The organism is Massilia sp. Root133, assembly GCF_001426525.1.
In the GTDB taxonomy this organism is placed as follows: domain Bacteria; phylum Pseudomonadota; class Gammaproteobacteria; order Burkholderiales; family Burkholderiaceae_D; genus Telluria; species Telluria orientalis.
Map to the genome: position 1 here is coordinate 1 of NZ_LMEW01000014.1, position 57,671 is coordinate 57,671.

Sequence of the window (57,671 nt, forward strand, 5' to 3'; positions counted from 1 at the left end):
GCCGCCTCGCGCGCGGCCTGCGTGGCCATGCCGTCGGTGACGCGGGCGTTCTCCGTGTTCTGCGAGATCGATGCCGTCATCTGTTCCAGCGAGGCGCTCGTCTCCTCGACGCCGGCCGCCTGCTCGGACGCCGACTGCGACAGCGCCTGCGCCGTCGCGCTGACTTCTTCCGACGCGGACGCCAGCGACTGGGCGCTGCCGTTGACGTCGCCGACGACCTGCGCCAGCCGGTCCATGGTGCCGTTCGAGTAATCCTTCAGCTTCGCGAACGCGCCCTGGTAATCCTTGTCGATGCGCTTCGTCAGGTCGCCTTCGGCCAGCGCGGACATGACGCGCACGACGTCGTCGATGCTGGCGCCGGTCGTCGTCACGAGCTGGTTCAGGCCATCGCCCATCTCCTTCTGGAAGCCCTGCATTCCGGCCGTGTCGACGCGTACGCCGAACTCGCCGCGGTTGGCCGCTTCCACGACGGCGCGCTGGCCCGCGATCACCTGGCGCAGCTTCGCCACCATCTGGCCGACGGCATGCAGCATGCTGTCGTTGTCGCCGCGGCGCAGCGTCACATCGCCGGACAGGTCGCCGTTCGCGATGCGCTTGAGCAGGTCGGCCGCGTAGGCCGGCTCGCCGCCCAGCGTACGGGTGAGGCTCAGCGTGATCCAGAAGGCCATGCCGATGCCCATCAGGACCGCGGCGGCGCCCAGCAGCGTGAGCCGGTTGCGGGTCTCGAGGTATTCGGCCGACGCGTCCTTGGCCGATTGCTCCATCGCCGCATTCTGGTGTTCGATCAGCTTTTCGATCGCCTTGATGTACGCATCCTGCAGCGGCTGGATCTGCGTCGCCAGCAGCGCTCCAGCCTCGGCGCGCTTGCCTTCGTGTACGAGGCGGACGAACTGGTCCTGCACCACCAGGTTCTTCTGGCGCTGCTGGTTCATGCCGTCCATGATCTGGCGTCCTGAGGCCGACTTGATGAGGTTCTGCAGCTTCTCGATATCCGCGCGCTGGTCGTTGCGCGACTCGTCGATCTGCGCCAGTTCGCGCCGGGTCGCTTCCGGGTCCTCCGTCAGCACGATGTTGCGCATCGCGGTGGCGATCTCGTGGATGTTGCCGATCGCGTCGTAGCTGAGCACGACCTTCGGATACTTGTCGTTGGCCATCTCGCCAACGTTGTCGCTGACGCTGGCGACGCTGTGGATGCCCATCGCGACGACGGCGGCCAGCAACACGCTGACGGTGCCGAAGCCCAATGCCAGGCGGGCGCTGACTTTCAGATTACGGAACATGGCAGTTCTCCTCGGGGCGGCTGCGCGCTATCAGAAACGGGTGAAGCTGGCTTCGTCCAGGTCCGCCTCGGCGGCGTACGCGGGGTTGTGCAGGGCGATGCCCTGGCGCTTCGGCGTCGCGCCCGGATGCGCGGGCGCGCGGCGTGCCGGCTTGCGCGCCGGCGGCGCGTCGCCGCCCGCCAGGCGGAAGAACGCCATCGCCTGCTGCAGCTGCTCGGCCTGGGAACTCATTTCCTCCGCCGTCGCGGCCAGCTCCTCGGAACTGGAGGCGTTCTGCTGCGTCGTCTGGCTCATCTGGCCGACCGCCGCGTTGATCTGGCCGACGCCGGCCGATTGCTCTTCCGATGCGGCCGTGATTTCCTGCACGAGGTCCGAGGTCTTGCGGATGTTCGGCACCATCTGGTCGAGCAGGCCGCCGGCGCGCTCGGCCAGCTCCACGCTGCTCGTCGCCACTTCGCCGATTTCCTGCGCGGCGACCTGGCTGCGTTCGGCCAGCTTGCGCACCTCGGCGGCGACGACGGCGAAGCCCTTGCCGTGTTCGCCGGCGCGGGCCGCCTCGATGGCGGCGTTCAGCGCCAGGAGGTTGGTCTGGTAGGCGATGTCGTCGATGATGCCGATCTGCTTCGCGATCCGCTTCATGGCGGCGACGGTCGCCTTCACGGCTTCGCCGCCTTCCGCCGCCTCGCGCGCGGCCTGCGTGGCCATGCCGTCGGTGACGCGGGCGTTCTCSGTGTTCTGCGAGATCGATGCCGTCATCTGTTCCAGCGAGGCGCTCGTCTCCTCGACGCCGGCCGCCTGCTCGGACGCCGACTGCGACAGCGCCTGCGCCGTCGCGCTGACTTCTTCSGACGCGGACGCCAGCGACTGGGCGCCGCCGTTGACGTCGCCGACGACCTGCGTCAGCTTCGCGATCATGTTCTTCATCGCGGTCAGCAACTGGCCGGCCTCGTCACGCGCATGGCTCTCGATGTGCACCGTGAGGTCGCCGGCCGCCAGGCGGTCGGCCGCGTCGACGGCGATGCGCAGGGGGCGGGTGACGGACAGCGTGATGAACGTGGCGACGCACAGCGCGAGCAGGACGGCGCCGGCCGTCATGGCGAGCACCAGCTGGCGGGTCTCGTCGTACGTGGCGGCGGCCTCGTTGGCCTTCTGCTGCATCTTGTCCGACTGGTGCTTGGCCAGTTCGTCGATCGCGTCGATCAGCTCGCGGTTGAGCGGCATGTAATCCTTGCTGACGTATTCCGCCGCATGCGGGCGGTCGCTGCGTACCAGCTCGAAGAACCGGGCATACGTCGGGTCCAGTGCCGCGTGCTTGTCGACGATCCGCTTGAGCATCTTCTTGCCGGTTTCGCTGGCGACGAGTTTCGTCAGCTCGGCGATGCGCGTGCTCGTGTCGGCGCGCAGTTGTTCGATCAGCTTGCGATAGCGCTCGTTCTGCGCCTCGTCCGCGGTCAGCAGCATGCCGCGCATCTGGCGCGGGAGGTCCACGGTGTCACGGATCAGGTCTTTCGCGATGACGACTTTCGGATACGCGTCCGCCGTGATGTAGGCGGTGGCATCGTTCATGACCGCCATGCGGTTCATGGCCAGCAGCGCGATCGCCAGCAGGAGCAGCAGTACCGCACCGAAGCCGAGGCCCAGGCGGATGCCGATTTTCAGGTTCTTGAGCATGTGGCTCTCCACTTCAGTTAATTGTCAGGCCGCGGCGGCCTGGCTTTCGTGTTCGACGCCGGCCAGCAGGGCGGCCATGTCGAGGATCAGTGCGACGTCGCCGTTGCCGAGGATCGAGGAACCGGACAGGAAGCGCGCGCCGGCGAACACCTTGCCGAGCGGCTTGATCACGGTCTGGAATTCGCCCAGCAGGCTGTCGACGACGAGGCCGGCCTTGCTGCCGCCGTAGCGCACGACGACGATGCTGCGGCGCCGTGCCGGCGCGCCTTTGACGCCGAAGCGTTCCCTCAGGCGCACGAAGGGCAGGGGCTGGCCGCGCAAATCGACCCAGTCGCAGCCCGGCTGTTCGACGAACTCGATGCATTCCTCGACCATGTCCATCGGGATCACGAACACCGACTTGCCGACGCCGACCTGGAACCCGTTGATGATCGCCAGCGTCAGCGGCAGGCGCACCGTGACGGTGGTGCCTTGTCCCTCGGTGCTGGCGATGTCGACGCTGCCGCGCAGCGCGACGATGTTGCGCTTGACGACGTCCATGCCCACGCCGCGGCCGGACAGGTTCGTCACCTGTTCCGCCGTCGAGAAGCCCGGTTCGAAGATCAGGTTGAAGATTTCCTTGTCCGTGAGCAGGCGGCCCGGCTCGACGAGCCCGCGCTCGACGGCTTTCGCGAGGATGCGGTCCCGTTTCAGGCCGCCGCCGTCGTCCGACACTTCGATCACGATGCTGCCCGAGTCGTGGTAGGCGTTCAGCGCGACGGTGCCTTGCGCCGGCTTGCCGCGCGCGGCGCGCACGTCGGCCGGCTCGATGCCGTGGTCCATCGCGTTGCGCACGAGGTGCGTGAGCGGGTCGCCGATCTTCTCGACGACGGTCTTGTCCAGTTCCGCGTCCTCGCCGCTGACCTCCAGGCGGATGTCCTTGCCCAGCTCGCGCGCCACGTCGTGCACGACGCGCTGGAAGCGGTTGAACGTGGCGCCGATCTTCACCATGCGCAGCTGCAGCGCGCTGTCGCGCACTTCCTCGACGAGGCTGGACAGCGTCGACGTGCATTCCAGCAGCTCGGGGATCTGCGTGCGGCGCGCGACGAGGTTGGCGCCCGCGCCCGCGATGATCAATTCGCCCACGAGGTTGATCAGTCGGTCCAGTTTGTCCGCGTCCACGCGCACCGAGCGGCTTTCCTGCTGCTGGCGCGGCGCGTCCGGCGCCTGGCGCTGTTTCGCGAGGGCCGCCTCGACGACGGGTGCGCGCACGGCGCCCTGGTCGACGAGGATCGCGCCGATCGGTTGCGCCGGCGCGCTGCTTGCGGCCTGCGCCGCCAGCGCGTGTTCCAGTTCGTGCGCGGTGACGCTGCCGCAGCGGACGAGCATCTGGCCCAGGCGCTCGCGCAGCGCCGGCGCCTCGTCCAGCCAGGCGAGGTAGCCGGCGATGCGGTTCTCGGGCGGCAGGATGCGGATCGCGCAGTCGTCGCGCACGAAGTCGAACACGCCGTCGATCGTCGCCTTGTCGGCGGTGCTGTGGAAGCCGATCTCGAAGCCGAGGTAGCACGACTCGGGATCGAATTCGTCCAGCGCCGGCAGGTCGTCGGCGATCGTCGCGATGCCGGTGATGGTGCCCAGCTGGCCCAGGTAGCGGATGAACGACAGCGGGTCCATGCCGTTGCGCAGCACGTCGGGGCCGAAGCGCAGCGAGATGTGCCAGTGGCCGGCCGCGCCGTCGCTCGCTTCGGCTTCGCTGGCGCCGGTGGGCGCCGGTGCCGCGCCGCCGTCCAGGTAGGCCTGCAGTTGCGCGACGAGCGGCGCGCCTGCCGCGGCGAGATCCGCGTCGTCCAGCGTGCCGCGCTCCACCGCGTCGACGAGGGCGCCGATGTGGTCGCGGCATGCGAGCAGCAGCGCGACGAGTTCGTCGCCGACGGGGATGGCGCCGTCGCGCACCTTGTCCAGGACGCTCTCGGCCACGTGCGTGAATTCGACGACGGGGTCGAGGCCGAACATGCCGGCCGATCCCTTGATCGTGTGCGCCGCGCGGAAGATCGCGTTGACGGCGTCGAGGCCGTCGCGCGTGACCGCGAGCAGGGCGCTTTCCATCTGCTCCAGCAGTTCGCGGCTTTCGGCGATGAAGGTGTGCGTCACCTGGTCGATGTCGATGCTCATGCAGGCTCTCCTTCCACGGTCATGCCGAGCATTGCGAACGCGTCGCACACGGCGGGGCTGGCGTCCCGCAGCACGAGCGCCTTGCCGAGCCGCTGCGCTTCGCGCCGCGCCACGAGCAGCAGCTGCATGCCGGCGCAGTCGAACTCCGTTACCTGGGACAGGTCGAGCGCGGGCGCATCGATCGTGCGTACGGCGTCCAGCAGCACGGGATGCAGCTCCGCGGCGCGGTAGATCGTCATTTCGCCTTCGACCGCCAGGCATGCGGCGGCCCCTTGGCTCGTTTCGCCAATAATCGTCATTGCATCATTGCTCCGGGATGGCCGGCCTGCGCCGGCGCGGTGGGTCAGCCGAACGTCAGCTTCTGGACGGCGGCCAGCAGGGCTTCCGGCTTGAACGGCTTGACCATCCACGCCTTCGCGCCGGCGGCCTTGCCCTGTTCCTTCTTGTCTTCCTGCGACTCGGTGGTCAGCATCAGGACCGGGGTGAACTTGTAGGCGGGACGGGTCTTCAGTTCGCGCACGAACGCGATGCCGTCCATGTTGGGCATGTTGACGTCGCTGATGATCAGGTTGACCTTCTGGCCGGTCAGCTTGGCCAGCGCGTCCTGGCCGTCGACGCCTTCGATGACGTCATAGCCGGCCTGCTTGAGTGCGATGCCGACGACCTGGCGGATCGAGATCGAATCGTCCACCACCATGATGGTTTTTGCCATGGTTAAATCCTAGTCTAGAAAAACGTGATGTCTTCGGCCAGCTGCGGCGCGGGCTTCGCGGTGCTCTTGTGGAGCGTGCGTTCCTCGGCCATCGCGTAGGTGCTTTCGAGTTCGGCGAGCAGGCTGCGGGCATCGAGGCCGCCGCCTTGCTGTTGCTCGTCCAGCCACGAAGGCAGGCGGGCGATGTTGTCGCGCACGTGCGACAGGATCTGGCTGACGCGGTCCTGGAACTGCAGCTGCACGAGCGCGTCGCCGACTTCCGCCTGGATGCCGGCGCTCTCGTGCTGCAGCAGGTCGGACGAGGCCACGAGGGCGTCGGTGACGCCGCGCAGGGACCCGAGCACGTTGCCGATCATCTGTTCGGACGCCTGCACGGCGCGCGTCTCGGCGCGCATGGAGTCCTCGGCCGCGCGGCACGTGACGTCGATCGCGGCGCTGATGCGGCCGACCTGTTCGGCGATGTGCTTGCCCGCGTCGGCCGAACGGTTCGACAGCATGCGCACCTCGCTCGCGACGACCGCGAAACCGCGTCCCGCCTCGCCCGCGCGCGCGGCCTCGATGGCCGCGTTCAGCGCCAGCAGGTTGGTCTGCCACGCGATGCTGGCGACATCCGCCGCCATCTTCTGCAAGGTGGCCGTGATTTCCTCGAGGCCTTCGATCTTCTGCAGCATCTGCCGCTTGCTGGCGGCCGCGCCGGCCAACATGTCCAGCAGCGAGCGCAATTCCTTTTCGCTGGCCGCGAACGCGTCGACGATGTTGTCGCCGTTGCGCGCGGTGCCCGACGCGTCCAGTGCCTGGCCGAGGCGGGTGACGATGCCGGAGAAGCGTTCGACGAGGGCGACGACGGCCGACTCCATCTGGTCGCGCGACGCATCGATGTGCGACGTCCAGACGTCGGCCACGTCGACGCTGAACGCGCGGCGCTCGGCGAGGTCGGCGCCGGCGGATTGCTCGGCCTGCGGCACGGGCGCGCGCAGGGCGGCGAACGCGCCGCCGGCCAGGAGGAGGGCGGCGCACAGCCAGCCATGCCACTGCCAGCCGGCCAACGGGACGATGACGCAGGTCGCGGCCGTGGCCACGATCAGCGGGGAATAGGTTTGCAGGGGGCGTAGTCGCGGCACGCGGCGCTCCGTCGATGTTCGGGTAGGTTTCGTGTTTGCGGTATCTGGAACCGCACCGGTGCTGATCATGTCAGATCGAATTGCCGTGTAGCAAGCATTTTGGCGAGAAATGTCATGGATACGCGGGGAAAACAACACTTGATTGAGCGATCGATAACGTAATTTTGCAAATGGATTTTCGATTCGCTAAGCGACTTTGACGCCTTGCCAACGCAGCGGGAATCATCCGATTTGTCATTCCGATATTTGACAGGCGGGCATGGCGGGCGTGATTGTGCCTTCGGATGGACCGAAGCGTGACGCCGGGATTGCCGGATTGCGGGCGCACCGCCCGCCGACTACTATCGTGACATGAACACAATGATTCCAACGTTCGCGGCAGGCGTGGCGGCCGGTGCGATGAATGCGCTGGCGGGCGGTGGTTCGTTCGTCAGCCTGCCGGCGCTGATCGCGGCGGGTGTGCCTCCGGTCCAGGCGAACACGTCGAGCACCGTCGCGCTGTTTCCGGGTGGATTGGCCAGCGCGTGGGCCTACCGCGACGGACTGGGGCCGGTCGGCACCGTGCCGCTGCGCGCGCTGCTCGTCGCGACCCTGTGCGGCGGGCTCGTCGGCGCCGTGCTGTTGCTGCGGACGTCATCCGCCGCGTTCACGGCCGTGCTGCCCTGGCTGCTGCTGGTGGCGTCCATCGCGCTCGCGTTCGGGCGGCGCATCGGTGAAGCCCTGCGCGCGCGCTGGCGCATCCATGCACGCGCGGTGCTGGCCGTGCAGTTCGCGCTGGGCGTCTACGGCGGTTATTTCGGCGGGGCGGTGGGGATCATGATGATCGCGATGTGGGGGCTGCTCGACAACCGCGACCTGAAACTGTTGAATGCGCCGCGCACCTTGCTGGTGAGCGCGGCGAACACGGTGGCGGTACTCGCGTTCATCGCGGCCGGCGCGGTGCGCTGGCCGGAGACGCTGGCGCTGCTGGCCGGCGCGACGCTCGGGGGTTACGGCGGCGCGCACATCGGACGGCGGGCGCCGCCGGGCGTGATCCGCGCCGTCACGCTGTGCGCGACGACCGCGATCACGGTTGCCTTCTTCGTCAAAACCTACTTTGTGTGAGGACACCATGCTGCAGGCATTGCTCGCAACCATAGGCGTGCTGGCCATCGCGGCCAGCATCGCCGCCAAGTTCGTCAGGCTGCCGCTCAGCGCTTCAGTTGCGACAGGTCGCGCACCGCGCCGCGGTCGGCCGACGTGGTCAGCGCCGCGTAGGCCCGCAGTGCCTGCGAGACTGCGCGCTCGCGGTTGACCGGCTGCCACGCGGCGTCGCCGCGCGCTTCCATCGTCGCGCGGCGGTGCGCCATCTCTTCAGCCGTCACGCGCAGGTTGATGGTGCGGTTCGGGATGTCGATGTCGATCGTGTCGCCTTCCTCGACGAGGCCGATCGCGCCGCCTTCCGCCGCCTCCGGCGACGCGTGGCCGATCACGAGGCCCGACGAGCCGCCGGAGAAGCGGCCGTCGGTGAACAGCGCGCACGCCTTGCCGAGACCCTTCGACTTGATGTACGACGTCGGGTACAGCATTTCCTGCATGCCCGGGCCGCCTTTCGGGCCTTCGTAGCGGATGATCACGACGTCGCCCGCGTGCACGGTGTCGCCGAGGATGCCTTCGACGGCCGCGTCCTGGCTTTCGAACACGCGCGCCTTGCCGGAGAACTTCAGGATGCTTTCGTCGACGCCGGCCGTCTTCACGATGCAGCCCTTTTCCGCGATGTTCCCGTACAGGACCGCGAGGCCGCCGTCCTGCGAGTATGCGTGGGCGCGGTCGCGGATGCAGCCTTCGGCGCGATCGAGGTCGGCGCTGTCGAAGCGCTCGGCCTGCGAGAACGCGACCTGCGTCGGCACGCCGCCCGGCGCCGCGCGGAACAGTTGATGCACGGCCTGGTCGTCGCTGCGCTTGATGTCGTACTTCTCGATCGCGTCGCCCAAGGTCGGCGAGTGCACGGTCGGCAGCGACGTGTCGAGCAGGCCCGCGCGCGCCAGTTCGCCGAGGATGGCGACAATGCCGCCGGCACGGTGCACGTCTTCGATGTGGTACTTGTTCGTCATCGGCGCGACCTTGCACAGGCAAGGTACGTTGCGCGAGATGCGGTCGATGTCGGCCATCGTGAATTCCACGCCCGCCTCGTGCGCGGCGGCCAGCAGGTGCAGCACGGTGTTGGTCGAACCGCCCATCGAGACGTCCAGCGCCATCGCGTTCTCGAACGCGGTCTTGGTCGCGATGCTGCGCGGGAGGATCGTGTAGTCGTCGCCTTCGTAGTGGCGCTTGGCCAGGTCGACGATCAGGCGGCCGGCGCGCAGGAACAGTTCCTTGCGGTCCGCGTGCGTGGCGACGATGGTGCCGTTACCCGGCAGCGACAGGCCCAGCGCCTCGGTCAGGCAGTTCATCGAGTTCGCCGTGAACATGCCCGAGCAGGAACCGCAGGTGGGGCAGGCCGAGCGTTCGATTTCCGCGACGTCGGCGTCGGAGATCTTCGAGTCGCCGGCCTGGATCATCGCGTCGACGAGGTCCAGCTTGATGATCTTCTTGTCGTTGTTGACGACCTTGATCACCTTGCCCGCTTCCATCGGGCCGCCCGACACGAACACGGTCGGGATGTTGATGCGCATGGCGGCCATCAGCATGCCTGGGGTGATCTTGTCGCAGTTCGAGATGCAGACCATCGCGTCGGCGCAGTGGGCGTTGACCATGTACTCGACGGAGTCGGCGATCAGGTCGCGCGACGGCAGCGAGTACAGCATGCCGCCGTGGCCCATCGCGATGCCGTCGTCGACGGCGATCGTGTTGAATTCCTTGGCGACGCCGCCCGCCGCTTCGATCTCGCGCGCCACCAGCTGGCCCAGGTCCTTCAGGTGCACGTGGCCCGGCACGAACTGGGTGAACGAGTTGACGACGGCGATGATCGGCTTGTCGAAGTCGCCGTCCTTCATGCCGGTCGCGCGCCACAGGGCGCGGGCGCCCGCCATGTTGCGGCCCTGGGTCGTGGTGTGGGAACGGTAAGTCGGCATGGTGTCTCCTCGGGAAATCGTAAAACCCCAAGAGTGCCGTGGGTATGGCAAGTTGTCCAATATATGATTCGGTGGGCTGTGATTCGCATTTCATATCACATGCGGAGCAGGGTTTCGAATCGAACGGCCCGCCGTGAATGCGAGTCCTATAATTTCTTCAACTGAATTCACAAACAGCAATTTACGTCTTGTCTGGATGGACCACGGTGTGGCCTGGGTGATGTGGTCGCGTCTTCCCGGCTGCGGAGAATGCACCGAGCCGATTCTAGTGGAGGAGCGTACGGGCATGGCACGGCGATTTCGTGGTGTAGCGAGGGCGACGCTGACGATCGCGGCGCTGGCCGGGCTCGGCGTCGCACTGTTCAATTATTTCGCGCCGATGACCGGCGTGACCGGAACGATCGGCGCCCTCGCTGTCGTCGTGTCCACCCTGTTGCTGGCGTTGCTCGGCTTTGTCCTGGTGCGCAGGCGTACCGGCCGCTCCCGGCTCGTGCCGGTCCTCGCCCTTCTGATGGCGCTCGGCACCCTGGCGGCGGCCTGGCTGCTGCATGAGTTCTTGCTGGTTGCCGCCATGGTCATCGCACTGCTGGCGCTGGCGGTCGATTTGATGAGTGGTCCGGACAGGCACCCGGTGACGACCATTGCCTCGCTTCTGCTCGTGCCTGCTCTCTGCATCAGCCTTGGCCTCGCAGCCATCGGCCGGCTGCCGGCTGCGACGGCGCAGGGGGCGGCGGCAGCCGATCATGTTCACGATTCGTCGGGGCAACAACCATCGGCACCGCCAAAGCCCATCTGGAACAGCTTCCACGGGCAATTGAGCGCGCAGAAATACTCACCGCTGTCGCAGATCGATACCTCGAACGTGGGCAAGCTGAAGCTGGCATGGCAGTACCATACCGGGGATGTCTCCGACGGCGGCGGCGGCAAGCCGCCGACCGTCTGGTCGGCCACGCCCATCTACGCCAACGAGACCCTGTACATCGGCACGCCGTTCTACCGGATCATCGCCCTCGATCCAGCGACCGGAACAGAGCGTTGGCGGTTCGACACCCACTCGACCCTGAAGGCGCTCACCCAGCCCGCGTTGAAGACCCGCGGCGTCGCCTACTGGGAAGCCCGGCATCCGGTCGCGGGCCAGGCCTGCCAGAAGACCGTCTACATCGGCACCATGGATGCGAGGCTGTTCGCCGTCGATGCGGACACGGGAAAGCCGTGCCCCGGCTTTGCCGACCACGGCGTACTCAACGTCAACAAATGGAACAACATCAACGATGCCTGGCCGCTGTCGGTGCTCCAGCCGCCCACCGTGGCGGGCGACCACCTCATCATCGGCTGGGCCGGCAAGGACTGGGCGCTGGCCGAGGCGCCGCCGGGCAGGGTCTTCTCGATCAATGCGCGCACCGGCAAACTGGAGTGGGTCCTGAACGTTCTTCCCGACGATATCGTCAGGCAGAGCGGCACTGCCAACGTGTGGACCGCGATGTCGGTCGACGAGGAGCTCGGGCTCGTGTACTTGCCGGTGTCGTCGCCTTCGCCCAACTACTGGGGCGGCAACCGCGCCGAACCCGTCCCGCTTGCGACCTCCACCACCGCTGTCGACATCGACACCGGCAAGGTGGTGTGGTCGCGCCAGTGGGTGCACCATGACCTCTGGGACTACGACATCAATTCGGCACCGACGCTGATGGACATCACGGTCGATGGCAAGACGATCCCGGCGCTGATGCAGGCGACCAAGATGGGCTACCTGTTCGTCGTGAACCGCAGGACCGGCGAGGATGTCTGGCCGATCGAGGAGCGCCCAGTCCCTACCGGCAATGTCTCCGGTGAGGTTTACGCGAGGACCCAGCCGGTTCCTACCCGACCTGCGCCGCTGCTGGACCAGTCCCGCAAGCCGAAGGTGTGGTGGATTGCCGACATGGTTGGCTTCGGCCAGTGCTCGCGCCTGTTCGATGCAATGCATTACGATGGCATGTACACGCCGCCGACCGCCGGGGATGCAGGCACGCTGGGCTATCCATTCAGCGCCGGCGCCGTCCAGTGGGGAGGTGTCGCTTTTGACCCGCGCAGCGAGACGGCGATCGTCAACACGTCGCATCTCGTGCAGCAACTCAAGCTGTTGCCACGCAACGTGTACGACAGCGTGGCCAAGGGCTCCGGCGCGGAGCAGGGCTTCTATCCGCAGAAGGGGGCGCCGTTCGGCATCATGCTGGAAAACGCGCTCAACTGGCTCGGCATGCCATGCTGGGAACCGCCCTTCGGCGAACTGGTCTCGATCAACATGAAGACCGGCGCGATCAACTGGCGTCGCCCCGTCGGTGCATCCCAGCAGTACGGCTTCTACATGCCCGAGAGCCTGGGCTCGCCGACCATTGGCGGGCCGGCCGTGACCGCAGGCGGCCTGATCTTCATCGGCGCCTCGATGGATGCGAAAGTGCGGGCCTATTCGCTGGCGACGGGCAAGGAATTATGGTCCGACCTGGTCCAGGCCCCGGTGGTCGCGAATCCGGCGGTGTACGAATACAAGGGCCGTCAGTACGTCGCCTTCGTGGCCGGCGGCAATCCGATCATCAAGGACCAGGTGGGCGACCAGCTGGCGGTGTACGCGCTGCCACGGTGACCTGTATCGACCGGGCCGCGCGGAGAAGGATGGGTAAAGATGGTCGAGCTCGATGGCGTGCGCAAGCAGGCCGGGTGTCGGCATGAAAATGTAATATAAGGCATGCTGATCCGAACCATCGTGAACGCGGGGTTGCGCCGCACCCTGAAGCCCCTCTGGAACGACATTCCGTCCGTCGCGCGCATGCGCGCGGCGTATCACCGGATCGACCGCCTGGGAACGCTCGGCAGGCGGCCCGTGCGCGTCGATGTCGCCGACGTGGGCGGCGTGGCCGTCGAATGGATCGGGCGGCCCGCTGCGGCGGGCGAGGGTGTCATCCTGTATCTTCACGGCGGCGGTTTCGCGGTGCGTGCGGCGGCGGCCGATCGCCGTTACTGTGCCGGCCTGGCGCGCCGTACCGGATGCCCCGTCGTGCAGGTGCCGTACCGGCTCGCGCCCGAGTTCCCGTTCCCGGCGGGCCTGGACGACTGCTGCGCCGTCTACGCCGGCCTGCTTGCCGCCGGCATCCCGGCGCACAAGATCGTCGTGATCGGGCATTCCGCCGGCGCGAACCTGGCGCTCGTGTTGCTGATGCGGGCGCGGGACAACGGCTGGCCCCAGCCGGCGGGCTGCATCCTGCTGTCGGCGCCGGTCGACCTGACGGCCGGCAGCCCGTCCGCGACCGCCAACGCGGCGCGGGACAGCATGCAGTCACCGAACATCTGGCCATGGGTGCGGATGACGTACCTTGGCGGCGTCGCGCCGGACCACCCGGATGTGTCGCCGCTGTTCGGCGACTGGGCGGGACTCGCGCCGCTCCATTTCCACGTGTCGGACACCGAGATCATCCTCGACGACAGCAGGCGCGCGGCCGAACGCGCGCGCCGGGCCGGCAACCGCGTGACGCTCACCGTCTGGCACGATGTGCCGCACAGCTTTTATTACATGAACGCGCTGCGCGAGGCGTGGCGGTGCCGGGCGGAGGTCGTCGCGTTCATCGGCGCGGCCTTGCGGCGGGGATAAAAAATGTCCGCTGTTCAGCGGAGATCCTGACTTGGGCAGGGAGGGAAATCGGTGTACTCAAACCAGCATCGACTGCTGGGCAAAGATGCCGGCCATCGCGCCTTGCCACGTGGCCGTGGTCACCGAGGGCATTTGGGGATTGGCGAGGTCGCCTGCGGCATAGATACCCCGCATGCTGGTTTCGCGGCGCTCGTCGACTTTGAGGGCGATGCCCTGGGGCGTATCGACTGTGGCAAGGCCCAGCGGTTCGTGCAGGCGTGCGGATGGCTTGTTGCGCGGATGCGCGAACAGGATGTCGACCGCGACTTGGGGGCCGGCATCGACTTTGACGGTGGTGTTATGGCTTTCGTGGTTGTCGATCTCGGTGATGCGGCCACCGACGACCGGGATGCCGCGGCGTGCCAGATCTGCCCGGATCTCCGGTGGAATGTCATGACCGTTGGCGAAGACCGTCAGGGTGTCGGTCCAGTCGTGGTACAGCCTGACATAGTTATGCGACGGGGGGCCGGACCAGACGAGGCCCCAATGCCGGCCGGCGACTTCAAAGCCGTCGCAATAGGGGCAAGGCACGATGGAGGTACCCCAGCCTTCGGCGAAGCCCGGAATACCAGGCATTTGATCAGCGACGCCGTAGCTCAGGATCAGACGGCGCGCTTTGAGGCTTTCTCCATTGCCGGTGAGGACGGAGAAATCGTCTATGGCGCCAGAGACGCTCTCGGCCCGGGCATTGACCAGTTTGATCATGGGATAGCGCGCCAGCTGCTGCCGCGCCTCAACCAGGATATCCAGCGGTGGCTTATGGTCGTGGCCGAGCAGCCCATGCGAATGGTCGGCGAAACGATTGCGCGGCAGGCCGGTATCAAGAACTGTGACCGTGCGGCGGGCACGACCGAGCTGCAGCGCGGCGGCGAGGCCGGCAAAGCTGCCGCCGATGATGATGACGTCATTCATGGTGGTGGGTTCCGTGTTGTCGATGGTTGAGGTTGACTTTGCGGTGGAACGTGCTTGGGCGAGACCGGTGGTGGAAAGCGCGATCAATTTCAATCACAGTGGATTGCGCATTTCGGATACTATGCAGTATCCTAGATCGTGAATTAAGATACTGTCAAGTACCGAAAACAACGTGAGCGAAAAAAAACAGGGGCGCCGCGGCCGCCCCACCAACGAAGCACTTGGCCAAACGATAGTCAGCGCCGCAAACGAACTCTTTGTAGAGCTGGGGTTTCAAGCGACGACAATGGACAAGGTCGCCCAGCGGGCGAAGATATCCAAGCTAAGCATCTATCGGCATTTCGAGAACAAGGAGGCGCTGTTCAGCGCGGCCATCACGGCCGGCTGCCACCAGTTGTTTGCGCCACAGACCGTTCTTGAAGGCGTCGACGGTTCGGTCGAAGATCGACTGATGGCGGTGGGATCATCGCTGCTTCGCGTGCTGTTGAGATCAGACGTCCGCAGTGTCGAAGCCATGGTCATGGCCGACAAGACGAATCAAAACTCGTTAAGCAAGCTCCATTACGAAGCCGGCCCCGCCCATGTCATCGCCCAAATCGAGGCCCTGTTGCGTCAGTTGCACGCGAACGCGCTTCTGAACGTGCCCGATCCTCTCGGGTCTGCCCGCCTGTTTGCCGCGCTTTTCAAAGGATCGGATCTCGTGATGATCGCACGCTTCGATCAGGCGAGAGCAGCGGACGACAACGAAATCGAATCCTACTGCCGTTCCGCCGTCACGATGTTCATCGCCGCGCACGGCAGCAACGGCCGCGCAGGCGGATGACCGAAGCTGCAGCGTAGTCCGGCGAAGCCCAGTCCTGGAGTCATCCGGAAATAAAAAAAGGACAGCCTGGGGGGCTGTCCTTTGCCAGCCCGCAGGCTGCCTTCTATTGCTCCGAGAGTTCTACCACCACATGCCGTAGATCGTGGCCAGCACGACGCAGATGACCGCCGAGCCCAGGGCAAACGCGCCGTCGACCTTGAACAGCTTGGTGTCGACGATCAGNCCACCACATGCCGTAGATCGTGGCCAGCACGACGCAGATGACCGCCGAGCCCAGGGCAAACGCGCCGTCGACCTTGAACAGCTTGGTGTCGACGATCAGTCCCTTCACCTTGCCGCGGGCGAACACGGTGCTGAGCAGGACCATGCCCGCGACCACCAGCCAGAACACGATGAACATGCGGTCCAGGAACGGGATCTCATACACGCCCGAGCCGTTGTCGTGGGCGAAGCCGATCGGGGCGAGGAAGGACAGGTCCATCATCCCCGGCAGGAACTTCAGGATGATAGAGAACACGAGACCGCCCACGGTCGCGAACATCGCGGCGCTGGACGTGGTCTTTTTCCAGAAGAAGCCCAGCAGGAACATGGCCAGGATGCCCGGCGAGNGAGAACACGAGACCGCCCACGGTCGCGAACATCGCGGCGCTGGACGTGGTCTTTTTCCAGAAGAAGCCCAGCAGGAACATGGCCAGGATGCCCGGCGAGACGAAGCCCGTGTATTCCTGGATGTACTGGAAGCCGCCTTTCTTGTCGATGCCCATCAGCGGGGCGATCAGCACGGCCAGCAGCATCGACACGACGACGGTCATGCGGCCGATCCACACCATCTTCTGCTCGCTGACGTTCGGGTGGAGGCGCTTCTGATAGATGTCGAGCGTGAAGATCGTGGCGATCGAGTTGGCCTTGCCCGCCAGCGACGCGACGACGGCGGCGGTCAGTGCCGCGAACGCGATGCCTTTCAGGCCCGACGGCAGCAGTGCCAGCAGGGTGGGGTAGGCGCGGTCCGGATTCAGTTCGCCGCCGACGCGCATCGCGTCNTGCCGCGAACGCGATGCCTTTCAGGCCCGACGGCAGCAGTGCCAGCAGGGTGGGGTAGGCGCGGTCCGGATTCAGTTCGCCGCCGACGCGCATCGCGTCGCCCAGCGCGCCGGAACGGTCCAGCGCGAACGCGGCGATACCCGGCATGACGACGATGACCGGCATCAGCAGTTTCAGGAACGCGGCGAACAGCAGGCCTTTGCGGGCGGTGGGCAGGTCGGCGCCCAGCGCGCGCTGCGTGATGTACTGGTTGCAGCCCCAATAGTTCAGGTTCACGATCCACATGCCGCCGATCAGCGTGGACAGGCCCGGCAGGTCCATGTAGTTCGGGTTGTCGCGGCCCAGCACCATYTCGAAGTGGTCGCGGGTCGAGTTGTACAGCGTGGAGAAGCCTTGCAGCGCGCCGTGGCCGTTGCCGAGTTTCGCGACGAGGTCCAGCGCCAGCCACGTGGTCACGAGGCCGCCGATCACGAGGCAGGTCACCTGGATGACGTCCGTGTAGCCGATGACCTTCATGCCGCCCAGGGTGATGATGGCGGCGAAGACGGCGAGGAACAGCATGCAGGGCAGCACGCCGATGCCGGTGACGCTGCCGATGGCCAGCGCGCCCAGGTACAGGATCGAGGTCAGGTTGACGACGACGTACAGGCCGAGCCAGAACAGCGCCATCGTCGTGGCGACGGCCTTGCCGTAGCGCTGTTCGAGGAACTGGGGCATCGTGTAGATGYGGTTCTTCAGGTAGACCGGCATGAAGAACACCGCGACGATGACGAGCGTGGCGGCGGCCATCAGTTCGTACACGGCGATGGCCATGCCGATGCGRAAGCCCGAACCGCTCATGCCGATGAACTGCTCGGCGGAGATGTTGGACGCGATCAGCGAGGCGCCGATGGCCCACCACGTGAGCGAGCCTTCGGCCAGGAAGTAGTCGTGCGAGGCGGAGGTGTTGGCGCTCTTNGGAGATGTTGGACGCGATCAGCGAGGCGCCGATGGCCCACCACGTGAGCGAGCCTTCGGCCAGGAAGTAGTCGTGCGAGGCGGAGGTGTTGGCGCTCTTCTTGCGGCGGTAGACCCACAGGCCGTAGCCGGCGACGACGACGAAGTAGAACAGGAAGACAATGGTGTCCAGGCGGGAGATCAGGTTCATGAGCGTTGTCTCGAATGACGGACAGTGCTCGAACGAAGCGCCATCCGCTGGTTGTTATATCGTCCGCCGGAGTCGGCGACGCCGACTCCGAGCTTCCAATCTACAAGAGATTATCGGAAACGCCCAGGAATTGCTATTCCAAAATATGCTTTTCGCACACTTTTATAACATAGTTTGTTTGCGCAAACATCGCGTCCCGCGGCGTCGAGTGGCGCCGCGGGTGGACAAGATCAGGCGACGACGAGCGCCCGGCCGCCGGACGAACGGCGCGCGGCCTCTTCCAGCTTGAACACGCTGACGAGATGGTCGAGCGCCTCGGCCTGTTCGTGCAGGCTCTGGGCCGCCGTCGCCGCTTCTTCGACGAGGCCGGCGTTCTGCTGGGTGACGGTGTCCATCTGCGAGACGGCCTTGTTCACCTGCTCGATGCCGGTACGCTGTTCGCGGCCGGCGTGGCTGATCTCGACCATCAGCTCGTGCATCTGCTGCACGGTCCGCAGCACTTCGCGCATCGTGGCGCCGGCTTCGGAGACGAGACCCGCTCCCGCTTCGACCTGCTGGACGGAGGCGCCGATCAGCTCCTTGATTTCCTTGGCGGCGGCGGCCGAACGCTGGGCCAGCGTGCGCACTTCGCCCGCCACGACGGCGAAGCCGCGGCCCTGTTCGCCGGCGCGCGCCGCTTCCACGGCCGCGTTCAGCGCGAGGATATTGGTCTGGAAGGCGATGCCGTCGATGACCGCGATGATGTCGACGATCTTCTGCGATGACGCGTGGATCGATCCCATCGTGTCGACGACGCGCGCGACGGCCGTGCTGCCCTGCTGGGCGACGCCGGCCGCCGTGTCGGCGAGGGCGTTGGCCTGGTTCGCGTGTTCCGCGTTGTTGCGCACGGTCGCGGTCAGCTCTTCCATCGAGGCGGCCGTCTGCTGCAGGGCGCTGGCCTGCTGCTCGGTGCGCGAGGACAGGTCCAGGTTGCCGGCCGCGATCTGCGTGGAGGCGCTGGAGATCGTGCCGGTGGCGGCGCGCACGTTGCCGACGATGTGGGCCAGGTTGCCCTGCATCGCCTTCATCGCGGCGAGCAGGCTGGATTGGTCGCCAGGGCGGGTCTGCACGTCCATCGACAGGTCGCCGGCCGCGATGTGCTTGACGATGTCGGTCGCGTAGTCCGGCTCGCCGCCCAGGCGGCGCATCAGCCAGCGCGTGAGCAGCGTGGCGCCGGCGGCGCCCAGCAGCACGCAGCCGCAGACGAGCGACATGATCAGCACGCGCGATGCCGCATAGCGGCGCGAACCATCGAGCGCGGCGGCGCGGCCGCCTGCCGTGTAGTTGTCGACGGCCTTGTCGACGTTGGCGCGGATGGCGACGATCAGCTTGTTCGATTCGCCGCGGATCAGCGACTTGGCCAGGTCGTCGTCGTTCTGGCGCGCGGCAGCGCGGACCTTGGCGTCTTCCGCCATGTAGCGCTGCCACAGGTCGAGGAATTCCGTGTAGCTCTGCTGTTCATCCGGCGATTCGAGCAGCTTGACGTAGTCGTCCTGCATGCCCTTCAGGTCTTGCAGGTCTTGCGCGATCACCTTGTCGTACTTGTCCATCTCGGCCGGGTCGCTGGAGATGATGTATTGCAGCTCGCGCGTGCGGATGCGCGCGACTTGCGACTTGATGTCTTCGATGACGCGGATGCCCGGCATCCAGTGCCCGGACAGGCGCAGCGAGGTGTCGTTGACCTTCGCCAGTTGATGGATCGAGATCGCGCCGACCAGCACGGTGAGGGCGAGGACGGTGGCGAATGTAATGCCCAGCTTGCTCGCCAGGCGTAAGCGGTTGAACCAGTTCATCATCTGATACTCAAAAATGTTTCTGTAAGCCAACTATGATAACCGACATTCAATGTTGATGTCATGCAATCTGGTTATACGTATATTCCACAATCAAATTAGTTTGTACAAATGCTTGCTGCCCAGCGGTAACGTGTGCGGTGTTGCATGATTGACAGCCTATACTGCGTTCGTGTGTTCCGGATCCACTACCGTTCTCATGCACGATGACGCCACCGTTCTCCCGTTCCGCAGTCCTGCTCGTCAAGCTGATCCTGCTGGGTCTGCTGGTCGGGGTCGCAACGTGGATCGCGCTGGCCCGCTGGACCATGTCGCCGCGTAACATGACCTTTGCCCCCGTCGCCCAGCCTATCCCGTTCAGCCACAAGCACCACGTGGCCGACGACGGCATCGATTGCCGCTACTGCCACACGTCCGTGGAGAACTCGGCCACGGCCGGGATGCCGTCGACGTCGGTCTGCCTCAGCTGCCATTCGCAGCTGTTCCTCGATTCGCCGCTGCTGGCCAAGCTGCACGAAAGCGCCCGCACGGGCAAGCCGCTCCACTGGGCGCGCGTGCACGACCTGCCGGACTTCGTCTATTTCGAACACGACATCCACGTGGCCAAGGGCGTCGCCTGCATCGAGTGCCACGGGCGCGTGGACCAGATGCCCATCACGTGGCGCACGGCGTCGCTGGAGATGCAATGGTGCCTGCGCTGCCACCGCGACGCGCCCAACCATGTGCGGCCGCTGAACCAGGTGCTGTCGATGGCGCCGCAAAAGCCGCTCAGCGCGGACGAGATCCGCCAGCTGAACCGCCTGTACCACCTGCGCGATGCCCAGGCGCTGACCAATTGCTCCACCTGCCACCGATGAAGACGCATCCTGTTTTCCCGATCGCCCAGGACGAACCGGCACGGCGCCGCTTCCTGAAGCTGATGGCCGCATCGGCCGCGCTGGCGGGCGCCGGGTGCAGCGGGCCGCCGGGCGAAACCATCGTCCCGTACGTGACGATGCCGGAGCAGGGCGTGCCGGGCCTCCCCATGTTCTATGCCACCGCGTTCGTGCGCAACGGGCTCGCGCACGGCGTGCTCGTGGAATCGAACATGGGGCGGCCGACGAAGGTCGAGGGCAATCCGGACCACCCGGTGAGCGCGGGCGCCACCGACGTGTTCGCGCAGGCGTCCATCCTGCAGTTGTGGGACCCGGACCGCTCCCAGGCCGTGTTCCGCGGCGAGGAGATGGCGACGTGGGGCGCGTTCGAGGCCGCGCTGCAGGCACGCCGTCCCCGCTTCGAACGGGACGGCGGCGCGGGCTTGCGCATCCTGACGGGCACCGTCACGTCGCCCACGCTGGCGGCGCAGATCGCGGCGCTGCGGCAACGGCTGCCGAACCTGCGCTGGCACGCGTGGGACCCGCTGCACGACGACGGCGCCGCGCACGCGGCGCAACTGGCGTTCGGCCGGCCGCTCGATCCGGTGTACCGGCTGGACGAGGCGCGGGTCGTGCTCGCGCTGGATGCCGATTTGTTCGGCACGCTGCCCGGCAGCCTGGCGCACGCGCGCGCGTTCACGGCGCCGCGCCGGCTGGGAGACGCGCCGGACGCGAACCGCCTGTACGTGCTGGAGGCGACGCCCACGTTGACCGGTGCCTATGCCGATGCGCGCCTCGCGCGCGCGCCGCACGAGATCGAGGCCGCGCTGATGCGCATCGCGGCCAGGCTTGGCGTGGGCGCCGACCCGGGCCGCGGCGCCGATGCGACGCTGGACCGCTGGGAGGCGGCGGTCGTGAAGGCGCTGGACGGCGCGCGCGGCGCGGCACTCGTCGTCGCCGGCCCGAACGTGAGCCCGGCCGGCCGCGCGCTTGCCCACGCGCTGACCCAGCGCCTGAACGGTCCGCTCGCCTTCATCGAGCCGGTCGAGCGCAGCCCGCTGGACCACGGCGCGTCGATCGCCGCGCTGGCCGACGACCTGCGCGCCGGCCGCGTCGACACCTTGCTGATGCTGGACGCGAATCCGGCCTACGATGCGCCCGCGGACCTCGATTTCGCCGCGCTGCTGCAGCGGGTACCGCTCGCCGCCCACCTGGGCCTGTACCGTGACGAGACCGCGCGCGCGGCCGGCTGGCACCTGCCGATGGCGCACTGCTACGAAGCGTGGAGCGATGCGCGGGCGCACGACGGCACGGCGAGCATCGTGCAACCGCTGATCGCGCCGCTGTACGGCGGCCGTTCCGCGCACGAGATCCTCGCGCTGCTGGACGGCGCCGGGACGCGCAATGGCCACGCGCTCGTGCGCGCGACGTGGGGCGGCGAGGAAGCGGCGTGGCGCGACAGCCTGCGCCGGGGCAGCGTCGCCGGGAGCGCCGCGCGTCCCGTGGCCGTGCCCGGCGTGCGTCCGCCCGGACCCATGCCCCTGCCGGCCGCGCCGCCGCTCGTCGCCCTGTTCGCGCCCGACCCGGCCGTCGACGGCGGCGCCTTCGCCAACAACGCGTGGCTGCAGGAGTTGCCGCGGCCCCTCACGTCGCTCACGTGGGACAACGCGGCGCTCATCGGCCCGGCGACGGCGCAGCGCCTCGGCCTCGCCGACGGCGCCGTCGCGCGGCTGCGCGTGGAGGGGCGGACGGTGGATGCGCCGGTGCTCGTCGTGGCGGGGCAGGCCGAGGGCGTCGTCACGCTGCCGCTGGGCTATGGCCGGCGCGCTGCGGGCGGCGTCGGGGAGGGCGTCGGCTTCGATGCGTACCGGCTGCGCACCCGCGTTTCCCTGCCCGCGCTGACGGTCGAGCGCACGGGCGGCACGCACGATCTCGTGGTCCGCCAGAAGGAAGTCGACATGCAGGGCCGCGACCCTGTGCACGTACGCGAACTGGCACGCGAGCGGCCGGAGCAGGCGTCGATGTATCCCGAACGCGAATACAAGGACTACAAATGGGGCATGGCGATCGACCTGAATGCGTGCATCGGCTGCGCGGCATGCACGATCGCGTGCCAGGCCGAGAACAACATCCCCGTCGTCGGCAAGGAGGAAGTGGCGCGGGGCCGCAGCATGCACTGGATCCGCGTCGACCGCTACGTGGCCGGCCCGCGCACCCTGTTCCAGCCCGTGCCGTGCATGCATTGCGAGCACGCGCCGTGCGAGGAGGTGTGCCCGGTCGGCGCCACGATGCACGACAGCGAAGGCCTCAATGTGCAGGTCTACAACCGCTGCATCGGCACGCGCTTCTGCTCCAATAACTGCCCGTATAAAGTCCGGCGCTTCAACTTCCTGCAGTACGCGAACCAACAGGTGGAAAGCCTGAAGGCGCTGCAGAACCCGGAAGTGACCGTGCGCCGGCGCGGCGTGATGGAGAAATGCAGCTACTGCCTGCAACGGATCACCCGCGCCCGGATCGAGGCCGAGAAGGCGGGACGGCGCATCCGCGACGGCGAGATGGCGACCGCGTGCCAGGCCGTGTGCCCCACGCGCGCGATCCGCTTCGGCGACTTGAACGACCCCGCCAGCGACGTCGTCGCCGCGAAGGCGTCGCCGCTCGATTACCACCTGCTGGAAGAACTCAACACGCGCCCGCGCACGAGTTACCTGAGGCGCGTGCTGAACCCCGATCCGGAGCTGGAATGAGTACCCCGGAGAATGCCGACGTGCTGCGCCCCGGCTGGGGCTATGCCAGCGTCACGGACAAGATCGCGGGCATCGTCCTCACCGGCCATTTCGGCTGGCGCTGGTGGACGGCGTTCCTCGTCGCGTCCGCGGGCGTGTGCGCGCTGCTGGCCGCCGTTTCCTGGCTGCTCGTGAAGGGCATCGGCATCTGGGGCGTCGACATGCCGGTCGCGTGGGGCTTCGCCATCGGTAACTTCGTGTGGTGGATCGGGATCGGCCATGCCGGCACCTTCATCTCCGCCGTGCTCCTGCTGCTGCGCCAGAAATGGCGGACGTCGATCAACCGCTTCGCCGAGGCGATGACGCTGTTCGCGGCGGGCATCGCGGGCCTGTTCCCGATCCTGCACCTGGGCCGGCCGTGGTTCTTCTACTGGCTCGTGCCTTACCCGAATGTGATGAACGTGTGGCCGCAGTGGCGCAGCCCCCTGGTCTGGGACTTCTTCGCCATCGCGACCTACCTGACCGTGTCGCTGCTGTTCTGGTACGTCGGCCTGATCCCGGACCTCGCCACCCTGCGCGACCGCGCCGGCCAGCGCGGCCAAAGGAAAAGCCAGGTCGCGTACGGCCTGCTGGCGCTGGGCTGGCGCGGCGAGGCGCGGCACTGGGCGCGCTACGAATGGGCGTATCTGCTGCTGGCGGGCCTGGCGACGCCGCTCGTCGTGTCGGTGCACACGATCGTGTCGCTCGACTTCGCCGTCGGGAACACGCCCGGCTACCACTCGACGATCTTCCCGCCATACTTCGTCGCCGGCGCGCTGTTCTCCGGCTTCGCGATGGTACTGACGCTCGCGATCCCGCTGCGCGCCGCGTTCGGCCTGCAGGATTTCATCACGGGCCGCCACCTCGCCAACGCGGCCAAGGTGCTGCTGGCCACGTGCTGGCTCGTGAGCTACGGCTACCTCGCGGAGATCTTCACGTCGTTCTACAGCGGCGACATCTACGAGCGCTACATGACGATCAACCGTTTCACGGGGCCGTACGGTCCCGTGTATCTGGCCATGCTGGCCTGTAACGTGCTGGTGCCGCAGCTGTTCTGGTTCCGGCGCGTACGTCACAGCGCGGCGCTGCTGTTCGTGCTGAGCCTCGTCATCAACTGCGGCATGTGGATGGAGCGCTTCCTCATCGTCGTCACGTCGCTGCACCGCGACTACCTGCCGTCCGCGTGGGGCATGTTCTATCCGACGCGCTGGGACTGGATCACCCTGTTCGGTTCCATCGCGCTGTTCGTCTGGCTGTTCCTGCTGTTCGTGCGCTTCCTGCCGCTGATCTCGATCGCGGAGATGCGCGAGCTCGTACGCGAATCGGCGAAGGGGGAGGCATGAGCGGACCGGCCATGTACGGCCTGCTGGCCGAATTCCCCAGCGCGGACGCCCTGTGCGCGGCCGCGCGCCATGCGCGCGACAACGGCTACACGCGCGTGGAGGCCTACTCGCCGTTCGCGATCGAGGGGCTGGACGACATCGTCGGCGCCGACAAGGGCTGGATCGCGCCGCTCACGCTGCTGGGCGGGATCCTCGGCGGGGCAGGGACTTACTTCCTGCAATGGTATGCGGCCGTCGTCGACTACCCGATCAACATCGGCGGCCGGCCGCTGCACAGCTGGCCCGCGTTCATCCCGGCCACGTTCGAGATCACGATCCTCGGCGCGGCCGCGGCGGCCGTGCTCGCGATGCTCGTGCTGAACGGCTTGCCGCGGCTGTACCATCCGCTGTTCGAGGTCGAGGAATTCGAACTGGCGAGCCGCAACCGCTTCTTCCTGTGCCTGCCCGCGCGCGACCCCGTGTTCGCGCCCGGCCCGGCGCGCGACCTGCTGGAAGGGCTGCACCCGCTGCTGCTGCGCGAGGTGCCGGCATGAAGCGCATTCCGCTTCTTCTGCTGTTTGCGCTGTCGTTGTGCGCCATGGCCGGCTGCGAAGGCGCGAAACAGGACATGTACGACCAGCCGCGCTATAAAACGTACGCGCCGAGCCCGCTGTTCGAGGACGGCGCGTCCGTACGGCCCCCCGTCGCCGGCACGGAGCCGCGTGCGCGGGGCGCCTTCGCCGACAGTTCCGGCGGCCGCGCGGGCACGGACCTCGTGCGGCGCGACGCGCTGGCGGAAGACGCGCAGGCGAACCCGTATCCCGTCGACATGGCCCTGCTGAAGCGCGGCCAGGACCGCTACATGATCTATTGCATGCCGTGCCACAGCCCGGCCGGCGACGGCGACGGCCTCGTCGTGCGGCGCGGCTTCCCGGCGCCGCCGACGTATCACCAGGACCGCCTGCGCAACGCGCCCGACCGCCACATCTACGACGTCATCAGGAATGGCTACGGCGTGATGGCGCCGTACGGCGACCGCGTGGAGCCTGCCGACCGCTGGGCCATCGTCGCCTTCATCCGCGCGCTGCAACTGAGCCAGCATGCGGACGCGGCGAGTCTGCCGCCGGACGTGCGCGCGCGCCTGGGAGGCCAGCCATGAAGGCGCGCACGCTCCTGGTTCTCGCACTCGTCGCCGCGGTCGCCGGCTGGCGCCTCGACCCGCGCGCGCTGCTGGCCAGCTATCTCGCCGCGTGGTGGTTCATCACGGGCGCGCTGCTGGGCGGTCTCGCCAACGTGTGGCTGCACCAGCTGACGGGCGGCGCGTGGGGCGAGACGATCCGCGGTCCGCTGCTGCGCGCGGCGCGCTGGCTGCCGCTCGCGTGCATCCTGTTCCTGCCGGTGCTGCTGGGCGCACCGCTGCTGTATCCGTGGCAGCACGCCGTGCAGGAGGACGCGTTCCGCCAGATGTGGCTGAGTCCCGTCTTCTTCACGATCCGCAGCGTCGGCTATCTGCTGCTGTGGACCTTGCTCGCCATCGTCGAGACGCGGGCCCGCACGCGGTCGCCATTGCGCGCGGCCCTGTGCCTGGTCGCCTACGGCTTTTCCGTGAGTCTCGCGGCCGTGGACTGGATCATGTCGCTGCAGCCCGAGTGGTACTCCAGCGTGTTCGGCTGGCTGGCGGGCACGGGCCAGATGCTGACCGGGCTCGCGCTCGCCGTACTGCTGATCGACCGCGGCGCCGCGCGCAAGCGCCTGCCCGACCTCGGCAACCTGCTGATGATGTACGTGCTGACGTGGGCGTATCTGGCCTACGTCCAGTTCCTGATCATCTGGGCCGCGGACCTGCCGCACGAGATCGCGTGGTACCTGCGCCGCGGCGCGCCCGGCTGGCAGGCCGTCGCGTGGGTGCTCGTCGTCGGTCACTTCGCCGGGCCGCTGTGCATCCTGCTGTCGCGCCACGCGAAGACCGCGCCCGCGCTGATGGGCGTGCTGGCCGGCGCGCTGCTGGCGGCCCACCTGCTGGATTGCTGGTGGCTCGTGCTGCCGTCCGTCGAGCACCTGACGCGGCACTGGCTGTGGCTGGCGCCGCTCGTTGCGGCCGGGTTCGGACTTGCGGCGTGGGTCGCGTTGGAACGAACGGGAAAGGAGGGCGCTCATGCCTGACTACACGGGCGGCGATCTCGATCTGCGCGGCCTGCGCGTGGGCGCGTACATCATCGTGGGCGGCATCGCCTGTGCGCTCGGCGCGGCCGCGCTGATGCTGCGCGAGCAGCCGCCGGCCGCGAACACGCCGCCGCACGCATTCGCCGGCAAAGCGCCGCTGCTGCAGCCGGCTCCGCAGCCCGACCGCGCCGCCTACTTCGAGGAAAAGCGCCGCGCGACGCAGGCCTATGGCTGGGTCGACCGCGAGGCCGGCATCGCCCGGATTCCGCTGGACGAGGCCATGAAGCTGATGGCGGCGAAGGGGGCACGATGATCGCCGCACTCGCATTCCTGCTGATGCTTGCCTGCGGCCCGGCCGCCGCGCAGGCCCTGCAACTGCCGCCGCCCCCGGCCGCGCGCTTCGACCCCGTGCCCGGCACCCGGCTGCCGCTCGACGCCGTGCTGCGCGACGATGCCGGGCAACCGGTCCGGCTGGCCGCGTTGTTCGACCGTCCGGTGGTGCTGGTGCCCGGCTATTACACCTGTCCGAACCTGTGCAGCACCGTGTTCGAAGGCGTGCTGCAGGCGCTCGCGCTGTCCGGGCTCGCGGCCGGGGAGTACCGGCTGGTCGGCCTGTCCATCGATCCGCGCGATGGCGCCGCCGCGGCCACGGAGCGGAAGCGGGCGTATGCGGCGCTGCTGCCCGGCGGCGCGCGCGATCTCACGCTGCTGACGGGCGATGCGCAAACGCTGGCGCGGCTGGAGAGCGCCCTGGGCTACCGCACCGTGGCGGACACGGATACGGGCGAGCTGGCCCACGCGGCCGGCTTCGTCGTGCTGGACACCGACGGCCGCATCGCGCGCGCCTTCTCCGGCGTGCGCTTCGATCCGGCCGCGCTGCGCGCCGCGATCAGGACGCCGACGCCATCGTTCGGCGAGCAGGTGCTGATGCTGTGCGCGCACTTCGCCCCCACGTCCGGCCGCCACACGACGGGTGCGCTGGCGTTCGTGCGCGCGGGCGTGCTGCTGTTGCCATTGCTGTTCCTGGGCTGGCTGTGGCGGCGGGGAGGGCGGCGTGCGTCCTGAATTCCACCTGCTGCCGGCGGACGCCGCCGCATCCGCGACGCGCCTGGACAGCCTCGCCCTGTGCCTGCTGCTGCTGTGCGGTGCCGTCGCGCTGGTGCTGTTCGTGCTGATGGTCGGCTTCTCGATCCGCTACCGGGCCGGTTCCAGCGCGGATCGCACGCACGTGCCGAAGAAGGGGCTGCCCGTCGAAATCGCGTGGACCGTGATCCCGCTGCTGCTGTTCCTCGGGATCTATGCGTGGGGCGCGATCGACTACGTGAAGCTGTACCAGGCGCCCGGCAATGCGATGCCGGTGTTCGTCGTCGCGAAGCAGTGGATGTGGGAGGCGGAGCACCGCAACGGCCGCAGGGAAAAGGGCCAGCTGCACCTGCCGCTGGGCCGGCCGATCCGCATGGTGATGACGTCGCAGGACGTGATCCACAGCTTCTTCGTGCCGGACTTCCGGGTGAAGCAGGACGTGGTGCCGGGCCGCTACACGTCCATCGTGTTCACGCCCAGCCGCACGGGCGAATACCGGCTGTACTGCGCGGAGTACTGCGGCACGGAGCACGCCATGATGCTCGGCCGGATCGTCGTCATGCAGCCGGCGGCGTTCGCGCAGTGGCTGGACGCGGGGCCGCGCCAGCCGGGCATGGCGGCGCGCGGCTACGCACTGTATCGCCGCTACGGCTGCAGCGGCTGCCACGACCCGGGTTCGAACGTGCACGCGCCCGACCTCACGGGCCTGCTGGGCCGGCGCGTGCATCTCGCGGATGGCCGCGAGCTGACGGCCGACGAGCCGTACGTCCGCGATTCCATCCTCGTGCCCACGAAGGACGTCGTCGCGGGCTACGCGCCGATCATGCCGTCGTTCGCGGGGCAGATCGGCGAGGAAGACATCCTGGCCATCATCGAATACATCAGGGAGAGCGCGCATGACGAGCTACCTCGCGGGCGGTGACAGGCTGACCGACTGGCTGACGACGCGCGACCACAAGCGCATCGCCGTGCTGTACGCGATTTCCATCACCCTGTTCTTTTTCCTCGGCGGCGTGGCGGCGGCATTGATCCGCCTGGAGCTGGCGACGCCGCAGGGCGACCTCGTCAGCGACGACACGTACAACAAGCTGTTCACGGCACACGGCATCATCATGGTGTGGCTGTTCCTGATTCCGTCCATCCCCGCGGTGCTGGGGAATTTCCTGATGCCGCTGATGATCGGCGCGCGCGACCTCGCATTCCCGCGGCTGAACCTCGCGAGCTGGTACCTGTACATGGCGGGCGGCGCGATCGTGCTGTGGGCGCTGCTGGCGGGCGGCGTCGACACGGGATGGACGTTCTACACGCCGTTCTCGTCGATGTTCTCGAACTCGCACGTCGTGGCGGCGCTGTGCGGGGTGCTGGTGCTCGGGTTCTCGTCGATCCTGACGGGGCTGAACTTCATCGTCAGCGTGCACACGCTGCGCGCGCCGGGCCTCGGCTGGTTCCGCCTGCCGCTGTTCGTCTGGGCGAACTACGCGACGTCGCTGATCCTCGTGCTGGCCACGCCCGTGCTGGCGATGACCCTGGTGCTGGTCGCGATCGAGCGGCTGTTCCAGGTCGGGATCTTCGACCCCGCGCTGGGCGGCGACCCGCTGCTGTTCCAGCACCTGTTCTGGTTTTATTCGCACCCGGCCGTGTACATCATGGTGCTGCCGGCGATGGGCGTCGCCAGCGAGATCATCCCGTGCTTCGCGCGCCGGCCCGTGTTCGGCTACCGCTTCATGGCGTACGCGATCCTCGCCATCGCCGTCATCGGCTTCCTCGTGTGGGGCCACCACATGTTCGTCAGCGGCCAGTCGATGTACGCGGGGATGGTGTTTTCGCTGCTGTCGTTCCTTGTCGCGATCCCGTCCGCGATCAAGGTGTTCAACTGGACGGCCACGCTGTACAAGGGCAGCATCCGCTTTTCCGCGCCGATGCTGTACGCGCTGGGTTTCGTCGGCCTGTTCACGATCGGCGGGCTGACCGGCCTGTTCCTCGCGGCGCTCGCGCTGGACGTGCACCTGTCCGACACCTATTTCGTCGTCGCTCACTTCCACTACATCATGGTGGGCGGCTCCGTGATGGCCTACCTGGGCGGCATCCACTTCTGGTGGCCCAAGGTCACGGGCCGGATGTATTCGGAGACGTGGGGGAGAATCGCGGCCCTCGTCATCTTCGCCGGCTTCAATCTGACGTTCTTCCCGCAATACCTGCTGGGCTATGCGGGCATGCCGCGCCGTTACCACAGCTATCCGGAAGAATTCCAGCTGCTGCACGTGCTGTCGTCCGCGGGCGCCGTCACGCTGGCCATCGGCTACCTGATGCCGCTCGGTTACCTCGCATGGTCGCTGCGCCATGGCGCGCGGGCGCCGGCGAATCCGTGGCTGGCCACGGGGCTCGAGTGGCAGACGGCGTCGCCGCCGCCCGAACACAATTTCGCGACGCCGCCCATCGTCGTGCGCGAGCCGTATGCCTACACGCCGGAGGGGCCATGAACGCGCCGGTCCTGGAACCGCAATTCCGCGACCACGCGCAGCAGGACTTCGCGCGCTCGTTCGGCATGTGGGTATTCCTGTCCAGCGAACTGCTGTTCTTCGGGCCGCTGCTGTTCGGCTACCTGTACCTGCGCATGCACCACCCGGAAGCGACGGGCATGGCCAGCCGCCACACGGACATGCTGCTGGGGACCGTCAACACGGCCGTCCTGCTGACCAGCAGTTTTTGCATGGCGCTGGCCGGCCACGCGGCGCAAAAAGGGAACGACATGCGCGATCGCCGCCGCGCCGCCCGCCTGCTGGCACTGACGGCGGCGCTGGGCATTGTCTTCCTCGCCATCAAGGGCATCGAATGGCACCGGGAATTCGACGAGCACCTGTTCCCCGGCGTGGGGTTTCATCCGTCCGACGGCGGGGACGCGGGCACCGTCTACGGCATGGAGCTGTTCTTCTTGTTGTACTTCGCCGCGACCGGCCTGCACGCGCTGCACCTGTTCATCGGCGTGTCGGCCTGCCTGTGGCTGATGCGCGGCCCGCGCGCGGAAGCCGTGGAACTGGTCGGCCTGTACTGGCACTTCGTCGACGTGGTGTGGATCGTCCTGTACCCGTTGCTGTACCTGACCCTGCGCTCGGGAGGCTGACGTGGACCGGACCGTACGCCCCCTCGTGCTCACGTGGCTGGCGCTGATGGCGCTGCTGGCCACGACGGCCGCGTGCGCGCTGCTGCGCCTGGGCTGGCTGAACACGGCGATCAGCCTCGCGGTGGCGCTGGCGAAGGCGTTGCTGGTGGCGTTCGTGTTCATGCGCCTGAAGCGCGCGCCCGCGCTGCTGCGGCTCGCGGCCGTCGCGGGCGCCGTCACGCTCGCGCTGCTGTTCGGGCTCGCGCTGACGGATTACGCGACGCGTACGGAACTCAAGGCGCCGTGGCAACAGCCGGCGACGGTGGCGCCGCGGCTGGGGAGCCGGTAGGTGTTGTAAGTAAATTTCCGTATGGAAAATTTAGTTACCTTGAATTAAAATGACGGGTTGCCGCCATTCGCCCCGCTTCCACCGAATCCCGTCGTGTCGCCCCAAGATCCCCACCGTCCCAACCTGGCCATCGACTGCCGCCGCGCCGAATTCGCGGACCCGGCCAGCGAGTCACGCTTCACGCGCCAGTTCCTGCCCGAGCGGAACCGCCAGCTGAAGGCCAGCCTGCTGTTCGCGGCCGCGTTCTACGTCGCGTTCGCGGCCACCGATTTCGCCACCCTGGGCGACACGGCGATCGCGTGGATGCTCATGGGCCTGCGCAGCGTCGTGGCGCTCGTGGGCCTGGGCTGCTTCGCGGCCATCGTCCGCCACCCGCGGTCGGTGCGCGTGTCGATCCGGGCCGCGTGTACCCTGCTCGTCGCCGCGCTGGCCGTGTTCATGGTCGTGTGCTGGTTCCAGCCGCAGGTGCTGGCGTGGAATGCGATGTCGCAGGCGCTGATCCTGATGGCGGTCTACGTGAATTTCCCTAATCGTTTCATCTACGCGGTGGCGATCGGCGTCGGGTCGAGCATCGTGTTCGCCGCGATGCTGGCCATCCAGGGCAATCTGCGGGCGGACGACCTGCTGACGCTCGTGCTGCTGCTCGTGATGGGCAATGCGCTCGGCTACATCGCGGCGCGCCGGTTCCACGTCGCCCAGCGCGAACAGTTCCGCGCCTCGCTCCAGCTGCAGCAGCTGGCCGACCGCGATCCGCTGACGGGCTGCCACAACCGCCGCTTCCTGCAAAAAGGCCTGTTGAACGCGGAGCTGGAGCGCACGCGCCGCTACGGCGCGCCGCTGTCGGTGGTCTTGTGCGACCTCGACCATTTCAAGCGCATCAACGACACCTACGGCCACGCGGCCGGCGACCAGGTGCTGGCGGACTTCGCCGGCCTGCTGCTGTCGCTGACGCGCGACACGGTCGACAGCGTGATCCGCTACGGCGGCGAGGAATTCCTGCTCGTGCTGCCGCAGACGGACCTCGCGGGCGCGCAGGCGCTGGCGGAACGCATCCGCGCGGCCTTCGCCGACGCGCCCGGCGCAACCATCAAGGCGACGGCGAGCTTCGGCATCGCGTCCGTGCCCGCGCAGGCGCCGGTGCTGCCCGCATCGTCCGAAGCGCTGATCGGCGCCGCGGATGCGCAGCTCTATGCCGCCAAGCGGGGCGGGCGCAACATGGTGTGCGCGACGCTCGCCGGACCCTGAATCAGCGGCCGCCGGCCGCGCGCACGCGGTACCAGGCGAGGCCGATCCATTCGTACGTCGCATACCACGACCGGCGCATGCCCTCCGCGCTGGGCACCCAGGCGTGGATCGACAGCGGCTGGCGGCCGAAGAACATCGTGGGCGCGCTGACGACGTCCAGCCCGGCGCGCGCGAACACGGCGCTGGCGCGCGGCATGTGCATCGCGTCGGTGACCAGCAGGATCCGGTGGATGCCGTCCGCGCGCAGGATGGCGGCGCTGAAGGCCGCGTTCTCCGCCGTGTCGCCGGAGCGGTCCTCGAGCCACTTCACCGGCACGCCGAAATCTTCGCGCAGGGCGGCGGCCATGCTGTCGGCTTCCGAGGCGGTCCGGTTACCCTTGTCGACGCCGCCGTTGCCGCCGCTGACGAGGATGGGCAGCCCCGTCTTGCGCTGCAGGTGCGCCGCATAGCGCAGGCGCGCGAGGGCGATGTAGTCGGGGATGTCGCGGTCGCCGTATTCGGGAGCATGCCGCACGCGGCCCGCCGCTAGCACGACGATGGCCTGGGCGCCGGCGCGCTCGGGTTCCTGCAGCGGGGCCGTCAGCCGTTCCAGCGGTGCGACGAGGAGCGCCGCGCCGCCCGTGGTCGACAGGAATGCCAGCAGCGCGAACCCGGTGCCGGCGACGATGCGGCCGGCGCGCGGCCGGCGGCGCCACAGCACGAGGCCGATGACGATGACGAGGAACAGGCTGGCGGGCGGCAGGATCAGGCCGCGCGGGATCAGGTTGACGATGTCGAGCAGCGGTGCAAAAGTCATGGATCGTGGGCGTGATGGTGGCGCCCGGAGTAGACCGCAGCCGGGCCGCCGCGTCAAGCGGCCCGTGACCGGCAGCTAGGTCTTGCGCCGGCGCGCGGCGGTCGCACCCGCGAGGCCGAGGCCCAGCAGCGCCAGCGTGCCGGGTTCCGGCACCGGGTTGCCGGTGCCGTCGTCGACGAAGCTTGCGGTCCAGTAGCCGGCCGTGGGAAAGCCGGCCCACGGGCTGCCGTTGTTCAGTGCGTTGAACTGGTCCTTCACGGCATTGCCCACCGGGTTGCCGACGGTGATGCTGAGGAACGTGGTCGCATCGTTGATCGACGCTCCAGCGTACGCGATGACGGCGAGGCCCTGGCCCGGATCCTGGTACTGCAGCGCGCCCGAGACGGGATCGACGGGGACGGAAAACGTCCAGCCGATGATGCTGGCGGTGGTGTTGTCGAACGCGAGACCGGGGTACGCCATCTGGATATTCGTGATGTCGTTGTAGCCGATGGCGCCCGCCTGGACGACGCTCGCGGCGACGTCGAACGTGGCGTACGTCGGCTGGCCGACGTGCGGGCCGAACCCCTGGCTCGTCGTCGTCCAGCTGTACGTGTAGACCGGCGCGGCCCACGCCGTGCCGGCGCACAGGCAGAGTAGTGCCGTGAATCTCTTGATTGTCGCGATCGACATGTCGATACCCCTTCAAAGAGTGGATGCACATTGCGGGGTATTGACAAGCATCAATCGTGCCGTGACTTTTTGTCGTTGATAGTCAATGACTTGTGATAAGCGTCGGCGCCGCCTGTCAAGTTTGTCGACAGTCGTCCATTCCATGCCGCGATCAGGTCGCGGTACGCCGTCCCGACGGGCCGGATGCGGCGGTCCAGGTCGTACAGCCCGCGCGGATTGACGATGCCGCGCGCCTCGCGCAGTTCGATGTGCCAGTCGACCTGGTCGGTCAGCGAATACCACGTGAAGCCGGCGACGGGCACGCCGCTCCGCATCAGGCTGCGCACGTGGGCCCACTGGCAGCGCAGCCACTCGCGGGCTTCGTCGCCGTGCGGCCCCTGGTCGAGGTTCGTTTCCGTGTGCATCAGCGGCAGGCCGTAGCGCTGTGCGTACTCCTGCGCAATCATCGCGTACCCAAGTGTTTCGCCCGCATCGCGCGCCGTGCCGTCGGGGGCGACGTCGTGTTCGTTCGTCATGTAGTAATCGGTGCCGAGGATGCAGTGGTGGCGCAGCGCGTGTTGTTCGAAGAATTCGCATTCGTCCGGCGTCATGCCGTGCGCCAGCACGAACTCGCGCTGTACCGGCTCGAGCGGGCGGCCGTAGTTGAAGTCGAGCGACAGGAAGCGCAGCCGGTTGCGCCGTTCGGCTTCCGCGACGGCGTCGGGATGCGGCGCGTGGAAGTATTCGCTCGATTCGCTCTGGATGAACACCGCGTCGGGACGCAAGGTCACGATCTCGTGCATCGCCAGCACGTTGGCACGGGCCAGGTGCTTCAGCGCCGTGACGTACGACCGGAAATCGCGTGCCTGCTCGTTCCACCACCCGAACAGCGCGGAGAATTTCGCGCACACGTACATCTCGTTGACGGGCGTGTACAGCCGGATCCACGGATAGCGCGTCGCGAAGGCGCGGGCATAGCCCTGGAACAGCGCGGGAAAATCGGGATTCTGGAAGTTGCCGATCCAGTCCGGCACGCAGAAGTGGCACAGGTCCGCGACGGGTTCGATGCCGCTCCGGCGCAGCGCGCCGAACGCCTGGTCGGCGAATTCCCAGTCGTAGCGGTCCGGCCCCAGCCATGTGCGGTACAGCGGCACGCCGTAGCGCAGGGTGCGGATGCCCAGGTGCGCCACGAGCGCGAAGTCCGTCCGCCATTGCCCGTAGTGGCCGCATTCTTCCATCTGGTCGCGGCGGATGCGGCCAACGGCGATCGTCGGCGCGCTGTTCTCGATTCCGGTGGCGAACATGAACGGCAGCATTCAGCGCCTCCCCAGCGGCGGCTGCGCGGTGACGACGCCGGGCTCGATGCGCTGCAGGTTGTCGAGGCCCGTGAGCAGCATGCAGTCCTGCAGTTCCTGTTCCAGCAGGGTGAGGGCGCACGTGACGCCTTCGCGCCCGCGCGCGGCCAGGCCGTACAGCCACGCGCGTCCGGAGAGGCAGGCGTGGGCGCCGAGGCCGATCGCCTTGACGATGTCGCCGCCCGTGCGGATGCCGCCGTCGAACAGCACTTCGATGCGGTCGCCCACGGCATCCACGATTTCCGGCAGCACGGAGATCGACGACGGCGCGCCGTCCAGCTGGCGCCCGCCGTGGTTCGACACGATGATGGCGTCCGCGCCGATGTCGATGGCGGTGCGCGCGTCGTCCGGATTCATCACGCCTTTCAGGATCAGCTTTCTCTGCCATGTCGCGCGCACCCGGCGCGCCGTGTTCACGTCGAACGAAGGATCGAACTGCTCCTCGATCCACTTCGACAGCGAGCCGATGGAGCCGGCCTCCTTGATCTCGTGCTCGAAATTGCCGAACGTATGGCGCTTGCTGCCCGCCATGTTCGCGAGCCAGCGCGGGTGGCCCACCATCTGCATGATGTTCGCCGGCGTCAGGCGCGGCGGCACCGCGAGGCCGTGCTTTTCGTCGGCCCAGCGCTTGCCCTGCGTGTGCAGGTCGATGGTCAGCACGAGCGCCGAGCAGTTCGCGTCGTGGGCGCGGCGCATCAGGCTTGCGTTGACCTTGTGGTCCTTCATCAGGTACAGCTGGAACCAGAACGGTTGATTGATCGCCTCCGCCACGTCCTCGATGGAATTGATGGAGCACGTCGACAGGCAGAACGGCACGCCGAAGTCCACCGCCGCGCGCGCCGCCTCGCATTCGCCGTTGGCCCACGTGAGGCCCGCGAGGCCAGTCGGGCCGAGGGCGAGGGGGATGCGCGCCGGGTCGCCCGCCATCGTGACGCGGGTGTCGCGGTGCGACACGTCGCGCAGGCTGTGCTGGCGCAGGGCCAGTGCGCGCATGTCGTCCAGGTTGCGCTGCACGGTCAACTGCTGTTCGCTGCCGCCGTGGATGTAGTCGAACACGACGCCGGGCAGGCGTTCGCGCGCGAGGCATTCGAGGTCGAAGATGCTGGCTACCTTGCTCATGTCGTTGTCCTTACAATTCCCCGCGCGCCGCGAGCGCCTGGATGCGCGCGCCCATGCGGCAGGCGAGGGCCTGGATCGTCAGCGACGGATTCACGCCGCCCGCCGTCGGGAACAGCGAGCCGTCGCAGATCCACAGGTTGTCCACGTCCCAGCTGCGGCCATCCGCGTCGACGACGCTCGTCTCCCGGTCGCTGCCCATGCGGCACGTGCCGAGGATGTGGCTCGTGTCGTCGCTCGTCCAGGTGTCCTTGCCGCCGGCCGCCGCCAGCATCTCGCCCATGAAGCGGCGCGCGTGGTCCTGCATGCGGCGGTCGTTGGCGGCATATTCGAACGTCACGTGCGCAACGGGCAGGCCGTGGCGGTCGCGCACGTCCGCCAGTGCCACGCGGTTGCACGCGCGCGGCTCCGTCTCGGCGACCGCGACGAGGCCCGCCATGTGGTTGTAGTCCGCCATCTCGCGGCGCAGCGCCATGCCCCACAGATGCCGTTCCGTCACGAGCAGCTGGGCCCACGCGCGCGGCAGCGGGCCCTGGCTCATGAAGGCGTAGCCGCCGTGGAAGTCCTTGCCCGCGTCCGTGTAATTCCAGTGCTCGCACACGGCCATGTTGGGCGGGCCCTTGTACCAGCGGATGGCTTCGTCGAACCGGGCCCACACGCCGGGGCCGGCGTGCGTCGTCAGGTGCGTGCCGACGAGGCCCGAGCCGTTCGCGAGGCCCTGCGGGAAGCGGCCGCACGCGGAATTCAGCAGCAGGCGCGGCGTCTCGATCGCATAGCCGGCCACCACGACGTTGCGCGCGCGCTGGAAGCGCCATGCGTCGTTGCGGCGATAGTGCACGCCCGCCGCGCGGCCGTCGGCGCCGAGTTCGATGCGGCCGGCCATCGCGAGGTCGCGCACTTCCGCGCCCGCCGCCAGCGCGCGGGGAATCCACACGATCAGCGCGCTCTGCTTGGCGTTCGTCGCGCAGCCGAAGTTGCAGAAACCCCGGTAGACGCAGGGCGGCGACTTGCCGCGCGGTGCGGACACGGTCGCCAGCGGCACGGCTGACCACTCGATGCCCATCTTGTCCGCGCCGCGCGCGAGCACGAGGCCGGCCGCGTTCATCTCGTGTTCGCGATAGGGGTAGCGGCGGCGCGGCGGTCCCCACGGATAGCGCACGGGTCCGGACACGGCCAGCGCCCGCTCCGCCTCGTCGTAATAGGGCGCCAGGTCGTCGTAGGTGATGGGCCAGTCGAAGCCGTAGCCCAGTTGGCTGCGCGACCGGAACCACTCGGGCCGGAAGCGCAGCGAGATCATGCTGAAGTGGACGGTCGACCCGCCCACGCCCCAGCCGGAATTGTTCCCGCCGAGGGCCAGCGCGTCGGTGCCGCCGGACAGCCGTTCTTCCAGCCAGTACAGCTGTTGCTGCGCTTCCTCGTCCGACGCGAAATCCTCCAGCGGGCGCCAGAACGGGCCCGCTTCCAGCACGACGACGGAAAAGCCGGCCTCCGCGAGCTTGCACGCGAGCGTGGCGCCGCCGGCGCCGGCGCCGACGATGACGAAATCGACGGCGTCATCGTCGTCGTATTCGCGCATCGTCACCCAGCCCCCACGCTCGTACACGTCGGGGGCGCGGCCGCCGCCTGTCCGCGGCGCGATCACCGCGCCTCCTTCGCTTCCCACGGGTCGCGGCTGTCGAACCCGAGGCGCACGTATCCGCGCGGGTTCGCCGGCCCGCCGAAGCCGATCTCGTTCCAGGCGAGGGGATGCGCGTAATAGAAGCCGGCCGCCGTCTTGAGCAGGTGGTGGATGAAGAAGCGCTGCGCATCGAGGCCCTGCCAGCCGGGAGACACGGCGCGGCCGCCTTCGAGGGCATGCAAGACCGCGTCCTGCGCGTCCGCATCGAGCCGGACGAACGGCCGGTCGTGCAGCCGCCGCGCCTCGTCGTCGACGGCGGCCAGGCCCTGGCGCCAGGCGGCGCGCAGCGGGGGCATGTCGGGATGGCGGTAGCCTTCGCCGCGGTCGTCGTGCAGCATGGCGTCGATCCACGGCGTGATCGGGATCGGTTGCGCGCGGTCGGGCTGGGGCAGCAGGCGCGCGTTGATCGCGTCCAGCAGGTCCCACTCGTCCTGCGTCAGCCAGCGCCGGGGCGGCACGTCATCCAGCCGGGCCGCGAGCGTCTTGCGGGTGATGCCGTCGAACGACGGGCTGTCCCACTTGGCCAGCACGTCGTAGCCGGGAAAGCGCGCTGTGGGAGCGTCCTCGTTCATGGCCGCTCCTGCACCGTGCGCAGCGCCAGCGCGGCCCGGCCAGCGAGTGCGAGCGCGGAAAAGCTGGGCGGCGCCGGCAGCGGCGGGCCGGCAAGCAGGTTCTGGCTCCAGTTGCGCCAGCCGCCCATCTGCCTTGCGATGCCGCGGGCGTGGAAAACCATCCCCAGCGCGCCCAGCCACGTGCACGCCTTCAGCAGCGCGTCCGTCAGGCGGCGCGGTCCCGGCCGGCCGGGCAGCGCCGCGCCGGCCAGCAGCACGGCCGCCGCGGGCGGCACGCTGACCGGCAGCCACATCGCGGGATGCTGGAACGCGCCCCGGAAATGCAGCAGCGCCGCTTCCGCGCTCGTGCCGGTGAGGCCGAACGCGGCCAGGCCGCACAGGGCGCGGCCGGACGGCAGGCCGGCGAGCGTGGGTGCGCCGGCGGCGACGGGACGGGCGGCGAGGCCCAGCACGCCGGCCAGCGTGAGCGCGGCGGGCGCGCCGAGCGGCGCCGCATAGAACAGGTTCGCCCACGACAGGCCGCCGGGCCGGCGCAGCACGTTGTACGCGTGGAAGCCGAGACCCGCCGTGCCGACGGCGCAGGCGGTCGCATACGGTGCGGAAGCGGGCTTCGCGCGCAACGCACAGCCCAGCACGACGGCCGCGCTGGCGAGCGGCGCGAACATGCCGGGATTCTCGAAGCCGCCGCGGTAGTGTTCCAGCGCGCTGTCGCTCAGCACGGACGCGGCCAGCAGCGCGGCGGCCTGGTACAACCGGTGCGCGGTACGGTCGGGTGCGGGCGGTGGAGGCGCGGGCCGGCGCCGTTGCAGCAGCAATGCGCCCAGCGCCAGGCCGAGGGCGGCGGCGCCGAGCGCACGCGCCGCGGGGCGCGCGTGGGCGGGCGCCGCCGCGTTCACTTCTTGTCTCCGGGGAGGATGGTGCTGAGCACCTGCTTCGCCACGCCGGCCAGCATCGATCCTTCGCTCGGGTCGCCCTTGGCGATCGTCGTCATGAAGTGCCTGGCCTGCTCCAGCGTGATGTGCGAGGGCAGCGGCGGCACTTCCGGGTCCGTCTTGAATTCGAGGACGACGGGCCGGTCGGCCGCCAGCGCCTCGCGCCACGCTTCGCCCACCCGGTCGGGATCGTTGCAGAAGATGCCCTTCAAACCGATCAACTCGCCGAAGCGGTGGTAAGGGACGTCGGGGATCTGCTGCGTCGCCTCGAACTTCGGATTGCCTTCCATGACGCGCTGTTCCCACGTCACCTGGTTCAGGTCCTGGTTGTTGAAGACGCACACGATCCAGCGCGGGTCCTTCCACCGCGTCCAGTACTTGGCCACGGTGATCAGCTCCGCCATGTTATTCATCTGCATGGCGCCGTCGCCGACGAGCGCGATCACGGGTCGGTCCGGATGCGCGAACTTGGCGGCGATCGCATATGGCACGGCCGCGCCCATCGATGCGAGTCCGCCGGACAGCGAATACATCTGGCCCCGCTGCACCTTGAGGTCGCGCGCATACCAGTTGGCGCAGGAGCCGGAATCGCTCGTGACGATCGCGTCGCGCGCCAGCAGCGGCGACAGTTCGTAGCACACGCGCTGCGGATTGATCGGGTTCGCGGACGCGAGCGCCCGTTCTTCCAGCGTCTTGTACGACGCGCGCACTTCCTGTTCGATCTTCGCGCGCCAGTCGGTGTCGGTCTTGTCCTTCAGCAGCGGCAGCAGCAGGCGCAGGGTCTCGGCGCTGTCGCCGTGCAGGTTGACCTCGGCCGGGAAGCGTATGCTCAGCATCGTCGGGTCGATGTCGATCTGCACCGCGCGCGCCTTGCCTTCCTTCGGCAGGAATTCCGCGTACGGGAAGCCCGTGCCGATCATCAGCAGGGTGTCGCAGTCGTTCATCATCTCCCAGCTGGCTTTCGTGCCGAGGATGCCGATGGAGCCCGTCACCCACGGCAGGTGGTCGGGCAGGGCGGCCTTGCCCAGCAGGGCCTTGGCGCAGCCGGCCTTCAGGCGCTCGGCCACGGCGATGACTTCGTCCGTCGCCTGCAGCGCGCCCGCGCCGACGAGGATCGCCACCTTGCTGCCCGCGTTCAGCACGTCGGCCGCGCGTACGAGATCGGCCTCGTACGGAACGACGCGCGGCTTCGTGTAGCCGATGCCGGAAAACACGGAGCCGTGCTTGCGCGGCGGGTCTTCGTACGGCTTGTCCTGCAGGTCGCTCGGCAGCACGACGACGCTGACGCCGTTGCGGCCCAGCGCCGTGCGCATGGCGCGGTCGAGCAGGTGGCGCACCTGCGACGGCTGGCTCGCCTCGTACACGTAATCCGCCACGTCCTGGAACAGGCGCTCCAGGTTCAGCTCCTGCTGGTAGTGCGCGCCGCGCGCCGTCGTCGGCGCCTGGCCGCAGATGGCGAGCACGGGCACGTGGTCGCACTTGGCGTCGTACAGGCCGGTCACGAGGTGCGCGGCACCGGGGCCGCCCGTCGACAGGCACACGCCCGGCTCGCCCGTGAACTTGGCGTGCGCGGCGGCCATGAACGCGGCCATTTCCTCGTGCCGCACCTGGATGAACTGGATCTTGCCCTCGGCGCGGTCCAGCGCGCCCAGCACGCCGTTGATGCCGTCGCCGGGATAGCCGAAGATGGTCCGGACGCCCCATTCATACAGGCGTTCGACGAAGAAGTCGCCTACGGATTTGCTCATGTCGTGTCCTCGCTGGTTTAGTGTTTGCGCAGCTGCCTCAGGCCCAGCGCCACGCCCGCCGCGCCGATGCCGGCCAGCAGCCACGCGCGGTGCGTCGTCGCCCACAACTGCAGGCTGCGGGTGCTCGCGCCGTCGTCGAAGGTGCCGTGCGCGGCGTACGGTCCGGGCACGGGCCGCCACAGGTTGTCGGGCCGGTCGGCCGGGATGGCACGCGGACCCTGCTGGCCGGCCACGCCCTTGCGGGCCAGGTACCGGTCGAGCAGGCGCGGGACGAATTTCTCCGCCATCACGGTGGACAAGGTCGGCGCGCCCACGCAGATCTCGGCCCGGCGCGCATGGGCCGCCCAATAGATGGCGCGTGCGGCGACTTCGGGCTGGTAATACGTGCCGATCGGCTTGGGATGGTGCGTCAACGTGGTCTTGCACCACTCGAATTGCGGCGTGTTCACGCCCGGCATGTCGACGACGGCGATGTGGATATCGCACCGTTCATGCTCGAGTTCCGTGCGGATCGATTGGGTAAAACCCTTGATCGCGTGCTTGGCGCCGCAATAGGGCGATTGCAGGGGAATCGAGCGGTACGCGAGGGCCGAGCTGACCTGCACGATGGTGCCCCGGTTGCGGGGCCGCATGCGTTTCAGCGCGGCCATCGTGCCCCACACGAAGCCGTGGTAAGTGACGTCGGTGACGCGCCGAAAGTCTTCTGGAGAAATATCGGCGAACGGCGCGAACACGGTCGCCATCGCATTGTTGATCCAGATGTCGATGGGGCCCAGTTCGGTCTCGGCCCGCCCGGCGGCGGCCTCGACCTGGCCATGGTCGGCCATGTCGGCCGGGATGGCGATGGCTTGCGGCGAGCCGAGCCGTTCAGCTTCCGCGCGCGCCGCTTCCAGGCGTTCCGGGTCGCGCGCGATCAGCGCGATGCGGGCGCCGGCGCGGGCGAACTGCTGTACCGCGGCACGGCCGATCCCCGCGCTGGCGCCCGTGACGACGACGACTTCATGGCGTGCTTCCGGCATAACCGAGGCCCTCCGGTGGTGCGATGAATGGCCAGCTTAGCACCAAGCGTCGATGAGCCTCGTCACGTTATGTTTGTGAAAATGTTCTTGAACAGATGCACATACTATCGGGTTGCCGGACGGCTGAGCAACGTCACGGCAGCACCTTTCAACCCGGCACCATCGGCGCGCACCGTGATCGTGCCGCCGGCACCGGCCCGGGTCCGCACGATGCCCAGCACGAGGCCGTTGAACGCGGCCCTGTCCCTGGCCTGGAACGATTCGAAGCTCGTCGCGTCGCCGTTGTCGGTGGCGACGAGATCCGCCGGCCCCTCGACGGTGAAGCGCACGCGGTCGTGCGCGCGCGGCGCGGGCAGGCCATCCTTGTCGACGATGCGCACGGTGACGAAGGCGAGATCGCGCCCGTCGCTGGCGAGCGCCGTGCGGTCCGCCTGCGCCTGCAGCGCGGCCGGGGCGCCGGCCGTTTTCACGGTGTCCCGTGCCCACTCCTTGCCGTTCTTGTACGCGACGACCGTGATTTCGCCCGGCTCGTACTTCACGGCATCCCAGCGCAGGCGGTAGGCGTACGGCGCCTTCTTCTGGCGGCCCTGCGACTTGCCGTTGACGAACAGCTCGGCCTCGTCGCCCGACGTGAACACGTGCACGGGCGTGACCTGGCCCACGCGCTCCGGCCACGTCCAGTGCGGCAGCACGTGGACCATCGGCAGGTCCGGGCGCCAGCGCGACTGGTACAGGTAATAGCGGTCCTTCGGGAAGCCGGCCAGGTCGACGATGCCCGAGTACGAGCTGCGCGCGCCGTAATAAGGCGTCGGCTCGCCCAGGTAGTCGAAACCGGTCCAGACGAATTCGCCGGCCACGTACGGGTTGCGGTCGAGCGAGGCGAACACCTTGTCGGCGGATGCGCCGAAATCGACGGCGTACAGTTCGTAGCCGCTGACCTGCTGGCTGTGGGAGTCGCCGCCCCGGCCGTCGCGGACGATGGAGCTGTTCGACGGATGCACGGGGAACAGATACACGCCGCGGCTGCTGAACGCCGACGCGGATTCCGTGCTGAGGATCATCTTGTCCGGGAATTTCGCATGGAACAGCGGGTACTGCGGGGGCGTGCGGATCCGGTCGGTCCCTTCGAATTCCGGATCCTGGCGGATGCCTTCGCCCTGGTAGTTCAGGCCGATGACGTCGACCTCCGCGGGCAGCGGCATGTCCGACTTGGCGTAGTTCATCGCGGTCGTCGTCGGCCGGGTCGGATCTTCCTCGCGGGCGATCCGGTGCAACTCGTGCGCCACGGCGGCGCCGGCCTTGTCGGTGTACTGCTCGCCGACCTCGTTGCCGATGCTCCAGATGATGATGGACGGGTGGTTGCGGTCGCGCCGGATCATCGCGCGCAGGTCCTGTTCGTGCCAGTCGGGGAAGATCAGGTGGAAGTCCAGCGGCGTCTTCTTGCGTTCCCACGAATCGAATACTTCGTCCATCACGAGGAAGCCCATGCGGTCCGCCAGGTCCAGCAGCTGCGGGTCGGGCGGGTTGTGACTCAGGCGGACGGCGTTGGCGCCCATCGCGCGCATGATCTCCAGCTGGCGCTCGGCCGCGCGCACGTTGAACGCGGCGCCCAGCGCGCCCAGGTCGTGGTGGTTGTTCACGCCGCGCAGGGGGATGTGCTCGCCGTTGACGAGGAGTCCTCGATCGGGATCGAAACGCACGGTGCGGATGCCGAACGGCGTCTCGGTGCGGTCGACGACACGGCCGTCCTGGCGCACGGTCGCCACCAGCGCGTAGCGGTGCGGCGTCTGCGTCGGTGGCGGGCCCCACAGGCGCGGCTTGCTCACGGTCGTCGCGCCGCTGACCGTGCCGCTCGTGCCGGCGGCGACCGTCGCCGGTGCCGATACGGCCGTGGCCACGGGCTTGCCCGCGATGTGTCCGCGGTCGTCCAGGACGTACAACTCGGTCGTCACCGTCGCGCTGGCCGGCGTGCCGCCCTCGTTGTCGACGGCGACCTGCCACGCCACGCGCGCCGATTCGGCCGACACTTCCGGCGTCGTCACGGTCACGCCCCACTGGCCCACGTGCACGGGCGCCGTCTTCGTCAGCCACACGTTGCGGTACAGGCCCGCGCCCGGGTACCAGCGCGCGGATTCCGGCGGGTTGTCGAGGCGGATCGCGAGCTGGTTCGCACCGCCCGGCTGCAGCCACGGCGTCAGGTCGATGCGGAACGAGTTGTAGCCATAGGGCCAGCCGCCCGCGAGGTGGCCGTTGACCCACACGCTCGCGTACGACATGGCGCCGTCGACGTCGAGGAAGATCTTCTTGCCGCGGTCGGCGGCGGGAATGTCCAGCTTGCGCCGGTACCAGGCCGGGCCCCACGTCTTGAGGCGGCCCATGCCGCCGTACGGGCCCGTCGTCAGGAACGGGCCCACGATGGCCCAGTCGTGCGGCAGGGTGACGGGGCGCCAGCTGCCGTCGTCGAACGCGAGCTTCGCGAACGGTGCGTCGACGGCCGGTTCCGTCGCGGGACGCTGGTAGCGGCGGGCCGGATCGCGGATGAACGCATTGCCGCTCGGGAGGATCCAGGGCTTCAGCACGGGCGTGTCCGCGCGCGCGACCCGGGCCGCTTCCTCGGGCCTGGCGTCGGCCACCTTGCCGTCCGCGGACGCGGTCACTTCCGGCCGGACGTCGTACAGGTACGGTGCGGAGCCGCCGTCCGGGTCGCCGGCGTGGAAGCGCCAGCCGTCGTCCAGCAGGATGTGCTGGCGCGGCGCGACGCTGTCGGCCGCCCGGGCCTGGACGGCGAGCGGCGACATGGCGGGAAGCAGGGTGGCGGCAAGGGTGATGCCGAGCGTGGATACGAGCCGGCGTGCGGCCTTGCGATGCGTGTGTTGCACAGTCTCCTCCTGGTAGGCAGCTGCGCATCTTGTTATAACATTTAAAATGGTAGCGCAACCATTCGAAGTGTATGCGTGAAGGCCCGGCTGGTCAAATGCAAATGATCAATTTTCTGATTGTTTCGCCGGCGGCGCCGCACTACCATGTCCGCCCATGCGCCGCTTCGCCCTCATCCTGACTTTTACCGCCAGCCTCGTTCGCGCCCAGCCGTTCGAGCTCAACGACACCACCATCGTCCACGCCGGCCAGCCCACGATGCGGCTCGCGGCCGGCATGCTCGCGCGCGACCTCGAACGCGTGAGCGGCACCGCGCCCGCGCTGGCGACGCGACTGGCGGATTGCCCGCGCCGCTGCGTCGTCGTGGGCACGGCGGATTCGGCGCTCGTGCAGGAGGCGGCGCGGGCGCTGGGCGCGGACCTCGCGCCGCTGGCCGGCCAGTCCGAGCGCTACCTGCGCGTGGCGGGCGAGGCGGGCGGCCGCGCGCTGCTGCTCGTGGCGGGATCGGACCGGCGCGGCGCGGTGTACGGCGTCGTCGACCTGTCGCGCGAGCTGGGCGTCTCGGCCTGGGAATGGTGGGCCGACGTCGCGCCGGCGCACGTGGACCGCCCGGCCGTCGACGGCACGCTGCGGCTGTCGCACGCGCCGGCGGTGGCCTACCGCGGCATCTTCATCAACGACGAGGACTGGGGGCTGCAGCCATGGGCGGCCAGGACGTTCGACCCGGCCCACGACATCGGTCCCAAGACCTATGCGCGTGTGTTCGAGCTGCTGTGGCGCCTGAAGGCGAACCTCGTGTGGCCCGCGATGCACGAATCGACGCGGCCGTTCTACACCGTCCCCGGCAATGCGCAGACGGCCGACGATTACGCGATCATCGTCGGCACGTCGCACGCGGAGCCGATGATGCGCAATAACGTGCGCGAATGGAAGAGCGGTCCGTTCGACTGGTTCCGCAACCGCGACCGCCTCGTCGACTACTGGCGCACGCGCATCGACGAAGTCAAGGACATGGAGACGATGACGTCGCTGGGCCTGCGCGGCGTGCACGATTCCGCGATGGAGGGCGCGGCCAGTCCCGAACAGGCGCGCGACACGTTGCAGGACGTGTTCAAGGTCCAGCGCGCGATGCTGGGCGAGGCGCAGGGCAAGCCGCCCGCGGGCATCCCGCAGGCCTTCACGATGTACAAGGAAGTGCTGGATTACTGGAACCTCGGCCTGGCCGTGCCCGACGACGTGACGCTCGTGTGGCCGGACGATAACTACGGCTATCTCGCGCAACTGGGGACGGACAAAGAGGGCCGGCGCGCGGGCGGGCAGGGCATCTATTACCACGTGTCGTACTGGGGCCGGCCGCACGACTACCTGTGGCTCGGCACGACGCATCCATCCCTGATCCGCGACCAGCTGGAGCGCGCGTGGGCGACCGGTGCGCGCCGCCTGTGGGTGCTGAACGTCGGCGACATCAAGCCGGCCGAATACCTCACGCAGTACTTCCTCGACGCGGCGTTCGACGCCGACGTGTTGCGGCAGGACCCCGCGCGCCACCTGGAGGCGTGGGCCGCCACGCAGTTCGGACGGGTTCACGCTGCGGAAACGGCGGCCATCCTGCGCGAGTACTACCGCCTCGCGTGGGAGCGCCGCCCCGAATTCATGGGCTGGAGCCAGACCGAACCCACGCGTCCCGTGCGCACCACGGCCTATGTGCGCACGGGCGGCGACGAAGCGGAGCGGCGGCTCGCGGACTACCGCGCGCTGACGGCGCGGGCCGAAGCGCTGGCCGCGCGCATCCCGGCGCGGCTGCGCGACGCCTTTTTCGAACTGGTGCTGTACCCGGTGCGGTCGAGCGCGAACCTGAACACGCGCATATTGAAACTGGACCTCGCGGCGGAATACGCGCGCCAGCAGCGGCCGTCCAGCAACCTGTACGTGCGCCAGGCGCGGGCGGCGCATGCGGAGCTCGTCGCCGACGCGGCCGCGTACAACGGCCTCGCGGACGGCAAGTGGCGCGGCATCATGGACATCGCGCCGCGCCGCCTGCCCGTGTTCGCGGAGCCCGTGTATCCGACGTGGAGCGTGTCAAGCCGGCGCGGCTGCGGCATCGTCTACCCGGCACCGTTTGCCGTCGACGGCGACCGGCTCGTGCTGCGCCGGGGCCGGCCCGCCACGCGCGCGGTGACTCTGGTGAGCTACGGCGGACAGGATGCGCGCTGGTCCGTGCGTGCGGGGACACGCGCCGTGCAGGCGGACCTGGACGGCGGCATGCTGGATGCCGCGCATGGCCACGAACAGCGCATCGTGCTGCGCTACGACGGCGGCGCGGACCCGGCCCTGTCCCTGCAATGCGGAGAGCAGGCCGTGAACCTGCGCTTCGGGGAAGGCGGCATCGTCGTGCTGCGCGCCGGCAGCGCCGCGGCCACGCGCGACTGGACGCCGCGGCCGGGCCTCGGCACGTCCGGCGGCGCGATGCGCGCGCGGCTCGACCTGCCGTCGCGCGCGCTCGCCGACCTGGCGGCCAGTGCGCCGCTGCAGTATCGTTTCGCGACGGCGGGCGACGGCGAGGTGCAGCTCAGGCTCGTCGCCGTGCCCGAGCATCCGCTGACGGCGGCGAACCGCGTGCGCTTTGCCGTCAGCCTCGACGGCGCCGCGCCGGAAGTCGTCGACATCACGACCGTGGGCCGCAGCGAGCAATGGAAGGAAGACGTGCTGTCCAACATGGCGGTGCGCACCTGGCGCGTGGGGCGCCTGGCGCCGGGCATGCATACGCTGGCGGTGCACGCGCTCGACCCCGGCGTCGTGCTGGACCGGATCGACGTCGTGCCGGACGGCGCGCCGGATGACTATGGCATGCCGCCGGCGGATTGAATGATGCTTGGAATTTTAGGCAAGACTTTCGGAAAATCGCCCATGGAACCGTACCCGTCCAGCATCTAGAATCATCTTCCTGGAGTACCTAAAGTCTGGCACTCCGCACGCAGCAAGGAGGAACGATGTCGCAATCCACGCAACCCGTCTGGTTCATCGCCGACGCCACAACTGGCCTCGCCGCCGCGTTGGCGGAGGCCGTGCTGGCGTCCGGCCAGCATGCCGTCCTCGCGGCGCGCGCGCCGGGGCAGCTGCAGGCCCTCGTCGAGCGCCATCCGGACCGCGCGCTGGCGCTCGCGCTGGACGTGACGGATGCCGCCAGCGTCGACACGGCCGTCGTCGCCGCCGAGCGGCGGTTCGGGCGCATCGACGTGCTGGCGACGAGCGCCGCCCAGCGTTATCCGGGCGCGATCGAGGAAGGCGAGGAGGGCGCCATGCGCGCCTTGTTCGAGGAAAACGTGTTCGGCCCGATCAACCTGGCCCGCCGCGTGCTGCCCGGCATGCGCGCGCGCCGCGCAGGCCACGTGGTGATGCTGGCCCGCGCGTCCGTGCAGGCGCCCGCGTTCGAAGGCTTCAGCCATGCCGCGCGCTCCGCGCTGGAAGCATTGGCGGAGGCGCTGTTCTATGAAGTGGAGCCGCTCGGCATCGGCGTCACCCTGGTCGATCCGGGCAGCGGCGACGACGCCGACGCGACGGTGCCGCGCGCGGCCGGCATCGCCGACTACGATGGCATGGTGAGCCGCACGGCACTCGGCCGGGGCGCCGCCCAGGTTGACGCCGCGCGCGGTGCGCAGGCCATCATGCAGGCCGTCGCCGCCGGCCGCGGTCCGCTGCGCCTCGTGCTGGGACGGGCGGCGCTGCAGCGTGCGTACGACCGCCTGCGCGTGCTGAAAGTGGGGTTCGATGCGTGGGCGGACCTGGCCGCATCGGCCGACGTCCCGGCACCGGCGCGTTCCGCGCACCCATTGCCGCCGGCCGGCGGCCGGCCGCGCCGGGCCGTGCGTTCACGCGCCTGACGCGACGGGGCGGCCGAGCAGGGCCGGCACGGCGGCGGCGTCCATCGGCCGCGCGAACAGATAGCCCTGGTATTCGTCGCAGCCGAGCGCGCGCAGCAGCGCCAGCTGCTCCTCGGTCTCCACGCCTTCGGCCACGATGCGCATCGAGAGGCCGTGGCCCAGCGCGACGACGGAGCGGACGATGGCCGCGCTGTCGGCGTCGCGCCCGAGGTCGCGCACGAACGCCCGGTCGATTTTCAGGCGCTGCACGGGGAAGCGCTTCAGGTAGGCCAGGCTCGAATAGCCGGTGCCGAAATCGTCGATCGAGAGTTCCACGCCGAGGTCGCGGATGCCGCCCAGCAGGCGCTCGACGACGTCCACGCGGCTCATCGCGATGCTTTCCGTGATCTCCAGTTCGAGCGCGTGCGGCGGCAGGCCCGCGTCGTCCAGCGCGCCGGCGATCACTCTCAACAGGTCTTTCTGGTAGAACTGGCGGATCGACAGGTTCACGGCGACGCGGGTCGCGATACCGTGCTCGCGCGCCCAGTGGCTCGCCTGCGCGCACGCGGTGCGCAGCACCCACGTCCCGATCGGTACGATCAGGCCCGTCTGCTCGGCGATCGGGATGAAGCGCGCCGGCGACACGGGGCCGAGCACGGGGCTGTTCCAGCGCAGCAGCACCTCGAAGCCGGTGACCTGCCCCGTCGCGATGTCGACCTTCGGCTGGTAGTGCGGCGTCAGTTCGCCGCGCGCCAGCGCATGCCGCAGCTGTTCCTCGATGGTGAGCCGCTCGTCCAGCTGGAGGTGCGTGGACTCGGAATGGAAATGCACCGGTTCGCCGGCGTCGCTGCGGGCGCGGTGCTTGGCGATGTCGGCCAGGCGCATCAACTCGTTGGCGGACGCGGCATCCTGCGGATACGTCGCGATGCCGATCACGGGCGCCAGGTGGAACTCGCGCCCGCCCACGCGCACGGGTTCGGCCAGCAGCGCGTGCAGTTCGAGCGCGACGGCGTCGACGGGGCGGCGGCCCGGCCCCGCCGGCAGCAGCACCGCGAATTCGTTGGCTTTTACGCGTGCGACGCAGAGCGCCGCGGGCGCAAGCCCGTCGAGCCGCGCGGCGACCTGGCGCACGGCGTCGTCGCCCGCTTCGATGCCGAGCAGGTCCGCCACTTCCTGCTGGCGTTCCAGCGCGATCAGCAGCAGGACGATCTGTTCACCCTGCAGCGCGTCCGCCAGCACGCGGCGCAGGTAATTCAGGTTCGGCAAACCGGTCAGCGGGTCGTGGTCGGCCAGGTAGGCGAGGCGCAATTCGACCTGCTTGCGTTCCGTGATGTCGGTGAGGCTGTTGACGATCTGGACGGCGTCGCCTTCGCTCCTGAGCTGCGCGGCGAGCTGGATCGCGGTGCGGGTGGCGCCGCTGCCGTCGCGGATCTCCGCCTCCAGCGCATGCACGCCGTCGGCCGTGCTGTCCGCATACAGCCTGGCGCGCGCATCGGCGCCGGCCGGGTCGAGCACTTCCGTTTCGAGCCGTCCCGTCACCGCGTCCTCGTTCCGGCCCGTGAACTGCAGGAACGCGCGGTTGAACAGGACGATACGCCGCTTCGCATCGAGCACCCAGAGCGGCGTGGCGAGCGAATCGAGGATGGTCTTCAGGTAGCGCGCACCGTCCGCGAGCCGGCGCTCGCTGGCCTGCAGGCGGGCGATCAGCGCGGCCTGGCGCGCCGCCTCGCGGCTCATGCGCCGGGCCAGCATGGCCAGCGTGACCGACAGCAGCGCCCAGGCCAGCACGGCGATCCACAGCCAGCCGCGCCACACGGCCAGCGTGTCGGACAGGTCGCGCCCCGTGACGATCAGCAGGGGGTAGCCGGCGACCGCGCTGTAGCCGTACAGGCGGCTCACGCCGTCGATGGGGCTCGTCGCCTCGAACGCGCCGACGGCCGCGCGCGGCAAATGCGTCTGGAACAGCGGCGTGTGGATGAAGGAGTGGCCGATGGCCTTGGGCAGCGTCGGGCTGCGCACGAGCATCGTGCCGTCGCGCTGGTGCAGCGTGACGGAGCCGCCGTGCCCGAGGTCGGCGGAATCGAAGATGCGCTGGAAGTAGGCGGCGTCCGCCTCGATGACGGCCGGGCCGATGGGCAGCACCCGCGCCAGGGTGATCGTGGCGGGACCGCCGTCCGGCGGCAGCGCGATCCCGATCTTCGGCGCGCCGGACGGGAGCGGGCGGCGCGGCGCGTCCGGCCCGAGCCTGCGCACGCGTGCGGGAATCGCTTCGGGCGCGCCGCCGGGCAAGGCGGCCGCCGTGTCCGTGCCGTCCTGCGGCGCGTGCTCCGCGGCGCGCGCGAGGGCCAGGTCCAGCGCGAGCGTGGCGTAATGGGTCTGGGCGGCGAAGGCCTCCGCCAGGTTGCGCAGGTTCGTCTGCTCGCGTTCGATCGTGTCGTGGTAGCTCGACACCAGCAGGCCGGCGAGCGTCACCGTGAGAGCGACGATCAGCATGGCCGCAGCCGCGAGCGGCCGCGTGTCGCGCGGGGGAGGGGTCGGAGTGGGCACGTTCGTCAATACATTGATGTCGAGCCTGAGTATAAACCGGCGGACGCCCGCCGGGGGGCGCCGATCACCGCCTGGGCAGGCGGATTGCCACGCGCAGGCCGTGCGGCCGTGCATCCTGCAGGTCGACGGTGCCGCCGTGCTGCGCGACGATGTCGCGCACGATCGCCAACCCGAGCCCGCACCCTTCGCCGTGGTCGGTGGCGCGCACGAACCGTTCGAACACGCGGGCGCGGTCCGCTTCCGGGATGCCCGGGCCGTTGTCGGTGACGGTCACGAGGACGTCGCCGCCGTCCGGCGCGACGCGGACCGTGATCTCGCCGCCGCGGCCCGTGTACTTGATCGCGTTGTCGATCACGTTGGTGAGCGCTTCGCGCAGCAGCAGCGCGTTGGCCTCGATGCGCAGCGGCGCGGCGGCGGGCGGCTCGGCGTCGTCCATGCCGAGGTCGACCTGCGCCCGCAGCGCGCGCGGCACGTATTCGGCGACGATCTCCTGGACGAATGCGGGCATGTCCAGCGGCGCCTTGTCGGATGCCGCCGCGGCCTCGGGATCCGCGCGCGCCAGCATCAGCAACTGGTTGATCAGGTGGGCGCCCCGGGTCGCGCTCTGGTCGACCAGTTTCAGCCGCGCGATCAGGGCCGGGTCGTCGGTCGCCGCCATCGCCAGCGCCGTCTGGCTCTTCAGGCCCGCCAGCGGCGTGCGCAGCTGGTGCGCCGCGTCCGCGATGAAGCGTTTTTGCGCGTTCACGTTCTGGCGCACGGACGCGAGCAGGGCGTTCAGCGCGCGGACGAGGGAGTGGACTTCCTGCGGCGCCGATTCGATCCGCAGCGGCGCCAGGTCGAGCGGCGAGCGGCCCTCGACCTCCTTGCGCAGGCGCAGCAGCGGCGCCAGGCCGGCGCCGGTGCCGATCCAGACGATGAGCGTCAGCAGCGGAATCAGCGCGGACAGCGGGAGCAGGGTGTCCATCAGGATCAGCTTGAAGATGTCCTCGCGGTGCGCCATGTTGCGCGCCACCTGCACGAGCATCCATTGCTCCTTGCCTTCCGGCGCGGCGTAAGGGAGATAGAGCGCCGCGATCCTGACCTTGATCGATTCCCGGAGGCCGCGCCCGCCGGCCGGACCGGCGGACCGGATCTCGCCGTCGTAGAAATACGGATCGTTCAGGCGCGGCCGCATGGACGCAGGCGGCATCGGGATGCTGTTGTTGCCGAGGATGAATTCGCCGGGCGGCGTGCTCACCATGTAGAACAGGCGGTCGTTGGGATCCGTCTCGAGCACTTCCTGCGCGGCGCGGGGGAAATCGATCAGCAGGCCGCTGCCGATGGGCTTGACGCGCCGCGCGAGCGCCCGGGTGGCCTGGGACAGGGTCGCGTCGGCCGCCTGGTTGACGTAGCGGACGGCCAGCCGGTACGTGGCGAAGCCGCCCGCGACCCACAATACGAGCTGGGGCAGCAGCACCCAGAGGACCAGCTGGCGGCGCAGGGAGAGCGTGCGGGTTCCCCGTTCAGGCCGGTCGTCCATCGGCGCGCTCGACGGCCAGCAGGTAGCCGAGTCCGCGGACGGTGCGGATCTCGAGGCCCGAACCTTCCAGCTTGCGGCGCAGCCGGTGGATGTGGACTTCCGCCGTGTTGCCCGCGCCGACTTCGGTGCCGTCGCCCGCCCACGCGGTGGCGATTTGCTCCTTCGTGACGACCTTGTCGGCATGGACCAGCAGCAGCTCGAGCAGGGTCGCTTCGCGCGGGCTCAGCTCGACCGGTTCGCCGTGGATGACGGCGCGCCGCGCGGCCCGGTCGAAGTGGAGGCCGGACAGCGCGACGTCGGCGGGCGCCGCCGACGACGACGACGTGCGTGCGCGCCGCAGGATCGCCCGCAGGCGCGCTTCCAGTTCCGGGAACTCGAACGGTTTCGTCATGTAGTCGTCGGCGCCGGCGTTCAGGCCCGCCACGCGGCTGTCGAGCCGGTCGAGGGCCGTCAGGACGAGCACCGGCAGGTCGGGCCGGGTCGCGCGCAGGTTCTTCAATACCGTCAGGCCGTCGACCATGGGCAGGCCGAGGTCGATGATGGCGATATCGAAGTTCTGCCGGGAGAGCAGGTATTCCGCCACCGGGCCGTTCGGCGCGTGTTCGACGGTGAAGCCCGCGGCGTTCAGTTGCGCGGTCAATCCGTTTGCGAGGATGGGGTCGTCTTCGGCGAGTAAAAGTTGCATTTCTTAATATTAACGGATTTGTGGCGGCGTTACCATCGGCGACCGTTTCGAGCTAAGATGCACGCCATGAAAGTCTTCGCCACGGCAATCGCGCTCGTTACCGCCTGGTGCGCCACTGCCGTACACGCGGGCGAACTCGAGGTGCTCCACTTCTGGGATGTGGGCGACGACGCACGCGCCGTGAACGTGCTGAAATCGACCTTGCAGCGCCAGGGACATACCTGGAAGGACTTCGCCGTGACGGCCGACGCGAACGGCTTTCCGCTCTTCCTGCTGCGCTCGCGCGTCCAGTCGGGCAATCCGCCGGCCGCGGCCCAGGTGAAGGCGCCGGTCATCCAGCAATGGGCGCGCGAAGGCGCCCTCGCCAACCTGGATGCCACGGCACGCGCCGGCCAGTGGGACGCGGTGCTGCCGCGCGTCGTCAGCGACGCCATGAAGTACAAGGGCAGCTACGTCGCCGTGCCGGCCAATATCCACCGCGTCAACTGGCTGTGGATTAACACGCGCATCCTGAAGCGCGCCAATGCCCAGGTGCCGGTCACGTGGGACGACTTCTTCGCCGCGGCCGGCGCCATGAAGCGGGCCGGGTATATCGCCGTCACGCACGGCGGCCAGCCCTGGCAGGACTTCCTCCTGTTCGAAAACGTCGTGCTGGGCGTCGGCGGTCCCGAGTTCTACCGCAAGGCGTTCGTGGCGCTGGATCCCGGCGCACTGGCCGGCCCGGTCATGGAACAGGCGTTGCAGACGTTCCGCCGCATCAAGCCGTACACCGACGTCGCCGCGATGGGACGCAACTGGAACGTGGCGGCGTCGCGGCTGGCGAACGGGGAGGCGGGCATGCAGTTCATGGGCGACTGGGCCAAGCCCATCTTCCAGACGGCGCAGCGCAGGGGCAACCTGGAGTTCGCCTGCGTGCCCGCGCCCGGGACGGCCAAGTCCTATGCCTATACGGTCGACTCGTTCGCCCTGTTCAAGGTGAACAGCCCCGCCAAGACCCGCGCCCAGCAGGACTTCGCCGCCGACCTGCTGGCGCCCGGCGTGCAGGAGGAATTCAACCTCGTCAAAGGGTCGATTCCGGTGCGCCAGGGCGTCGACCTCACGAAATTCGACCGCTGCGCGAAGCAGTCGGCCGCCGCCTTTGAGGCCGCCTCCCGTGGCGGCACACTCGTCCCAAGCATCTCCATGGCCCTGCCGCCCACGGTCGAGGATGCCATGCGCGAAGCCGTCAGCGCCTACTGGCACGACGACCGCATCACCGCCCGCGCGACGATGCAGCGCCTCGTCGCGGCCGCCCGCCGTCCCTGATTCCTCCTGTTGTTCCTTGCGCCGTCGCGCCTCGGCCCGGTGTGTGAGTTTTCGCGTGTATCTGTCCGTCCACATCGATGAACATTGTCACTATTTAATTTGACTAGTAAAAACATTGCGGCGTAGACTTAATTAATGCCAAATTAATTTAAGACGCATATTCGTTAACAATGTTTCACGCCGCGTCGACGGCGCATTACCAACCAAGGAGATGATGTGAACCAGTTCAGGAAAACGGCTATCGCCGTCGGCGTGTCTCAAGTCGTGCTGCTCGCCAGCGGCATGGCATACGCACAAACCACCCCTGCCACCGACAACGGGACCACGTCGGTCATCGTGGTCGGCCAGCGCGCCTCGCTGGAAAATGCCCAGAAAATCAAGCAGAACGCCGACGAAGTCGTCGACTCGATCGTCGCCGACGACATCGGCAAACTGCCGGACCGTTCGGTCACGGAGGTGCTGCAGCGCGTGGTCGGCGTGACCATCGACCGCACCATGGCCAAGGGCGACCCGGAACACTATTCGGTCGAAGGTTCGGGCGTGATGGTCCGCGGCCTGAGCTACGTCCGTTCCGAGCTGAACGGCCGCGACTCGTTCTCGGCCAACGGCGGCCGCTCGCTGAATTTCGAAGACGTGCCGCCCGAGCTGATGGCCGGCATCGACGTCTACAAGAACCCGTCGGCCGAACAGATCGAAGGCGGCATCTCCGGCCTGATCAACCTCCGCACCGCGATGCCGTTCGACTTCAAGGGCCGCAAGATGTCGGTCTCGGCGCAGGATACGTATTCCACGCTGAAGAAGGGCAAGCCCCAGCCGTCGTACTCGATGATGTTCTCCGACCGCTGGAAGACGCGCTTCGGCGAATTCGGCGCCCTGTTCGACCTGGCCACGTCGCAGAGCGGCACCCGCACCGACGCCTTCCAGGTCTCGCCTTATTACCCGCGCACCGACGTCGTGCCCGGCCAGACGGTCTGGGTGCCGAACGCCGCGAGCTTCCGTTCGCTGGAGTTCGACCGCAAGCGCGACGGCGCCTATGCCGCGTTCCAGTGGAAGCCGAACAGCAACGTCCAGTCGTCGCTCACCTACTTCAAGTCGCGCTACAAGATGAAGTGGGACGAGCAGGCGATCTTTGGCCAGTCCAGCCCGTACAACCTGCAGGTCGCGAACGGCAAGTTCGATCCGAAGGGCGCCATGATCAGCGGCGTGCTCACCGATCCGGCCGACGGCGGCGTCAACTTCAACGACGACACCCGCACCTCGACGCGCAAGTCGGCCACGACCGACATTTCGTGGAACCTGCGCTGGCGCCTGAACAGCCAGTGGACCGTGACGACCGACCTGCAGAAGGTACGCGCCACCACCGGCAGTTTCGACTCGACGGTCGCCACCGGCCTGCAGATCCCGCAGATGGGCATGGACATGAGCTCGACGCCGGCCCGCCTGACGTTCGACGACGCCACCAAGGCGTACATGGCCAATGCGAACAATTACTACTGGGGCTTCACGATGGAGCACCAGGATGCGAGCGTCGCCAACGAGAAGGCCTGGAAAACCGACGTCAAGTACGAATTCGACCACCCCGTGCTGCGCGACCTGCGCGTGGGCGTGCGCCTGACCGACCGCGATGCGACGACGATCAACTCCGTGCCGGGCTATAACTGGGCGGCGATCACCCAGCCGTGGCAGGTGGGCCCGGTCGGTTCGTGGCAGCCGCTGACCCAGCTGGCCTACCTGGGCGATCCGCGCTTCTCCGCCGGCACGCACCTGAACACGTTCCCGAACTTCTTCAACGGCAAGGCGTCGGTGCCGGCCGTCGTGTTCCCGAACACGTCGCTGGCCGACGGCTATCCGGGCACGTATTCGCAGCTGCACCAGTATTACAACGTGCTGTGCGCCGAACGCAGCGGCGGCACGCTGGACAGCTGCGGCGCCTGGAAACCGGCGACGTTCGGCACCGATCCGTCGGGCACCAACGACCAGCAGGAGCGCAGCAAGGCCCTGTACACGCAGCTGCGTTTCGGCTTCGACGACCTGAAATATCCGATCGACGGCAACATCGGCGTGCGCTACGTGAAAACGAACATGGTCGCCCACGGCTACACGGTGTTCAGCTTCACGGCCCCGAGCATCCCGGCCGGCGCCACGGTGACCGGCGTGCCGATCCCGAACATCCCGAACTTCCAGCAGAAGCAGGACTTCGACAATTCGTACAGCAACGTGCTGCCGACGCTGAACCTGCGCATGAAGGCGTCGGACAAGCTGCAATTCCGCTTCGCGTACGGCAAGGCGATGTCGCGTCCGGACTTCTCGCAACTGCAGGCCTACACGAACCTGTCGGAAGCGACCACCACGAGCACCAACACCGCGACCAACATCGTCAACGTCAGCAACGTCAGCCTCACCGGCACCGGCAGCGGCAATCCGATGCTGCGTCCGACGATGGCCAAGCAGGCCGACATCACGGCCGAGTGGTATTTCGCGCCGACCGGTTCGTTCACGGCCGCGCTGTTCCACAAGAAGCTCAGCGACGTCATCATCAACCAGAGCTACAACTTCGCGCTGCCGGACGTGAACGGCACGATGCATGACTTCGTGACGACGGGGCCGGTGAACGGCGCGAACGGCACGGCCAAGGGCATCGAACTGGCTTACCAGCAGTACTTCGACATGCTGCCGGGCTGGCTCGCGGGCTTCGGCGTGCAGGCGAACTACACGTACGTGAAGAGCAG

The 57,671-nt window shown here is 68.5% G+C and carries 43 protein-coding genes and 2 pseudogenes (1 of these 45 running past the window's edge); 21 read left to right on the top strand and 24 right to left on the bottom strand.

Annotated elements, in window-relative coordinates:
* The 6 genes from ASD28_RS13955 to ASD28_RS13980 form a co-directional block, all read right to left on the bottom strand.
* Nucleotides 1-1,280: MCP four helix bundle domain-containing protein (locus ASD28_RS13955; protein ID WP_056128742.1), on the bottom strand; the 1,280-nt coding region annotated here is incomplete at its 3' end.
* 30 nt (nucleotides 1,281-1,310) lie between these two features.
* The gene (locus ASD28_RS13960) at nucleotides 1,311-2,951 is read right to left on the bottom strand and encodes a methyl-accepting chemotaxis protein (RefSeq protein WP_056128743.1); all 1,641 of its coding nucleotides are present in this window, start codon (nucleotides 2,949-2,951) and stop codon (nucleotides 1,311-1,313) included.
* Nucleotides 2,952-2,975: 24 nt separating this feature from the next.
* A complete protein-coding gene (locus ASD28_RS13965; protein WP_056128935.1) occupies nucleotides 2,976-5,096 on the bottom strand; it encodes a chemotaxis protein CheA in 2,121 nt (706 codons plus the stop codon).
* A gap of 2 nt (nucleotides 5,097-5,098) precedes the next feature.
* Nucleotides 5,099-5,401, bottom strand: a complete 303-nt coding sequence (locus tag ASD28_RS13970) for a lipid asymmetry maintenance protein MlaB (protein ID WP_056128747.1) — start codon at nucleotides 5,399-5,401, stop codon at nucleotides 5,099-5,101.
* Nucleotides 5,402-5,445: 44 nt separating this feature from the next.
* Nucleotides 5,446-5,814 carry a response regulator gene (locus ASD28_RS13975; RefSeq protein ID WP_056128750.1) on the bottom strand — a complete coding sequence of 123 codons (369 nt, stop codon included), beginning with the start codon at nucleotides 5,812-5,814 and terminating at the stop codon, nucleotides 5,446-5,448.
* A 14-nt stretch (nucleotides 5,815-5,828) separates the two neighbouring features.
* The gene (locus ASD28_RS13980; protein ID WP_056128754.1) at nucleotides 5,829-6,935 is read right to left on the bottom strand and encodes a methyl-accepting chemotaxis protein; all 1,107 of its coding nucleotides are present in this window, start codon (nucleotides 6,933-6,935) and stop codon (nucleotides 5,829-5,831) included.
* A gap of 351 nt (nucleotides 6,936-7,286) precedes the next feature.
* Between ASD28_RS13980 and ASD28_RS13985 the strand changes: the two genes are divergently transcribed.
* Nucleotides 7,287-8,039 (top strand): sulfite exporter TauE/SafE family protein, encoded by a 753-nt coding sequence (locus ASD28_RS13985; RefSeq protein WP_056128757.1) that lies wholly within the window; start codon nucleotides 7,287-7,289, stop codon nucleotides 8,037-8,039.
* An 86-nt stretch (nucleotides 8,040-8,125) separates the two neighbouring features.
* Here the strand turns inward: ASD28_RS13985 and ilvD are convergent, their stop codons facing one another.
* Nucleotides 8,126-9,988: a dihydroxy-acid dehydratase gene (gene ilvD / locus ASD28_RS13990; RefSeq protein ID WP_056128761.1), complete on the bottom strand. Its 1,863-nt coding sequence runs from the start codon at nucleotides 9,986-9,988 to the stop codon at nucleotides 8,126-8,128.
* Nucleotides 9,989-10,274: 286 nt separating this feature from the next.
* On the opposite strand from ilvD, the gene ASD28_RS13995 reads away from it, so the two are divergent.
* Nucleotides 10,275-12,608 (top strand): pyrroloquinoline quinone-dependent dehydrogenase, encoded by a 2,334-nt coding sequence (locus ASD28_RS13995; protein WP_200948801.1) that lies wholly within the window; start codon nucleotides 10,275-10,277, stop codon nucleotides 12,606-12,608.
* Nucleotides 12,609-12,710: 102 nt separating this feature from the next.
* Nucleotides 12,711-13,610 (top strand): alpha/beta hydrolase, encoded by a 900-nt coding sequence (locus tag ASD28_RS14000; protein WP_056128763.1) that lies wholly within the window; start codon nucleotides 12,711-12,713, stop codon nucleotides 13,608-13,610.
* 57 nt (nucleotides 13,611-13,667) lie between these two features.
* Here the strand turns inward: ASD28_RS14000 and ASD28_RS14005 are convergent, their stop codons facing one another.
* Nucleotides 13,668-14,561: an NAD(P)/FAD-dependent oxidoreductase gene (locus ASD28_RS14005; protein WP_056128768.1), complete on the bottom strand. Its 894-nt coding sequence runs from the start codon at nucleotides 14,559-14,561 to the stop codon at nucleotides 13,668-13,670.
* A gap of 172 nt (nucleotides 14,562-14,733) precedes the next feature.
* Here ASD28_RS14005 and ASD28_RS14010 point away from each other — a divergent pair, with 172 nt between their 5' ends.
* Nucleotides 14,734-15,384, top strand: coding sequence for a TetR/AcrR family transcriptional regulator (locus ASD28_RS14010; RefSeq protein WP_056128771.1), 651 nt, complete (start codon nucleotides 14,734-14,736; stop codon nucleotides 15,382-15,384).
* 609 nt (nucleotides 15,385-15,993) lie between these two features.
* On the opposite strand, the pseudogene ASD28_RS32745 reads toward ASD28_RS14010, so the two are convergent.
* From ASD28_RS32745 to ASD28_RS33185, 3 genes and pseudogenes are all read right to left on the bottom strand, one after another.
* Nucleotides 15,994-16,418, bottom strand: a pseudogene (locus ASD28_RS32745) (sodium transporter); the annotation flags it as partial.
* A 7-nt stretch (nucleotides 16,419-16,425) separates the two neighbouring features.
* Nucleotides 16,426-17,346: pseudogene (locus ASD28_RS32750) on the bottom strand (sodium/solute symporter); the annotation flags it as partial.
* A 456-nt stretch (nucleotides 17,347-17,802) separates the two neighbouring features.
* On the bottom strand, nucleotides 17,803-19,407 hold the full coding sequence (locus ASD28_RS33185; RefSeq protein WP_056128775.1) for a methyl-accepting chemotaxis protein: 1,605 nt from the start codon (nucleotides 19,405-19,407) through the stop codon (nucleotides 17,803-17,805).
* Between the two features lie 203 nt (nucleotides 19,408-19,610).
* On the opposite strand from ASD28_RS33185, the gene ASD28_RS14025 reads away from it, so the two are divergent.
* The 13 genes from ASD28_RS14025 to ASD28_RS14085 all read left to right on the top strand — a co-directional run bounded on the left by ASD28_RS14025 (nucleotide 19,611) and on the right by ASD28_RS14085 (nucleotide 32,282).
* Nucleotides 19,611-20,261 carry a cytochrome c3 family protein gene (locus ASD28_RS14025; RefSeq protein ID WP_056128778.1) on the top strand — a complete coding sequence of 217 codons (651 nt, stop codon included), beginning with the start codon at nucleotides 19,611-19,613 and terminating at the stop codon, nucleotides 20,259-20,261.
* On the top strand, nucleotides 20,258-23,002 hold the full coding sequence (locus tag ASD28_RS14030; RefSeq protein WP_056128781.1) for a 4Fe-4S dicluster domain-containing protein: 2,745 nt from the start codon (nucleotides 20,258-20,260) through the stop codon (nucleotides 23,000-23,002). Before ASD28_RS14025 ends, ASD28_RS14030 begins: the two co-directional genes overlap by 4 nt.
* The gene (gene nrfD, locus ASD28_RS14035) at nucleotides 22,999-24,363 is read left to right on the top strand and encodes an NrfD/PsrC family molybdoenzyme membrane anchor subunit (RefSeq protein WP_056128782.1); all 1,365 of its coding nucleotides are present in this window, start codon (nucleotides 22,999-23,001) and stop codon (nucleotides 24,361-24,363) included. The genes ASD28_RS14030 and nrfD overlap by 4 nt, the downstream gene beginning before the upstream one ends.
* Nucleotides 24,360-24,896: a DUF3341 domain-containing protein gene (locus ASD28_RS14040; protein WP_056128785.1), complete on the top strand. Its 537-nt coding sequence runs from the start codon at nucleotides 24,360-24,362 to the stop codon at nucleotides 24,894-24,896. The genes nrfD and ASD28_RS14040 overlap by 4 nt, the downstream gene beginning before the upstream one ends.
* The gene (locus ASD28_RS14045) at nucleotides 24,893-25,501 is read left to right on the top strand and encodes a cytochrome c (RefSeq protein ID WP_056128788.1); all 609 of its coding nucleotides are present in this window, start codon (nucleotides 24,893-24,895) and stop codon (nucleotides 25,499-25,501) included. The genes ASD28_RS14040 and ASD28_RS14045 overlap by 4 nt, the downstream gene beginning before the upstream one ends.
* Nucleotides 25,498-26,505 carry a hypothetical protein gene (locus ASD28_RS14050; protein ID WP_200948792.1) on the top strand — a complete coding sequence of 336 codons (1,008 nt, stop codon included), beginning with the start codon at nucleotides 25,498-25,500 and terminating at the stop codon, nucleotides 26,503-26,505. Before ASD28_RS14045 ends, ASD28_RS14050 begins: the two co-directional genes overlap by 4 nt.
* Nucleotides 26,498-26,818, top strand: a complete 321-nt coding sequence (locus ASD28_RS14055) for a hypothetical protein (RefSeq protein ID WP_056128791.1) — start codon at nucleotides 26,498-26,500, stop codon at nucleotides 26,816-26,818. The genes ASD28_RS14050 and ASD28_RS14055 overlap by 8 nt, the downstream gene beginning before the upstream one ends.
* Nucleotides 26,815-27,570, top strand: coding sequence for an SCO family protein (locus tag ASD28_RS14060; protein ID WP_056128794.1), 756 nt, complete (start codon nucleotides 26,815-26,817; stop codon nucleotides 27,568-27,570). The genes ASD28_RS14055 and ASD28_RS14060 overlap by 4 nt, the downstream gene beginning before the upstream one ends.
* Entirely contained in the window at nucleotides 27,560-28,510 is a 951-nt protein-coding gene (gene coxB / locus ASD28_RS14065; protein ID WP_056128797.1) for a cytochrome c oxidase subunit II, read from the top strand. The genes ASD28_RS14060 and coxB overlap by 11 nt, the downstream gene beginning before the upstream one ends.
* Nucleotides 28,485-30,068, top strand: a complete 1,584-nt coding sequence (gene ctaD / locus ASD28_RS14070; protein WP_056128800.1) for a cytochrome c oxidase subunit I — start codon at nucleotides 28,485-28,487, stop codon at nucleotides 30,066-30,068. The genes coxB and ctaD overlap by 26 nt, the downstream gene beginning before the upstream one ends.
* Nucleotides 30,065-30,709 (top strand): cytochrome c oxidase subunit 3, encoded by a 645-nt coding sequence (locus ASD28_RS14075; RefSeq protein ID WP_056128802.1) that lies wholly within the window; start codon nucleotides 30,065-30,067, stop codon nucleotides 30,707-30,709. The genes ctaD and ASD28_RS14075 overlap by 4 nt, the downstream gene beginning before the upstream one ends.
* 1 nt (nucleotide 30,710) lies before the next feature.
* Entirely contained in the window at nucleotides 30,711-31,037 is a 327-nt protein-coding gene (locus ASD28_RS14080; RefSeq protein ID WP_229412098.1) for a cytochrome C oxidase subunit IV family protein, read from the top strand.
* 93 nt (nucleotides 31,038-31,130) lie between these two features.
* Nucleotides 31,131-32,282 carry a GGDEF domain-containing protein gene (locus ASD28_RS14085; RefSeq protein ID WP_156403759.1) on the top strand — a complete coding sequence of 384 codons (1,152 nt, stop codon included), beginning with the start codon at nucleotides 31,131-31,133 and terminating at the stop codon, nucleotides 32,280-32,282.
* Nucleotide 32,283: 1 nt separating this feature from the next.
* Here the strand turns inward: ASD28_RS14085 and ASD28_RS14090 are convergent, their stop codons facing one another.
* The 10 genes from ASD28_RS14090 to galB all read right to left on the bottom strand — a co-directional run bounded on the left by ASD28_RS14090 (nucleotide 32,284) and on the right by galB (nucleotide 45,028).
* On the bottom strand, nucleotides 32,284-33,078 hold the full coding sequence (locus tag ASD28_RS14090) for a YdcF family protein (protein WP_056128806.1): 795 nt from the start codon (nucleotides 33,076-33,078) through the stop codon (nucleotides 32,284-32,286).
* A 75-nt stretch (nucleotides 33,079-33,153) separates the two neighbouring features.
* Nucleotides 33,154-33,750, bottom strand: a complete 597-nt coding sequence (locus ASD28_RS32765) for a PEP-CTERM sorting domain-containing protein (RefSeq protein ID WP_056128808.1) — start codon at nucleotides 33,748-33,750, stop codon at nucleotides 33,154-33,156.
* A gap of 50 nt (nucleotides 33,751-33,800) precedes the next feature.
* The gene (locus tag ASD28_RS14100) at nucleotides 33,801-35,045 is read right to left on the bottom strand and encodes a family 1 glycosylhydrolase (RefSeq protein WP_056128810.1); all 1,245 of its coding nucleotides are present in this window, start codon (nucleotides 35,043-35,045) and stop codon (nucleotides 33,801-33,803) included.
* Nucleotides 35,046-36,203 carry an alpha-hydroxy acid oxidase gene (locus ASD28_RS14105; protein WP_056128813.1) on the bottom strand — a complete coding sequence of 386 codons (1,158 nt, stop codon included), beginning with the start codon at nucleotides 36,201-36,203 and terminating at the stop codon, nucleotides 35,046-35,048.
* Nucleotides 36,204-36,213: 10 nt separating this feature from the next.
* Nucleotides 36,214-37,863: a GMC family oxidoreductase gene (locus ASD28_RS14110; RefSeq protein WP_229412097.1), complete on the bottom strand. Its 1,650-nt coding sequence runs from the start codon at nucleotides 37,861-37,863 to the stop codon at nucleotides 36,214-36,216.
* Nucleotides 37,839-38,450, bottom strand: a complete 612-nt coding sequence (locus tag ASD28_RS14115; RefSeq protein ID WP_056128820.1) for a gluconate 2-dehydrogenase subunit 3 family protein — start codon at nucleotides 38,448-38,450, stop codon at nucleotides 37,839-37,841. Before ASD28_RS14115 ends, ASD28_RS14110 begins: the two co-directional genes overlap by 25 nt.
* A complete protein-coding gene (locus ASD28_RS14120) occupies nucleotides 38,447-39,346 on the bottom strand; it encodes a hypothetical protein (RefSeq protein WP_082577235.1) in 900 nt (299 codons plus the stop codon). Before ASD28_RS14120 ends, ASD28_RS14115 begins: the two co-directional genes overlap by 4 nt.
* Nucleotides 39,343-41,130 (bottom strand): thiamine pyrophosphate-requiring protein, encoded by a 1,788-nt coding sequence (locus tag ASD28_RS14125; RefSeq protein WP_056128822.1) that lies wholly within the window; start codon nucleotides 41,128-41,130, stop codon nucleotides 39,343-39,345. The genes ASD28_RS14120 and ASD28_RS14125 overlap by 4 nt, the downstream gene beginning before the upstream one ends.
* Before the next feature lie 17 nt (nucleotides 41,131-41,147).
* On the bottom strand, nucleotides 41,148-42,149 hold the full coding sequence (locus ASD28_RS14130; RefSeq protein WP_056128825.1) for an SDR family oxidoreductase: 1,002 nt from the start codon (nucleotides 42,147-42,149) through the stop codon (nucleotides 41,148-41,150).
* A gap of 104 nt (nucleotides 42,150-42,253) precedes the next feature.
* Nucleotides 42,254-45,028 (bottom strand): beta-galactosidase GalB, encoded by a 2,775-nt coding sequence (galB, locus tag ASD28_RS14135; protein ID WP_229412096.1) that lies wholly within the window; start codon nucleotides 45,026-45,028, stop codon nucleotides 42,254-42,256.
* Between the two features lie 154 nt (nucleotides 45,029-45,182).
* Here galB and ASD28_RS14140 point away from each other — a divergent pair, with 154 nt between their 5' ends.
* Both ASD28_RS14140 and ASD28_RS14145 read left to right on the top strand, forming a co-directional pair.
* Complete coding sequence (locus ASD28_RS14140) at nucleotides 45,183-47,891, top strand: glycosyl hydrolase 115 family protein (RefSeq protein ID WP_056128828.1); 2,709 nt, start codon at nucleotides 45,183-45,185, stop codon at nucleotides 47,889-47,891.
* Nucleotides 47,892-48,016: 125 nt separating this feature from the next.
* Nucleotides 48,017-48,907 carry an SDR family NAD(P)-dependent oxidoreductase gene (locus tag ASD28_RS14145; protein ID WP_056128831.1) on the top strand — a complete coding sequence of 297 codons (891 nt, stop codon included), beginning with the start codon at nucleotides 48,017-48,019 and terminating at the stop codon, nucleotides 48,905-48,907.
* Here the strand turns inward: ASD28_RS14145 and ASD28_RS14150 are convergent.
* The 3 genes from ASD28_RS14150 to ASD28_RS14160 form a co-directional block, all read right to left on the bottom strand.
* Nucleotides 48,896-51,433, bottom strand: a complete 2,538-nt coding sequence (locus ASD28_RS14150; protein WP_156403758.1) for an EAL domain-containing protein — start codon at nucleotides 51,431-51,433, stop codon at nucleotides 48,896-48,898. The two genes, ASD28_RS14145 and ASD28_RS14150, sit on opposite strands and share 12 nt — an antisense overlap.
* A gap of 64 nt (nucleotides 51,434-51,497) precedes the next feature.
* On the bottom strand, nucleotides 51,498-52,952 hold the full coding sequence (locus tag ASD28_RS14155) for a sensor histidine kinase (RefSeq protein ID WP_056128837.1): 1,455 nt from the start codon (nucleotides 52,950-52,952) through the stop codon (nucleotides 51,498-51,500).
* Nucleotides 52,936-53,637, bottom strand: a complete 702-nt coding sequence (locus ASD28_RS14160; protein ID WP_056128840.1) for a response regulator transcription factor — start codon at nucleotides 53,635-53,637, stop codon at nucleotides 52,936-52,938. Before ASD28_RS14160 ends, ASD28_RS14155 begins: the two co-directional genes overlap by 17 nt.
* Before the next feature lie 66 nt (nucleotides 53,638-53,703).
* Here ASD28_RS14160 and ASD28_RS14165 point away from each other — a divergent pair, with 66 nt between their 5' ends.
* A complete protein-coding gene (locus ASD28_RS14165; protein WP_229412095.1) occupies nucleotides 53,704-54,942 on the top strand; it encodes an ABC transporter substrate-binding protein in 1,239 nt (412 codons plus the stop codon).
* A gap of 216 nt (nucleotides 54,943-55,158) precedes the next feature.
* Nucleotides 55,159-57,671, top strand: partial view of a TonB-dependent receptor gene (locus ASD28_RS14170; RefSeq protein ID WP_056128846.1) — the 5' portion only. Its footprint extends 514 nt past the window's final position; the window shows 2,513 of its 3,027 coding nt (coding positions 1-2,513); it begins with the start codon at nucleotides 55,159-55,161; its stop codon lies beyond the right edge, outside the window.

Coding starts and splice junctions, on each gene's coding strand:
- ASD28_RS13975 (WP_056128750.1), bottom strand. CDS start 5,814: ATGGCAAAAACCATCATGGTGGTGGACGATTCGATCTCGATCCGCCAG.
- ASD28_RS14145 (WP_056128831.1), top strand. CDS start 48,017: ATGTCGCAATCCACGCAACCCGTCTGGTTCATCGCCGACGCCACAACT.
- ASD28_RS14055 (WP_056128791.1), top strand. CDS start 26,498: ATGCCTGACTACACGGGCGGCGATCTCGATCTGCGCGGCCTGCGCGTG.
- ASD28_RS14030 (WP_056128781.1), top strand. CDS start 20,258: ATGAAGACGCATCCTGTTTTCCCGATCGCCCAGGACGAACCGGCACGG.
- ASD28_RS13970 (WP_056128747.1), bottom strand. CDS start 5,401: ATGACGATTATTGGCGAAACGAGCCAAGGGGCCGCCGCATGCCTGGCG.
- ASD28_RS14045 (WP_056128788.1), top strand. CDS start 24,893: ATGAAGCGCATTCCGCTTCTTCTGCTGTTTGCGCTGTCGTTGTGCGCC.
- ASD28_RS14040 (WP_056128785.1), top strand. CDS start 24,360: ATGAGCGGACCGGCCATGTACGGCCTGCTGGCCGAATTCCCCAGCGCG.
- ASD28_RS14050 (WP_200948792.1), top strand. CDS start 25,498: ATGAAGGCGCGCACGCTCCTGGTTCTCGCACTCGTCGCCGCGGTCGCC.
- ASD28_RS14005 (WP_056128768.1), bottom strand. CDS start 14,561: ATGAATGACGTCATCATCATCGGCGGCAGCTTTGCCGGCCTCGCCGCC.
- ASD28_RS13985 (WP_056128757.1), top strand. CDS start 7,287: ATGAACACAATGATTCCAACGTTCGCGGCAGGCGTGGCGGCCGGTGCG.
- ASD28_RS14100 (WP_056128810.1), bottom strand. CDS start 35,045: ATGCTGCCGTTCATGTTCGCCACCGGAATCGAGAACAGCGCGCCGACG.
- ASD28_RS14025 (WP_056128778.1), top strand. CDS start 19,611: ATGACGCCACCGTTCTCCCGTTCCGCAGTCCTGCTCGTCAAGCTGATC.
- ASD28_RS14105 (WP_056128813.1), bottom strand. CDS start 36,203: ATGAGCAAGGTAGCCAGCATCTTCGACCTCGAATGCCTCGCGCGCGAA.
- ASD28_RS14000 (WP_056128763.1), top strand. CDS start 12,711: ATGCTGATCCGAACCATCGTGAACGCGGGGTTGCGCCGCACCCTGAAG.
- ASD28_RS14125 (WP_056128822.1), bottom strand. CDS start 41,130: ATGAGCAAATCCGTAGGCGACTTCTTCGTCGAACGCCTGTATGAATGG.
- ASD28_RS14130 (WP_056128825.1), bottom strand. CDS start 42,149: ATGCCGGAAGCACGCCATGAAGTCGTCGTCGTCACGGGCGCCAGCGCG.
- ASD28_RS33185 (WP_056128775.1), bottom strand. CDS start 19,407: ATGATGAACTGGTTCAACCGCTTACGCCTGGCGAGCAAGCTGGGCATT.
- ASD28_RS14165 (WP_229412095.1), top strand. CDS start 53,704: ATGAAAGTCTTCGCCACGGCAATCGCGCTCGTTACCGCCTGGTGCGCC.
- ASD28_RS14160 (WP_056128840.1), bottom strand. CDS start 53,637: ATGCAACTTTTACTCGCCGAAGACGACCCCATCCTCGCAAACGGATTG.
- ASD28_RS14140 (WP_056128828.1), top strand. CDS start 45,183: ATGCGCCGCTTCGCCCTCATCCTGACTTTTACCGCCAGCCTCGTTCGC.
- ASD28_RS14155 (WP_056128837.1), bottom strand. CDS start 52,952: ATGGACGACCGGCCTGAACGGGGAACCCGCACGCTCTCCCTGCGCCGC.
- ASD28_RS14060 (WP_056128794.1), top strand. CDS start 26,815: ATGATCGCCGCACTCGCATTCCTGCTGATGCTTGCCTGCGGCCCGGCC.
- ctaD (WP_056128800.1), top strand. CDS start 28,485: ATGACGAGCTACCTCGCGGGCGGTGACAGGCTGACCGACTGGCTGACG.
- ASD28_RS32765 (WP_056128808.1), bottom strand. CDS start 33,750: ATGTCGATCGCGACAATCAAGAGATTCACGGCACTACTCTGCCTGTGC.
- ASD28_RS14075 (WP_056128802.1), top strand. CDS start 30,065: ATGAACGCGCCGGTCCTGGAACCGCAATTCCGCGACCACGCGCAGCAG.
- ASD28_RS13995 (WP_200948801.1), top strand. CDS start 10,275: ATGGCACGGCGATTTCGTGGTGTAGCGAGGGCGACGCTGACGATCGCG.
- ASD28_RS14115 (WP_056128820.1), bottom strand. CDS start 38,450: ATGAACGAGGACGCTCCCACAGCGCGCTTTCCCGGCTACGACGTGCTG.
- ilvD (WP_056128761.1), bottom strand. CDS start 9,988: ATGCCGACTTACCGTTCCCACACCACGACCCAGGGCCGCAACATGGCG.
- nrfD (WP_056128782.1), top strand. CDS start 22,999: ATGAGTACCCCGGAGAATGCCGACGTGCTGCGCCCCGGCTGGGGCTAT.
- ASD28_RS14090 (WP_056128806.1), bottom strand. CDS start 33,078: ATGACTTTTGCACCGCTGCTCGACATCGTCAACCTGATCCCGCGCGGC.